Source organism: Legionella septentrionalis (genome assembly GCF_003989745.1).
Taxonomy (GTDB): domain Bacteria; phylum Pseudomonadota; class Gammaproteobacteria; order Legionellales; family Legionellaceae; genus Legionella_A; species Legionella_A septentrionalis.
In genome coordinates this window covers 1-57671 of record NZ_RZGS01000004.1, presented here as the reverse complement: position 1 = coordinate 57671, position 57671 = coordinate 1, and the positions used below count along the sequence as shown (strand labels likewise).

Sequence of the window (57671 nt, the reverse complement as noted above, 5' to 3'; positions counted from 1 at the left end):
GCTCTACACAGCCTGATAGAAACAATGTTCAATGGGTTAACAGTCATTGTGGTAAAAACTGTGCAGCCTTAGGATTATCTTGCACGTCACGCTCTATTTTCTCGGTAGTAGCAAAAATATTAAATTTTAAGAATGAAGTAATTCTTGTTTTTTGTTCTGTATCGGCAGCATTTACTTCTGCAGAAAAGCAATTCATCCCGCTTTTAATGGACAGGTGAATTGTATCATTTTCCACGTTAATTTCAGGGTGCAAATCTTCAACACAAGGGTTGCCTGCAAGTTTTAAAAAATCGGCCATCGTTTTACCAGTGGAGCCGTTTTGTTTTCCTTCGAGAGCCAACATATTTTGAAAATCTTTGTAAGCACAAATGGTAGCAACAGCATGAACCGCGAGAATGATTGGGCTTGAAATTATAGTCATGATCATGCCGAAAAGAAACCGAGGAGTATTCAGCATGGCAACAATAGCAAGTGGAATTGTACCCAGCCAATGCCTGGTCGCGAGATCCCAGGCATGGTGAAGAAATAATATTCCCAGTGATGAAAGGCCTAACGTCAAATAATCAAAAATCCCTACGTGTGATGCCTTGCGGGGACGGAAAGAATCTTGAGGGTAGCCTTCAGGGTTATAAGAGCTATTACAATAATAGTGAGGAGTTTCTACGAACGAGCCGGCCCAGAAATTGAATGCATCATTAAATTTAGTTTGCAAAGAGCTTTTAATGGTTGCAGAGTGCGGCGACGAATGCGAATTTTCAATTATGCTATTGAGAGGAAAAAAAAAGCCCATTAGTAAAACCATGCAAAAAATATGGTCAATATCATATCACTCTGGTTTAATAATTACAACATGGGCTAACAGGGCGGGAATTACCTTGAATAACAGCATTCAATAAGTTTCGTCTTTTAAAATTGCCATAATGTGGACATTGATGTAGCTGCCATTAACGTATGCGGCTTTTCGCAAAATGCCTTCCTGCTGAAATTTACATTTTTCATAAGCTTTGATTGCTTTCTTATTATTTGCAAAAACATGAAGGTAGATTCTCTCTAAATTTAAATTTGCAAATCCATATTGCACTAATAAATGCACCGCTTCACTGCCAAAGCCGCGGTTATGGTAATCGATTTCACCGATGCGGATTTGCAATTCTGCGTTCTTATGCAGCATATTAATGCGCCTAAGCGAGCAGCTACCGATTAACCGATTGTCTTGGTTCGCCACAATTGAAAAAAGTACGGCGTTTGGATCAGATGTAACCTTAGAAAACCAAGCTTCGTGTTCTTGCTCGGATACAGGCTTAAAAGCTGCGTTGCAAAGGACTAATTCCTTATGGTTAATCCATTTAAAATAATGGGGCGAATCTTCTTTTAATAAAGGTCTTAGTGTTACTCTTTCTCCACGCATGTGCATTCCTCTTGTTCTGCTGTCCTGTTAGGGTCTGTTAACCATCACCAGTCGCTATGATGCCGGTGCTTGCCCCGGCATCATAAGATCACTGGCAAATTTCTTTATAAAAGTCAGGCCATTGGGGGCAAACTTTTTCACTATCATTTTCTGCAAGGCAAATCATAGTAGCTAACATTATCTTGTGTTACCATCACCCGAAAATTAAAATGGAACCTATTTTAGCTGAAGTTAGCAATGAACGACACTGCACAGGACTACGCTCTTTATTGCAAAAAATTGTCAAAAGATTTCTACATCATCGACGATAATTTAAACTGGCGAATTGTTTTTTGCGATCCCCATAAAAACTTGCAAGCTTTTCATGCACTGGCTGATATTGATTTGTTGGTACCAAAGGGAAAATTCGTAGGAATTTTAGGGCGAAATGGTGCCGGCAAAAGTACTCTTTTAAGAATCCTCGGGGGTGTTTATCCACCGACGACCGGGATAGTAAAAGCCAATGGTGCAATTAGCGGTCTTTTCGAAATGGGGGGTATGGGCAACAACCGGTTAACCGGTCGCGCCTATGCCGATCGCTATCTTGAGATTTTCGGCATAGGAAAATCCGAACGTCAGAAATTAATCACGAATATCCAGGAATTTTCCGAACTGGGTGAAGATTTTAACAAGCCGGTTTATACTTATTCTTCCGGCATGTCAGCACGCCTTTTCTTTGCCACGGCCACCGAATTGCAGCATGAAATTTATTTAGTCGATGAGTTACTATCGGTCGGCGATGAGCATTTTCAGGCGAAATGTTGGAAACGTTTGCGCGAGCGTTTTTCAAATGGTGCTTCTGGTATATTGGTAACGCATGATTGGGCAGCTGTTCTTAAGCTTTGCGAACAATCCTATATTCTTGCAAAAGGACAAATCGTGGCGCACGGTAGTTCCGAAAACATGGTGCAGCAATATTTGCAACTGCCGGTACCAACAAGAGAATATGCAGAAATAATTCCTCAAGATTCTTACTTATTTGCAAGTGGCCGCGATTGCGAAATTGCATTTGATATTTTAGTCAAGAAACCTGTTTCCCTTGCAGTAAGTTATTCTGTGGATCTTTTTCGTGCAGGATATGGGTGGGAATTAATTTTATTAAACGAAGATTTTGTTAAAATTCATCCTAAGCCGGGGATGAATTCTTGTCGTATAAAAATTAAAAAGCTGCCATTAATTGCTGGCGATTATTATTTGAATCTTTTTTTAAAGTCATTGGATGCAACGGTTGATAATTTAAAAATTGATACGCGCAGTTGGACGTATGGAAATGGCATTAAACTGCAAGTAACTGGGGCTAAAGATGATGCTCATGCTATGACTAGACTGCCCTGGGCAGTTAAAATAGAGAAAAGCCATATGATGTAAATTACTACCCAAGAAAGTCTGACTCTGGTATGTGTTTTGCACACTACCTAAGTCAGACAAAAGCTTAACTATTACTTGGGTAAAAATTCAGCAATATGGGGGTGAGCTGCCGCCCTGTTTTCCAAAATTTCGGTAGTGGCAAAAAAATTAAATTTTAAGAAGGAAGTGAGCCTCTCTTTTTGTTCTACAGCAGAAGCAGGAATAGTTACATTGAAGAATTTAAGACCGTGTTGTATGCCTAGCTGGAGGGAGGATTCACCTTCAATTTCCGTATAAGCAGTATCGCAATCCTCCATTTGCAGGTTATTATTTTTTAAAAATTCTGCCAAGGTCAGCGAAGTATTACCAACTTCTTGTAATAAGGCTAAAAAGGTTTCCCGATTATAGCCTGGTGGTAAGTTGTTCTCGTCAATTTCTTCTGGATGAGAAATGAAGTGACGAGCAGTTAGGAACTTCTCCAAGTCCAATTCTCTTCCTTGCAAGGCCAACATTTTCTCTACATCTTGACGGGCGGCATGGGTTGCGATGGCATGTACTGCAAGAATAACCGGAGAGGAAATTATGGTTAAAACTGCACCAAAAATTAAGCGGGCTACTAAGAAGGGGGCATTCAGGGCCAGGGAAACAGCGAGGGGAATTGTGCCTAACCAATGTGATAGAGCCAGTGCAGTGGAGGCTAAAAGACATCCTATCCCAAGCAGTGGGATACCCAAAGTCAAATAATCAAAAATCCCTACGTGTACGCCTGTCTCAGAGTATTTTCGTTCTGCAGAATCATCATAATAATAACGATTGTTAATTCCGCCTGCCCAGAAACCAAATGCGTCGGCAAATTTTCTTGTTAACGTGCTTTTAATAGTTGCTGAATGTGGAGACGAATGAGAATTCTCGACAATGCCATGCAAGGGGGAAAAGAAGCCCAATGTTTTACACCTCAATACCGAAATTGGCTCAATATTTTATCACTTTGTTTTTAAATTTGCAATAATTTGCCTGGATTTTAGCAATTAGAGTAGGATGCTGCTCAATCGCAATTGCGATAAACAACCAGCGGCACACGCCGCTTTTAGACGGTCTAGTGTATCGAGTTGGTGCATGCAGCAGCTTGATAACCATGAAGCAATAATGAGTATAATCTGGCTACAGGTGTCGCTAACTTAAAACAAATAGCCTTATCGTTGGGTAAATTGTTAGCGGCAAATATAAATTGTTCGTGGCAAATAATAGTAGCCATGGTTATCTTGTGCTAACATCGGCCGCAAATAAATGGAACTGCTTTTCAATTGAATTGGCAATGAACACCACTGCACAGGATCACGCAGGTTACTGCAAAAAATTACCAAGCGGGTTTCACCTTGGCAATGATAGTCTAGCCTCAGGTATTTTTCGTAATTTGCGCAAGGATGAGGAAATTTTCCGATGCTTGTGAAAAGGTGTTATTCGGTCTGTAGGCACTTTATCAACCTGCATATAACTGATGCCAAACATCATGTTGGCGCCACGCCATCTTGGCGCTTAAAGCTTGAGAAAAATCATGCAGTGTAGGATCGAAATAAAGCATTTATCCAAAATTTTTTACCACCATGTGTCGGATGCCTTCCGCAGCGACACCTCGGCAAAAAAACCGTTATCTTTGCAAGATAAAGTAGTATTAAGCGACATTAATTTTACCATCGAATCCGGTGAGACAGTGGGTATTATTGGCCGCAATGGGGCGGGAAAATCCACGCTTTTATCCATCATTGCAGGGGTGTCCGAACAAACGCAAGGTGAGGTCATCATTTCGGGAAAAGTAACCGCGGTGATGACTTTAGGCATAGGTTTGCGCGAGGACTTGACCGGGCGGGAAAATATTTATCTGGATGGGCAAATACAAGGTAAATCCCGCGCCGAAATGGACGTTATGATTGCAGACATCATTGAGTTTGCGGAATTAAGTGATTTTATCGATAAACCTGTCAAGATTTATTCCACTGGCATGAAATCAAGGCTCGCATTTTCCATGCTGGTCGGCATTGAGCCTGAAATATTAATTATCGATGAAGCCTTATCGGCAGGGGATGCTTTTTTTGCTGAAAAAGCTTCAAAGAAAATTAAGGAAATTTGTCGCAAAGGGAAGATTGTCATCCTGGTTTCTCATTCCATGGCTACCATCGAAGCCATGTGCGATCGTTGCATATGGCTTGAGAAAGGCAAGGTGCTTTTGGATGACACCCCGGCTGTGGTAACGCAGGCATACCTTAAGAAGGTGAGAGAAGAAGATCAAAGCCGTGAATTGGAGCACATGCAGGCCGAGATATCCCAAATTGATGAGAAAGCCCATTATCAAATTCAAAGCATTGCTTTAAAACTAGCCGGTAGTGATTACCAACAAAGTATTTTTTATACAAAAGACCCATTCGCCATTGAAATTGCTGTGGCCCAAACTCATGCCGGAATGGCTCACGCGCACATTATAATCGAGCGGATTGATGGGCTGGTTGTGGCTCATGAACGCTATGATTGCAAAGACAGCGAGGGCAGCAAATTCCTGCTTGAACTTTCTTTACCTGCTTTAGTGCTTAATAAGGGATATTATCAGCTTAAGGTAGAAATTCATGAAGATAACCTTGTCAGCAATCATTTCACCCGTTTTTTTGAAGTGAAAAATGAGCGACCGCCAAAAGGGGGCATGCCTTTACTGCAATATCCTGCACAAATTATCTTACTAAATGAGGAAGTTTCCGTATGTTCGGATTCGATAGAACTGATTACCGAATGATTTACAATTTTTTTAAGATTAACCTTAAAGATCGCTACATGGCATCGGCACTTGGAGGAATTTGGGCAGTCTTAAATCCCATTATCATGTTAGGTATTTTTACTTTCATTTTTGGATTTGTATATCGGGCCAAGCTACCTGGCGCGACAACAACGCTGTCTTACGTCATTTGGTTGATTAGCGGCTATGGCCCCTGGTTAGCCATAAGCGAAGGGTTGTTAAACTCTGCCAATTCGGTAGTTTCCAATTCTGGCGTGGTAAAAAACATGGCATTTAAAACCGAAATTTTGCCGGTGGCATCCATTTTGGTTTCGATTGTACCTTTGGCAGTAAGTTTAGGTTTTTTAAGCTTGATTATGTTTTGCGATGGTAATATTCCCACTTGGCATGCGCTGATGATTTTTCCGGTTGTAGCCATCATGTATTTTTTTATGATTGGCTTAGGTTTTTTTCTTGCTGCTATTACCGTTTTTTTAAGGGATTTGGCGATCGTGCTGCCCAATTTGTTGATGATGGTACTTTTCGTTTCTCCTATATTCTATACAATTGATTCCATGCCGAAGCCTATCCAAATGGCATCTGTGGCTAATCCGTTTTATATTTTGACAGAAGGATTTAGGCAGCCGTTGGTTTATCATCAGATTTCGCTTAATTTATTACTGGGACTGTCTTATGTAATATTGCTTGCGGCAGTTTTGTATTTTACCGGTTTACACCGTTTCAGAAAAATAAAAGGTTATTTTACTTCTGTTATTTAAGGCATTTATGATTACCTGTGCTATTCATCAACCTAATTTTTTTCCCTGGGCGGGCTATTTCGATAAAATACGGCAAGCGGACGTCTTTATTTTTTTAGATGAAGTGGCTTATCCAAAAAGCGGCAGCGGCTCCGGTTCATGGTGTAACCGCGTTCGATTGCTGCAAGGTATGGAACCTTTTTGGTTTGGTTTACCTGTCCAACGTCAGTCTGGCGTACAGCTTATTAAAAGCGTGCGTTTTGCCGATAAGGATTATCATCTGAAAAAATTAAATAAGACACTGGAATTAAATTATAAAAAATATCCACGCTACCGCAATGCCTGGCCATTAATTGAGTCTTTGTTAAATTATCCTTCCGACAGCCTGGTTGAATATAACATACATGCCATCATGAGCTTGTCGAAGTGGCTGGGTTTAAAGACTCGATTTATCAGGCAATCTGAATTGCAACATCAAAAAAATTCCACAGAATTGTTAATTGAATTAGTGCAGCAAGTGGGTGCAGATCGTTATCTCTGCGGCAATGGCAGTAGTGGCTATCAGGAGGATGCATTGTTTAAGCAAGCAGGAATTGATGTTCAATATCAACAAACGAACCCTGCGCAACATTTTGTGGAGCAGATCAGCGATGAGGAAAGTGGGTTATCGATATTGCATCTTTTAATTGCACACTATGATGATTTTAACCTTAAAAGCAGCAGAACCATCGGGGTTGTCAGTACATAATTTTAAACAGCGGATAAGCATTTGTTTGATAGGGAGATACAATGACTGCAGCAGCTATGAGCCAGGAAGAAATTGACGAGAAAAACAGTTCGTTCTGGAATGAACTTTGTGGTACACAACTGGCAAAGGAATTAGGGGTGGTTGATTCCAGTAAGGAAAGTCTGGCAAAGTTTGACCGGTTTTATCTGGATTATTATCCTTATTTGGCAAAATATCTCTTTTTGGATGAGATAAAAGGCAAAAATGTTTTAGAGGTAGGCTTAGGATATGGGACGGTAAGCCAATTGTTGGCTTTGCATGGAGCAAATTATCATGGTTTGGACATTGCAGAAAATGCCGCCGCGATGGCAAGGCATCGCCTGAAACAACATCAACTTGCGGGCGATGTGCGTGTGGGCAGCATGTTAGATTGCCCTTTCCCTGATAATTATTTCGATTATGTCATTTCCATTGGCTGCTTCCATCATACAGGCGACCTGCGCGCTTGCATCAGGCAAACCCATCGTATTTTGAAAAAAGGCGGCAAAGCATCCATCATGGTATACAATAAATTTTCTTTAAGGCAATGGATGAACTGGCCTAAATTAACTTCAAGAAATTTATTATTACAATTCATGGGCAAGGAATACCATTCTTCAACCGAACAGCAACGCAAAGCCTATGATGCTTCCGCTGCCGATGAAGGTGCCCCCGCAACTGATTTTTTTTCTGTTAAAGAAATCAAGCGTATTTTTAACGATTATGATTTTCTTTGCGTAACGCGTGAGAATTTCGATGAAGGGGTTTGTTTCAATGTAGGCCGATTTACCATTTATCGGTTTGACCCGCGTTTGCATTGCCTGGAAAGTAAATGGGTGCGTAATTTGGGATTGGATTTGTATATTCAGGCTAGCAAGTAAAGTGCATGGCAACAGGATGTAGCGATGAAATTAAATATCCTTTTTTTATGCGATAAACCCACAGGGAACGCAAATACAATTCTTGATCATATTTCTGCATTTGAAACTTATTCAAACCACACCATTTGGACTTATTCCAACTTGGGGGATTTTTCCCCCAAGTTGCAGCTCGCTAGATTTGATGCCATCATCGTCCACTACTCACTCTCGTTGCTCTATGACCATTTTATTTCGCCTGCAGCGAAGCGACAATTGCGCGAGTTTAGCGGTTTAAAAGTTTTATTTGTGCAGGATGAGTACAGGCAAATCAATAAGTTGATGGAACAAATCGAGTTCATTGAATTTGATGTGTTATTCACTTGTTTCCCCGAGGCAGAAATTGAGAAAATTTACAGTCGTGCTGTACTCCCTAATCTCTTAAAATACAATAACTTGACTGGTTACATTCCAGAAAAATTAGCAAAGCTTGCAGAGCATAAGCACATGGCAGAAAGGGAAATTGATGTCGGTTATCGCGGCAGAAAGATCCCGTATTGGTTGGGGGAGTTGGCATATGAAAAGTGGTCTATCGTAGAAAAATGGCGGCAATATGCAGCAGATACTGATTTAAGGGTAGATATTTCCTATAAAGAAGAAGAAAGAATATACGGCATCGACTGGATTAATTTTTTATCTTCATGCAAAACCACCTTAGGCGTTGAAAGCGGCGCCAGTGTGATGGATTTTACGGGTAAGCTTGAAAAAATTATTGATTTTCATCAACAAAATTACCCTGAAGATTCTTTCCAGGAAATCCAGCAAATGTATCTTAAGGAGCATGAAGGGAAATACAAATTAAACCAAATTTCGCCGCGTTGTTTTGAAGCTATCGCACTTAAAACCGTTCTTGTATTGTATGAGGGTGAATATTCAGGAATTTTAATTCCCGAGCGCCACTATATTCCCTTGAAAAAAGATTTCAGTAATATTTCTGCAGTAATTGCTAAAATCAAAAACATCGATTATTTACAAAATATGGCAGATACTGCATTTGCAGAAATAGCGCAAAATCCAAAATACAGTTATAAAACCTTTATCCATCGCGTCGATGAGATTATCTCTTCTGCATTTGCAGCAAAGGATAAAAAGAAAGTCGCTGCTGCTTATACAGAAAAAGAATTTAATGAAGAAATACTGGTGTTTAATGCAAAGCTCGTGAGGGAAGTTAAAACGACTCTTTATAATACTTTGATCATTAATAACAATCGTTTTTTTCAATTTATTAAATTTCTTATAACCCGTAAAATACGCTTATTCAATCCATTGCTGCGTTTGGTAAAAAATAAAATTCAGCTTTAAATACCGACATACTAAACGTTTTATTATTGTTGTGAAATTATGTTAAATATTCTTTTATTATGTAATAAGCCTCCTGTAGGCCAAGATGCCAACACTATTGTTGATCACATTGAGGCTATTGAACATTACTCAGCGCATCGTATTTGGTTATGCTCAAACTTGGGTGAGTTATCCCCAAAATTGGATTTAAACCGGTTTGATGCGGTTATTATTCATTATTCAATTTGCCTTCTTAACGATTATTATCTTTCCCTGTCTGCAAAGAAAAGATTGAGGGATTATCAAGGGTTAAAAATCGTTTTTGTACAAGATGAATACCGCCAAATTAACAAGATGGTCGCTGAATTGGCTTTTTTAAAAATAGATGTGCTATTTACTTGCTTCCCTGAGGAAGAAATGGGTCGCATCTACAGCCCGGAGCAATTACCCAATGTAGCGAAATATAATAATTTAACCGGATACATACCTGAACGATTAACGACTTTAGCAGAGCAAATCCCTATAAAGGAGCGGCCTATTCACGTAGGTTACCGCGGCAGAAAGTTACCTTTTTGGTATGGCGAGTTGGCATATGAAAAATGGAATATTGTCGAAAAATGGCTGACCCATGCAAATCGTGCTGATTTGACTGCCGATGTTTCGTTTAATGAACGCGAGCGGATTTACGGTAAAGATTGGATTAAATTTTTATCTGCATGCAAGACTACTCTGGGCGTTGAAAGTGGTGCCAGTGTCATGGATTTTACCGGTGAGCTGGAAAAAAATATCGATTTTCACCAATTGACTCATCCCAATGAGCCTTTTCACGTCGTGCAGGAAAAATTTTTACGCAGGCATGAAGGCCAATATAAATTAAATCAAATTTCGCCGCGGTGTTTTGAAGCAATCGCCTTGAAAACCGTTTTAGTGCTGTATGAAGGAGAATATTCTAATATTCTTGTGCCGGGCCGGCATTATATTTCACTTAAAAAAGATTTCAGTAACATCGAAGCTGTTTTGGCCTGCATTCGTAACGATGATTATTTACAAACCATGGCCGATACCGCTTTTCAGGAAATTGCCCTAAATCCAGCTTATAGCTACCGCACGTTTATTAATAAGGTTGATGAAATTATTCGGCAGGAATTTAAGCTTCGCCATAAAAAAATAGTGGAAGCTTACGAGGAGGGGCAATATCAGGCTGCTATGCGTTATATTTCACTAAAAAGCAGATTTTATAAAACTGGGCTGCGTATTTATCAAAAAATGCCCGAGGGGATCCGTTTATTGATCAAGGGTGTTTTACGGCCTAAAGCAGCTATTCGTTATGTAGTGCGCTCTTTTTACCGCGTGGTGCGTCCTTTGCCAAGAAAAGGTGCCGAATAATGGAAAAACCTGATATTTTGTTTCTGGCTGATATCACTCATCATACCCAGGCTGTACGGGATCATATTCAAGCCATTACCAGCGATGCGCGCATCAATTGGCACCTTGTTAATCCATTAACTTGCAAGACCATCGATAAATTAGACTTGTCTTCTTTTGATGCCATTGGGGTGCATTATTCGATAAAGCCTTACAACCATTATTATTTATCCATGGGCTTAAAAAAATGCCTGGCGGCATATACCGGCATAAAATTCCTTTTTTTACAAGATGAATACCAGAAGGTTAATCAGGTTCAGGAATTTATGTTCAAACTTGGTTTTCATATATTGTTTACTTTAGTCAAGCAAGACATGGTGCAGCTGGCGTATCCCGATCCCCGTTTGTCGGCGCTGAAAAAAGTGACGGTTTTGACCGGGTATGTTTCGGATGCTATGAAAACCATGACATCGCCTCCCATTCACCGGCGGCTTATTGATGTATCCTACCGCGGCAGGCGATGCGAATATTGGTTAGGTTCTTTGGCGCATGAAAAAGAAATGATTGCCGCAGAATTTTTAAAGCGCGTAGAAAATACAAAGCATAAGCTTAAACTTGATATCAGCACCAAAGAATCAGCCCGGGTGTATGGCCAAGACTGGCTTAAGCTTTTGATGTCATCCAAAGCTGTGTTAGGCACTGAGAGCGGCGCCAGCATTTGGGATTTCGACGATGCAATTCGTAACAAGACGAATCACTACCTAAGACGTCATAAACAAGCGGATTTTCACGAAGTCTATGCGCGAGTCTTACAGCCTTATGATGGCAAAATTATGTATAATGCGGTTTCGCCGCGGGTATTTGAAGCTGCCGCTACGAAAACCCCGATGATTATGTTTCCTGGGGAATACAGCCAGGTATGCCAACCGGATATTCACTATATTGTTCTGGAGAAAGATTTTTCCAATTTGGCGGACGTCTTGAAAAAATTAAAAGACTTTGATTTTTTGCAGCAATTGGCGGATAACACTTACGCCGATTTGATTGAGTCTGATTTATTTTCCCAGCATCAATTTAGCCAGTTAGTCGGCACTGAGCTTTTGTCCTTGATTAATTCCAGAAGAAAAACTTGTTCAATCGATGGCATCTCGGAACAAATCACACAAACCATGAGGCGCTACAAACACTTAAACCGTTTCCGCTGTTTGCTTACCGAAATGACATTTGTTGGCTGCAATTTTTTAAAATTGCTGTTTGATCGCAAACACCCATTGAGCGCAAAAGTTAAAACCTTGGTCGAAGGCGGCAAGCGGTATTTAGCGTATTTATTACCCAGAATGAAAGTGGAAAATAAAGAATGATTTTCCTGTATCTTGCGGTTTTTATCTCGTCGCTGTCTCTCACCGGATTTTTACGCCGTTATGCTCTGGCTAAAAATATTATGGATATCCCGAATCATCGCAGTTCCCATGCTCATCCGACACCGCGGGGAGGAGGGGTGGCATTCGTTCTTGGCTTCACTCTGATTTTACCTGTTTTAATCTATTTAAAATTGACTTCAATTTTTTTAGCCGCTCCTTTACTGGGTGCAGGTCTATTGATTGCCCTGTTGGGTTTCTTGGATGACAAGGCATCACTGCCTGCCACATGGCGTTTATTAGGCCATTTGGCAGCCGCTGGGTTTGTTTTGTATTATCTTGGCGGGTTTCCCCCTATTTACATTTTAGGATGTGGAGTGCCCGTGGGAGCTGCGTTGAATGTTGTAGCGCTTTTGTATCTGGTTTGGCTTATTAATTTGTACAACTTCATGGATGGAATAGATGGCTTGGCCAGCATCGAGGTTTGTTCGGTTTGTGTAGGCATATCACTCGTATATTGGCTTGCTGGTGAAGCTGGCCACATAATCTTGCCTTTATTGTTAAGTGCTGCTGTGGCTGGATTTTTATGTTGGAATTTTCCGCCTGCACGTATCTTCATGGGGGATGCAGGCAGCGGATTTTTAGGCATCACCTTGGGTATTTTGTCTTTACAAGGAGCGATGATAAGACCTGATTTTTTTTGGAGCTGGTTAATTTTATTAGGAATTTTTATTGTTGATGCAACCATAACTTTATTGCGTCGCTTCATGCAAGGTGATAAGCTTTATCAAGCACATCGTAGTCATGCCTACCAACATGCCTCTCGTCGATATCACAGCCATTTATTGGTCACTTTAGCGGTTTTGGTGATTAATATATTGTGGTTGTTGCCTATTGCGATATTAGTAGGTCTGGGTCATCTCGATGGATTCATTGGAATGATAATTTCTTACTTACCAATAACCGTATTAGCTGTAAAGTTTAATGCTGGCAAAGCTAGCTAAATATGCTCTATTCGGGCAAAAATAAGTCAGCTTAATAAGTAGCCTGAACGAGTAAGTATGAGTTTACATACAAGGGTTATATTCACGTGAGGCGTGATAGCTGACACAAGAATATGGTAATTTTTTAACTCTTAATATTATGTTAAGAATCCTGCTGTAAAATATCAGTCAGCAATTTACTTTCTGATTGTTATTTGTGCAATATGATGCTACCGAACGCACCATGGAAGTTCTATGGAAGATAAGGTGGCGGCTTGTTAGGGAGATTTATTTTATGTTGATTTTGACTCGCCGTATTGGTGAAACGTTAATTATTGGTGATGATGTAAATATTACTGTGTTGGGAGTAAAAGGAAACCAAGTGCGTTTAGGCATTAATGCACCCAAGGATGTTTCTGTGCATCGTGAAGAGATTTATTTACGAATTCAACAAGAAAAGCAAGGTGGTGAACAGGGCAGTGAATCAGGCGATGCTGATGGCAATGTTTAATTCCACTCTGTGCATTTAGCTCCGGACCGTGTCCGGGGCTTCCCTCCTCACTCAACGTGCAATGATGTATCTCCTGATGATAAATAATGGATTTCCCCTTCAGACCATAAAATCAACTGCCCGCTTTCATTCACTCCTTGTGCCTGTCCATACATAGGTCCTAGCGGGTGCAGAACGCGAATCATTTTATTTTGTAAATAATCCGCTTGTTCCCAGCTTTCCCTGAAAACTGCAAATCCTTGGCGGGTAAATTCCTGCAAATAACGCGTCAGAGTTACAATCATTTGCCCAATGATTTGGTTGCGATTAAAGTATTGTTTTGTCATATCATGGAGTGAACACCAGGGAATGTCGATTGCTTCCTCTGCGGTTGAGTTGCTATTTAAGCCAATGCCAATCACAACTTCCGCTCCACCATTGCTCTCCGCATTGATTTCGATTAAACATCCGCATAATTTTTTACCGTCCCATAATAAGTCATTCGGCCATTTGATTTGCACCCCGCCAATGTCAAGTTTTTGTAAAGTTTCAAGTACAGCCAGGCTGACTACCAAACTCAAACCGGAGAGTTGGGAAATATCGCAGTCAAAGTGCCAACGCAGGGAGCAATAAATGTTTTGTGCAAAGGGAGAATGCCATGAACGTCCGAAGCGGCCTCTCCCCGCAGTTTGTTTTTCTGCGCAGCAAATTTCTATGCAAGCGCTTCCCGGTAATTCTTTCAAGAAACGGTTAGTGGAATCGAGTGTGGCAAATAAATTAAAATTAAATGGTAAACTACATTGATTATTAAGCAATTCTTGGCGAATTTCCTCTTCGTTTAACAATAGGACAGGCATCGTTAAACGATATCCTTGCTGGGGGAGTGTTTGCATGGGGGCGCCAAGTTCTATTAATCCTTTGATTTGTTTCCAAATAGCTGTGCGCGAGAGGCCAAGCTCTGCCCCCAAATTATTACCGCTGTGGCAGCTTCCATCGTGCATAAGTTCCAATAATTTGATTTGGGTGGCACTCAATTGTTTCATGTACTGCTCACAGCAAGTTCAACCGATACGAGTGGCTGATTATAACAAAGCTTAACTTTAAGCTAAAATTTGGCATCAGTAAGTTTTATATAGCGGATTTCTTCAATGCCGGGATCGCAGCACAGCGCTGCACAGCAGATGATGTGCGGCATAAAGGCAATCAACTGCCAGGTTTGCTGGTATAAAGGGTCGTGAATGATTTGTTTGCCGGCAGGCAGAATAGGTAAATCAATGGTTTTGGTAGGATACCCAAGGCCGCGCCCGCAGGCTTTGATTAAAGATTCCTTCTGGGCCCAAATATTGAAAAAGCCCAATGGTTTTAACAGGGTCGGCAGCTGCTGCAAAGCATAATTTTCCCTATCGGAAAAAAGTTGTTGGCCAATACCATGATAGGAGCGGGGGGAAAAAAATTCCAAATCAATGCCCACAGGATAGTTTTTTCCAACCGCCAATAGAGCCATGTCTTGCGAATGGCTTAAGTTAAATTGCAAAGGAGAATTTGGTAAATGCGGTTTACCATAAGAGCCTGAAGAAAATTCGATTTCTTGGGGGCTTAAATCTAAATAGCGCGCCAGAATGAGCCTTAACAGGGCATGGGCAGTAATAAAACGGCGGCGATGGTGGGAAAAAATAAAACGTTGCGCCCGCTCTTGCTCGCTTGCACTGAGCAGTGCTTCGCCATGAGGGAGTTCATCTTGCAGGGAGTATTGCCAAATATCCACGCGGTTTTCGCCAAGGATCAACTCATGGGAAGTAGAAGGCTTAAATGATTTAAATAAGGATAAGGACAAGATTGTCTCGCGAAGGTGAGTAATTATCTAGCATCAAGCAGCGGTTATGGTTATACTTTGCGGGCAGTATTTTAACGTATAAGACTGTGTTTGCAAATCAGCTATTAAATCTGAAAGCGCGCAAACCAGTCGCGTGCTGCAATTAGAAAGCCGCGAAATAATGGGTAAACGATGTGCGGGCAGTATGCGTCCCACATATTGCGGTCCCAAATAAATTTTTCGTAAGCGGATTAAGTTGCGGGAAGTGCATCATCTGCAATCAGATTATGCATTACAAGATAATATATTTTTTTATAGGTACCGAATGAGTCGACAATTTCTTGATTTTGAACAACCTATTGAAGAGTTGAATCAAAAGATTCAGGCATTGCGCATGGTTGGCGATGATACCGAACTTAATTTGACTGAAGAAATTGCACGCCTCGAAGCCAAATGTGAGGAATTAACGGCTCATATATTTGCCCACCTTGAGCCTTGGCAGGTCGCGCAAATGGCGCGCCACCCCATGCGGCCGCAAACTACGGATTACGTCGAACACCTTTTTACAGATTTCCAAGAATTGCACGGCGATCGCCATTATTCTGCTGCGCCCGCAATTATTGGTGGATTAGCGCGTTTTCAAGGTGAACCTGTCATGGTTTTAGGGCATCAAAAGGGAAAGCGTACTAAAGAAAAAGTTTATCGTAATTTCGGCATGGCCCGGCCTGAAGAATACCGTAAGGCATTGCGGCTAATGAAAATGGCTGAGAAGTTCAAATTGCCTGTATTTACTTTTATTGATACCGCAGGTGCTTATCCAGGGATAGGAGCCGAGGAACGGAATCAATCCGAAGCCATTGCGCGCAATCTTTTAGAAATGTCCAAACTCAGAACACAAATTCTTTGTGTTGTGACCGGTGAGGCAGGTTCTGGCGGTGCGTTGGCGATTGGCGTTGGCGATCGGGTCTTGATGTTGCAATATGCCATCTATTCGGTTATTTCCCCGGAAGGCTGTGCCTCTATTTTGTGGAAAGATCCGGCTAAAGCCAGTGAAGCGGCGCGGGCAATGGGCATCACCGCTGAGAAAATTTATGACAATAAATTAGTGGATGGCGTAATTGCGGAGCCTTTGGGTGGTGCACACCGTGATGTAGTGAAAATGATGACCGATTTAAAAGGCGTTCTTGCGAAAGAATTGCGTATGCTGAAAAATTTGTCTCTGGATGAATTGCTGGAGCAGCGCTATAAAAAATTTATGGCGATGGGAGCTTGTGACTAATACTTTATTGACGGATGCATGGCTTGCCCGGCTTGCCGAATATCGGCGGTTGTTTGTCGGCTTTAGCGGCGGTTTGGATTCCACCGTTTTACTCCACCACGTGGCAATGCAGCCTTTACTCCACCAAAAAGTCTGTGCCGTCCATGTTCACCATGGCCTTAGTGTTTATGCAGATGATTGGGAAAATCATTGCCGGAAAATATGCAATTCTTTTCATATCCCGCTTACGGTGCATCGCGTAAATTTAAAAGCCTCGAGCAACGTCGAGGAATTGGCCAGGGTTGCGCGTTATAAATTTTTCTCCACGCTGATAAATGATGAAGAAGCATTGCTGCTTGGCCATCATCAAAATGATCAAGCTGAAACATTATTGCTGCAATTGCTGCGCGGTGCAGGAGTTGACGGTTTGGCCGCCATGCAATTCATAACTTCTTTTGGCAAAGGTGTACTGTTGCGCCCTTTTTTAAATGATGCGCGTGCAGCACTGGAAGTTTATGCGGCTGCTCAGCAATTGGTGTGGATTGAAGATGAAAGCAATGAAAATCCAATGTTTTCTCGGAATTATTTACGTCATAAAGTCATGCCGCTTATTCAAGCGCGATGGCCGAATGCAGTAAGTAATCTTGCACGCAGTGCTTACCACTGCCAACAAGCTGGAAAAAATTTGCAAGCCTTGGCTTATCTCGACTGCCCTGAACTACAAGAAAATAGCAATAGTCTTTCCCTGACTTCCTTGCAAGCATTGAGTGACGCGCGACTGATTAACGTGCTGCGTGTCTGGCTTAAAAATAACCGGGTTCGCTTGCCATCAACCCATATGTTTCAGCGCTTGCTGCACGAAGTGATCCGCGCCAAGGAAGATGCTAAACCCTGTCTTCATTGGGGAGAGATAAAAATAGGACGATACCGGCACACGCTCTTTTTGCAAAAAGCAGTTTTAGCGGAACTGGTAGAAATGGGATGGACTAATTTCCCGGAGACGCACTTTTTGTCTGACCAAACCCGTTATCTTGCCGCTATCCCTGTTGCTGATGGCTTGCAAGTTCCTGCAGGAAGCTTGGTTGAGATCCGCTTTCGCAGAGGTGGGGAAGAAATCCGCTGGCATGGGCAAACGAAGCAACTGAAAAAATTGTGGCAACAATGGCGAGTGCCGGCATGGCAACGGGCGCAAATCCCACTCCTTTACATTAACAATGTGCTGGCGGCTGTAGTTGGCTATGCAGTCAGCGATTTGTTTTATGGAAAGCAATCTGCTTATCGGGTAGAATTGCACACCTTAAATTTATCAGCCAATGAAGACTGAGTAAGTTACCAATCTTATCTTAATTCTATTTTCTTCTGCTTAGTCCTCAGTTTAAGCGGACTTACAGGCTGGAATAAACGAATGCCGCGTGCAAAAGCGAAATATTTTTCAACATTTATATCAATGCATCAAGTCACCTGGTCTGGCCAAGCTTTCAATTGCAGTAGTTTATCCATACAATAGTGCATGAAAATAAAACTTTTTGATTATTTATAAATTTATGAGCAAGCCTTTAATCCACATCACACGTAAACAAGCTTTGGTTTTTGCGTGCTTTTTAGTTCTCTATGAATTCCTCACCTACATCGCCAACGATATGATCATGCCGGGCATGATTAAGGTGGTGCAATCGTTTCACGGCCCAGAGTCGGCAGTCGCTACATCGCTTACTGCGTATGTTCTGGGCGGAGCAAGTTTGCAATTGTTGTTAGGCCCTCTTTCCGATCGGTTTGGCCGCAGGCCGGTTATGATTTTTGGGGCAGTGTGGTTTTTATGCTGTAGCATATTTATTGCTTCCTCCCAATCATTGGATCAATTTTTGGCTGCCCGCTTTTTCCAAGGGATGGGGCTTTGTTTCATCGGGGTTATTGGTTATGCCACCCTGCAGGAAATTTTTGCAGAAATGGATGCAATCAGACTGATTGCTATCATGGCCAATGTATCCATCCTGGCTCCTTTGATAGGTCCTCTTTTGGGGGCTGTATTCATTCATTATTTCAATTGGCGCTTTATCTTTGTGACTATTGCAGGATTTGCACTCATCGCCTTGTGGGGATTGTATCGCTTCATGCCTGAACCAGTCGGGCAAGTAAAACGTGACGGGCAAGAAATTAAGAGGGTGCCTTTATCACCCCGTATTATTATGGCTAATTATAAAAATTTACTGTTAAATCGCAGCTTTTTATTAGGTTCGCTAAGCTTAGGCCTCTTAGGCTTACCTTGCATCGCATGGATTGCCTTAGCTCCTGTCATATTGGTAGTAGATGCCAAGCTTTCGGTCATTCAATACGGAGTATGGCAGATCCCTCTATTTAGTGCATCCATTTTAGGCAATTGGTTTCTGCGCTATTTAACGCATCGTTACTCTGTGCGAAAAATTCTACTGATAGGCTCTGCTATTACAAGCGTAAGCTTAGGGTTAGTGCTATTCATTCCCACGCTTACTTCCGATTATTTTGTCTGGCTGATGCCTGGCCTCATCCTTTACTTTTTTGGCTTAGGCGTAAGTACGGCGCCTTTGGATCGCTTGATTCTTTTTTCCACTCCTATTGCCAAAGGCACAACTTCGGCTTTGATGACCATGATTGCCATGTGCATTCAAGGATTGGGGATTGAAGTGGCGAATTATTTCTATCTTGGCCATAGCAATCTGATTTTTGGCTTCTTTTGTGCAAGCAGCGGAGCCGTATACCTTATTTTCCTAATGGGTGCATTTTTCTTAAAAGCACCCAGGTTACAGGAGCAGTTAGCGAACAAATAAGTTATATAGCCAAGCCACTATCAAGCCACCAATAAACGCATCGATAAAACCAATCACACCTCCTATTATGCTGCCCATTATGGTCGCGTTATATCCAAGGTATAACGTGCCCATTGAAGTAACAAATAAATCACCGTAATTAAAAAAATAGGCGATTAGTCCCATGATGAGCATGGATAAACCCCATAAAATACCCAAAGCCAGACCAAAGGCCAGCGGACTTAACTTGGCATACCTCATGACTATCTCCCTATAATTCCATCTTATTTAATTATAGGTGAATAAATGAGTGGGATATTTGCATCGGGGGATGTGGTTTCTACATAAAATTAAGATGCAACAATTAAAATCGTCAAGGTATCCGTATAAGTTCCTTGTTTCGCCAAAACTTGGCTTGCTCCAGGAAGTTTAAGCTGCAAAGTGGCATTGTTAGGGAGAAGGAGGCAAGTGAGGGAGCCAAGAAGTTGAGCAGGGAAGGTGGACGGTGAATTCTGCCCCGAAGCGAGGGAAACAAACGTAGGGGAGCCTCCGGAAGAGCCAGCCCAGGCAACTGTGTAATTCAATTTATAAGTACTATTGCTTGTATTCGTTAGTTGGAATGCAGTGGATGAACTGCCGCTGCTCGTGGCTCTGACATAATAATTGCTTGGTTCAAGCAGCAGAATATACCCCACGCAAATACTGCTGTCCGTTAGGGTTAAATCTGGAAAGGGAGGAGCTACTGTACCAAAATTAAAAGTCGCGTTAACACCCGTTAAATCATAAGCTTTGGCATGATGAAAAAATAAAATTAAAAAAAACAAACCGCATAAATTTCGAAGCTTGGCTAGGAACACCGTATTTCTCCAAGATATAGGTAAGCTTTATCTACAGCGAGCGCAGGTAAATTAATCCGGCATGATTCCCCGGCCATTAGAATTTTGGTGTCTTGCGTCAATTCCAATTGAAAATTACCTTCATCGTCGCTAAAAATGCCATTCTTTCCTTCATAAATCCATGTATTCGCCAACGGATACTCTCCGTCTTTGCTAATGATCCGTCCAATCACAATCACGCGTTTTTCGACTCTCCATACATAATGATCTACGTTTCCCGGATATAGAGTGATATGGCGCGTTGGCTCTTCGATAAAGTAAGCTGTTTGTGAGATATTGGTTAGGGTGTAATTTTGATCGGTAAAACCTGGGAGCGAAACAAAAACTTTTTCATTTAGAGAAAGCTGGGCAATTTTTCGATTATTGGCATCCAATAAAGCAAATTTAGACAATTTATCAGAAACGTTGCTCGTCTTAACTTCTACAATAATCCCTGCTGTATTTCCTCTGTCGACACCATTGAGATGAAGGCTATCCTGCGTTGCTGCAATTTCCGTCTCCAGATTCCCTCCATATCCTACAAAGCGTCCTTCGCCCTTAATTTGATTATAATTAACATACGTTGCTGCAAAACCTTGCCGGGCAGTATAATTATAAGTACCTGCTAACGAAGATACAGTAGGTGAAACGGTATGGATTTCATTGAAAGAATAGCCAAGTCCCTGTTCATTTTGCTGCGAATACACGGTATTTCCCTGGACTGCAACTGGCAAAGCGAGTTGGTTATTGGATAATGAATCCTTCTTTTGACCTTGCCATAGCAGTGACTCGGTTCCAGCAAACCGTCCTTCACTAAAATTCATGCTTAAGCTCAGGCTATAGGCATCACCCATGTAAATTGCCTTATTGTAGGCTGCATTAAAGAAAAATCCCATGCCTTTATAATGTCCTATTTGGCGTTGATAAAAAGCTCCGGAATTGTAAGTATCAGGTTGATCAAGGCTTTTATTATAATTCGCCTGTATACCTAACAAGTCATGTTCGGACAATCTATAACTGATTGAAATAGAGTCATTATCAATTAAATTATTGAGAAAGAAATAATAAGGATTCTTTTTTTGATAGAAAATTTTTGTCGCAATCAAATTGATATTAAAGCGATTCTTCTGAGTATTTAGCATGGTGTACATACCATAGTTGTTCTTTGTGGTAATAAGCCCTGCTGTTTTAATGAATGAATCTCCCCAAAAAAAAGTCGGCCCAAAATCCATTAAACCTTGATGAGAATTTAATAAAATATCACTTAGAAAGGCTACTCGCTCACCGATTCTTTTATTTATGCCTGCCTGGAGCACTGGAATATCCAGTATTCCGGGCAGGAAATCATAAGCATTATGATTTAAAATCATTCCATTGGTTAAATATCCACCAATGACATAAAATTGGGGAGCATAAGCAGGGGGTAAAGAAGATCCTTTGCTAAAAAAACGGCGTATGATGTTGCTTGGACCTATTTTTATTGTTAATTCATAACCTCCCTCTGGAAAATTTCCTGTGTTAATGTGTTGATACCCCGCCTCAAGATATTGAGAAAAAATTAATTGTTCATTTTTGAAAATATCCACTTGTGAAGCTTGTGGCACAAAAATTACCAAAGGTGTTGCCATAATGTCTTCGGCATTCCTCACTGTTTCCAAAGTGGTTTTGATGGCAGCGCCTGCAATAATCTGCGTTTGAAAAAAAGGGGAAGTAGGGTTGGTGATGTAGCCACCCATATAAATTTTATCGCGTGCAAAGTGTTGGGCATAAAAGTTTTGAATTTGAAAACGTTGGCCATTATTAATGCCATTATTCTGGGAAATATTACCTATGATGCTGCTATTTTTGTAAGCCCATACGTTATTCGAGTAAAGATTATAATAATTGGGCGTTGACGGATAAATTTGTGAGGCAAAAAGTGGATTATCATTACTGAAAGAACCTGCTGCTCCCAGTTTATTCAAATAAGACCAGTTTGCAGTCGAGGGAGGTAGGAACTCGATGGTGTCATTTCTTTTAGGTTTTTTAAAATACGAAGCTGCCAGGTACAAGTAAACTGCTTCTTTGGGGTTGTAAATAATGTAAACGGGTTCTTTTTTTAAAATCTCACAAGAAAAGGGCAAACTGGCCATATCATTTGGGTAGCATTCTATATTTAATGGAAAGGATTGTTTTAATAACCGTAATACTTCTTTTTTATTTTTGATGCCTGTCAGTTGCGCCAGCAATTGCTCAGGCGAATGAAATTTCAGCTGCCCGTCATGGATGTTGATGTAAAAAAATCCAATATGTTGATGCATAAATAATATCGATACGCGCAAGTGCTGGCTCATGCGAACCATTTCAAAGCCAGGAGGAGGAGAATCGATAAACGTTGTTTTGCCTAGGACAGCCGAGCAGAAACTTGCTAGATAGAGAAAGAAGATAAGTAACTTTATTTTAAAAAACGAGTTCATTAATCAGTATAAAACGGGCCAAGTGGCTTACCCATCAATGCAGCGTGTAAAGTAACTTGCGTTAAACGCGGCAATTCCCTTTTTATGGTTTGTCCTGCAAAAAGAGTGTACGCCGGTAATGGAATTTCCATCTTTTTATTGGAAATTTGCTGGGTGCAGGATGTTATATTTACAGCCGTGTTGCCTGTGTTTTTAATAATCAGTTCATTATGAATTCGTTTTATGGAAATAGATGGGGCAGGGGAGTCAGGGCGTAAAATTACACGAGCCCCGTAGCCAACAATCACGCGGATCCCAAGGGCAAAACCGTTAGGGTGTTTTATTGATAAGATGAGTGGCAACCTTGGGGATAAAATCTATTTCATAGACTTTATCCGATGTTAATGTGTTCGCTGTTTTAACCACCCGGACAAATTGAGTTTGGCCTGGCAAGAGGACTAATTTGGCCGGGAACACGAGTAATCCGTCTTGCCCGGGATGGTGCGCCCGCTTTTTGGGTGCAGAATGATGGGCAGGATTGGGTAAGTGGTATGGAGTTATTTCAACATAGGCATTATGTTTTGTGTCAAAATTTTTTACAGCTATTTCCGCATCGGCATCCTTGCCCATCAAGTCAACAACAATAGGGCTCACACCGATATCTGCATGTACGCCAAAGGATAGCCACCACAGCAATGTTAATAAAAAACGCTTATATATCATATAGGTTACAGAAAATCCTATGCTAAATTGGAAAGAATAACATGCAAAAAAGATAATCTCTACTACATAATATAAGCTATTGTTGATAAATTAAGATGGTGTTTCACATGGAGAATATTATGCGCCCACTTTTAAAGGTCATCGTATTTGTTTTTCCCTCATGGATTTTTGCAGCAACTCAAGGCACCTTGGGAACAACTTCAACAGGAACAGTCAATGTTTCCATAACCATCCCTGCATTGGTACAAATTACCGGGTTAAGTGATATCACTCTGGGCTCCACCACGGCGTTCCCGGCAACAGGCAGTACGACCGCTTGCATCTACAGTAATGTAGCATCGCCTTTGGGTAGTTATTATGTCACCGCCACCAGCCAAAATACGTCTGGAACTGATTTTAGAGTGAAGGACAGCGGTACGGATTATATTGTTTATTCTGCTTACTGGAATAATTCTTCGGCTGCCTCCCAAACCACAGCACTTACCTCAGGAACAAAGACAGCCCAGCAAACAGGGGGTAGTGCCGTGTCATTAACTTGTGGCGGCAGTGCCAATGCCAATTTCAATATCAGTTTTAGCTCATCTCAAGTGCAAGGTGCGCCGGCAGCTACTTATACGGATGTGGTGACCCTTTTAATTACTCCAACATAAACATGATAAGGGCAAACCAACGCTTTCTTTTTTGCATTGCGGCTTATGGATATTTTATTCTGCCAAGTTTACTGTATGCAGCGAATCCATCAACCACGACGGTGTCGGTAATCATTCCGGGCTTAGTGCAAATCAGCGGCCTTAGCGATATCGTCTTGGCTCCTGCTGATTTTAGCAATCCCGTTACTGGCGCGACGACTGCTTGTATTTATACCAATACAATCAATCCCTTGGGCAGTTATTATATTACCGCGATAAGTACCAATGCTGCCTCCGGGGTATTCCGCGTGGCTAATGGTTCTAATTTTATCAGCTACGATGCTTTTTGGAGCCCAACTTCGGCGCCAACGCAAACGCTTTCCCTTAATTCGGGGGTAAAAACGACGCAACAAACAGGAGGCAATGGTTCCTCATTAACCTGCAGCGGGACCCCAAATGCTAATTTTTCTATTCGTTTTACTAATGCCCAAATCGTTGGGGCTCCTGCAGGCATCTATACAGACACGGTCACCTTAATTGTGTCACCAGCATAATTCTAAATCTTAACTGATGCTGTTTAGTTCGCTTCTGAATATTTATTTCAGACAATATTTTGCAAATAGCTCAGTAAATATCTGGCATTGCTGATTTATTGGACAAATTGAGTGCGTTTGTTGTCATTTTCGGCAATGCTTATATAGATAGAGCATAAAATAAAAAGCATGCTCTGGAAAATTGTGCAAAAACCCGTATGATCGAGGGCCGTTATCGACCGGGTTATTTGGAGTTAGCATGCATGTAGCGGGCGTTGATGAAGTAGGGAGGGGCCCTTTAGCAGGTCCTGTGGTTGCTGCTGCAGTCATTTTGGAGTCAAAAATAGAAGGTGTTACCGACTCAAAGTTGTTAACTCCTGTAAAGCGCAAGAAATTAGCGGCACTCATCAAAGAGCATGCTATTGCTTTTGCCTATGGGCGTGCCGAAGTGGAGGAAATCGATGCGCTGAATATTCATTATGCGTCTTTGCTGGCCATGAAAAGAGCCATTGACGCGTTATCTATTTCGCCCGACAAGATTTTAATTGATGGTCTGCACAGACCGGCGGTAGCGATACCTTGTTATGCCATTGTGAAAGGTGACTTACTGGTTCCAGATATTGGGGCGGCGTCTATTTTGGCTAAAGTTTACCGCGACGAGGAAATGGAAAAAATGGATGAGCTGTACCCAGGTTATGGCTTTGCGGCTCATAAAGGATATGCAACAGCATTGCACCATAAAGCCTTGCAAGAGCTTGGCCCTTGTCAGATTCACCGCAAGAATTTCACTCGTGTTGCGGCGGCACTGGCCTTAAGCTAATGAATTTTCATGCTATTGAAGAGAATCCGGTGCGAGCTAATCGACATCAGTATACCGAAGGCAGCTAAAAAGGTAACCATAGCAGTCCCGCCATAGCTCACCAAAGGCAAAGGAATTCCAACAACGGGTAAAATGCCCATGACCATACCCATATTTACAAAAGCAGAGATAAAAAAAGTCATGGCCAGGCTTGCCGCGAGCAGACGAGTAAAGTTGGTTTGCGCTTCCCTGGCGATATGCAAACCGCGCAAAGAAATTAATACCACGAAAATGATTAGCACCACGCTGCCAATGAAGCCAAATTCTTCACCGCTTACAGCAAAGATGAAATCCGTAGCGTGCTCGGGTAAAAAATTTAAATGAGACTGACTGCCTGCTAGCCAGCCCTTGCCAAAGGCGCCGCCGGAGCCAATAGCGATTTTCGATTGAATGATGTGATAGCCAGTTCCTAATGGATCATTTTCCGGGTTTAGGAAGGTAATGATGCGTTGTTTCTGGTAATCGTGCAAAACATGCCATAGCAATGGCAGCACTGCGGTTAATCCTAGCAAGATGAATAAAATAAGACGCATGGAAATACCGGCCAGGAATATCACACACAATCCTGCGGCAACCACCATGAGTGCCGTGCCTAAGTCTGGTTGTTTTGCTATCAACAGGGCCGGGAAGAAAATAATGAGTGCCGCTACCAGTAAAGATTTTAAATCCAAAGGAAAAGATTTGCGGTCAAAATACCAGGCTGCCATCATGGGCACTGCCAGTTTCATGATTTCAGAGGGTTGAAAGCGGAAAAATCCCAAATCCAGCCAGCGCTGTGCGCCCTTGCCGATTTTTCCTATGACCATGACCGCGATGAGTAATGTCAAGCCTATGCCATAAATCCACGGCGCCCACAATTTGTATTTGTGGGGGGGTATGAAGGCAAAAACCAGCATGACTCCTGAGGCTAAAACTAGCCGCAGGATTTGGCGCAAAACCATGCTCATATTTTGATTGGATGCACTGTAAAGGATCAAAAGCCCCAGCACGATCAATAATCCCAACAAACCCAGCAAAGGGAAATCAATGTGTAAGGATTTGGGTGTAAACCGGTAAATAGGTCTGGTTTGACTGATTTTCATGGTGTTAAGTTCATTTTATTTAAATCAAAATAGGTATCGATCACCTTGCGCGCCACAAAGGAAGCGACAAAATCATTTTCCACCAGCACGGCGATGGCGATTTCTGGTTTTTCCACCGGTGCAAAAGCGATGAACAGGGAATGATCGCGCAAGGTCTCGGGAATCTCAGCGTATGCTTTTTTCTCATACTGGCTGCCACTAAAAACTTGCGCTGTTCCTGTTTTGGCAGCAACAGTATAGGGGGTGTCACGTCCGAAACGATAGCCTGTGCCTTCATTGCTTTTAATGACGTTTTGCATGGCTTCGGCCACTATTGTCCAATATGTATCGTCTTTCAATTGCACCGGGTATTCTTCAAGAGCTTTATACTCATGAACTGTACCGCGATCCTGCACGGATTTGCTGAGCAAATGAGGTCTGAAGCGGCGGCCATGTTGGCTGAGTGCTGCGGTAGCATTCGCCATTTGCAGGGGAGAGGCCAGCATAAATCCTTGCCCAATTGAGGTGATTAAAGTATCGCCCGGATACCAGGCATGGCCTTTACTGCTGCGTTTCCAGCTGGGGCTTGGTACAATTCCCGGAGCTTCTTCATGCAAATCAACATGGGTTGATTGCCCAAAACCAAACTGCACCAGCATATCTTCAATCGCCGTTATGCCGATTTTATTGCCTAATTGGTAAAAGTAAGTATCACAAGATACAGTAATCGCCCGCTTTAAGTTGATTACGCCATGTCCCGTACGTTTCCAGTCGCGATATTTATGGCTGACCCCAGGGAGTCTGTACCAACCTGGATCATAAATTTTTGTATGAGGAGTAATGATACCCTTTTCCAATCCTGCAATGGCTACAAAAGGTTTGACCGTGGAGGCAGGTGGATAAAGACCGCGTACCGCACGGTTATAAAGAGGTTTATTCGGCGCATGCACCAGGTGATGGTATTCTTTATCGCTAATACCCTTTACGAAAAGATTGGGATCATAGCTGGGGGAGCTTACCATGGCGAGGATATCGCCATTTTTCACGCTCATGGCTACCACCGCCCCGCGTTTGCCTTCCAGGGCATTAAAGGCAGCAAGTTGTAAACGTGAGTCAATGGTCAGGTAAATTTTCTCGCCTGAAACAGGAGGTTGTTTGCTAAGCACCCGTAAAACCCGCCCGCTTACGTCTGTTTCGACTTGCTGGTAACCAACGCGTCCATGCAGCGTATCCTCGTAATATTTTTCAATTCCGGTTTTACCGATAAAATTGGTGGCTCGATAGTTGGTACTGTCGACTTGCTGCAGTTCCTGAATATTGATACGGCTGACATATCCAAGCACATGCGCCATGGCTTCTTTGAAGGGGTAATAGCGCATCAGTCGCGCCTTGATGCTCACTCCGGGAAAACGGTATTGATTGCTGGCGAAAGTTGCCACTTCTTCCTGCGTTAAGCGCATTTTAAAAGGAATCGGAACATACGAGCGATTTTGACGTCTGGCACGGTGAAAATCTTCAATTTCCTCATCCGTTATGGATGGCAGCAGCTTTTTTAATTTATGCAGGGTTTTTTCCAGGTCTTTTACGTGTTCCGGGATAATTTCTAAGGCATAAACGGGAATATTATCCGCGAGAATAATTCCGTTTTTATCCAATATAATGCCGCGAGGAGGAGCAATGGGGATGATGCTCATTTGATTTTTCAAAGACAATGTGGCATAGCGTTTGAACTGTGAAAATTGTAAATAGGCAAGACGCAATATGAGCCCCAGGGAGAAAATGATAAGCAAGGCGACCAGCAAGCTTAGTCGGAAACGTTGCAATTCGGCAGAACGATCAATTTTCATGGATGTATTAAAATGCATCTTCACACTATAAATGGGCAGGGGAAAAAGGCCGGCATAGTTTAGCTTAAATGCGAAGAATATTCGACCGCTAATCCCACAGTGCGGTAAGCATCTGCCGATTGATTAAAGAAATTGGCAAACATAAGAGCATTTGAAATTGCTGAATTTCCCAGGCTGCGGTTTACCTTTTTCTTCTTTTAACTGATTGACTTTAATTTGTACAGTTGGTACACTCGTTTGCTGCAAATTTAAAGAGAATGAAATATAAGCAAGTTGAGTATGCAAGGTTCTTTTGATACCTACAAATTTATCGATCTTTTGATTAATCCACATGGTGGATCGTGCTGCCGGGAAAGACAAGGAGTCGCGACATTTAGTAATTTAATTATACACAAGAGAGGATACATTATGAGTTTTTCCAATGATATGAGAAATTTTTTTTGGACACCTTACAAAGGACCGAGAGAAGCGTTTTTTTACTTGGCCGCCCCCGTATATTATCCAATTAGGATAAGTCTTGAAGCAGTTAAACTTTTCCTGGAAACGTTAACATTAATCCCGGAAATTTTAGGCCACTTAATAAATAGTATCAGATGCACAACAATGGCTTATTCTGAGGGCGATTTATATGACGCCAAACAAGAAGTTATGGAAGCTGGCAGCAAAATACTGGAAATTCCGTTGAATTTATTGCTATGCACTATTTCGTTGCTTGTCGCCGCAGTTTCACCATTACTGGGCGCGATCTCCATTTTAACCAGGGGCTTCAAAACAGGAGTGGATTTAGTAGCCAATTTTACTACATCATCTGATAATGAATATCAGCATCCGCCGCAATATGGATCGCCGCTTTAAGCGCCTTTCTCCCAGGCTTCGCAAACGTGCGCTGCCTGGGGGTTAAAAAATCTTATTTATGATAAGGGTGATGGTGCAATATGCACCAGGCTCGATAAATGGCTTCAATGAAGACAATACGTGCCAATGGATGCGGCAGGGTGAGTTTGGATAAAGACCATTGTTCGTGGCTGCGTTTGATTAGCTGCGACGAAAGTCCTTCCGGGCCGCCGATTAAGACACATACATGGCTGTTGACTTGTTGTAACTGGGCTAATTTTGCTGCCAACCCTTCACTGCTGAACATTTCGCCTTTCATGTCCAGGGCAATGAGCCGGGCGCCGGCAGGGATGGCTGCACTCATCAATGCCATTTCTTTTTCTAAAATCCGGGATAAATCTGCAGATTTGCCGCGACGGATTAACGGAATTTCTATGAGGCTTAATTGTATGCCATCTTGCAGACGTTTGGCATATTCCTGCATGCCTTGCTGAACCCAGAGAGGCATTTTATTGCCAAGAGTAACCAGGGTAATTTTGAACATGATTAAGAGTTTTCTTGCCACAACCCTTCTAAATTATAAAAGGCCCTGGATTCAGGCTGCATGACGTGCACCACAAAATCACCAAAATCAACCAAAACCCAATCACCACTCTCCAAGCCATTATTGCTTAACGCCGGCAACCCTGCCTCTTTCATGCCTTCCATAATGCGTTCAGCTATTGATTTCACATGGCGTGAAGACCGGCCCGAACAGACAACCATATAGTCGGTGATTGTGGTTTGTTCTCTGACGTCTATCACGGTAATATCGCTGGCTTGGATATCATCCAATAAGTTTTTCAGTGTATTTAAAAGCGGATGTGTATCAGACATAAATATAAATCTTATAAATCATGTAATAAAGGGGGTGGATAATAACAGTAATTTGTTCATGACACAAAACCTCTCCTATCTGCCCGCTCCATTATGAATAAGTAACAAGCTTGTTAACTAGGAATAATCGTCTCTTGCCCGGTAGTACAAGAATAGTTGGGTGCTGTCAGTAAAAATTTTATAATCCGGTTTAAGGCAAAACAGATTATTGTCGCGCCTAATAAAATATATAACAATTCACTAAATGTTGCCGCGTAATGAACTTTTAACTCCAGATTGGATAATCGATCCAACTCACCTTTGGATATGGCTGTGATGGCAGCCAGTTTGCCAGATAAAAATCCACCCAAACCTAGGGAAACAAAGAAAATACCCATCATGGTGCTTACTTTCTTGTGGCAAGACAATATGGTGATGGCTGATAAGCCGACCGGCGATAATAATAACTCTGCCATGGATATTAACAAATAGGCAGGAATGAAGAATAAAGGAGAAAGCAGAGCAATGCCAATATTAAACCGGCAAACCATCGTGATTAGCAGGTAAGCTGCCACCATAAACAACATGGCTAGCAGGAATTTATTTCCAACGCGAATGCTGTATTGAGATAGTGTCGTTTGTTTTTGACTACGGGCCAAAAAGAGTCCAAAGACAATCATTCCCAAACTTTGCACTGCTACAAAATAAGGTGGAGGAAAAGGCATGCCAAACAATGTGGGTTGTACCACGCGTTTTAAAAACAGTGTTAATGACAAGAACATTTGAAAATAAAATGCCCAGAACATAACTGAAATCAAACAGAGTAGCCCGATGATAAGAGTTTGTCTGGCTTGTAATTTTGATTCTTGCGAGATGGTTAAGATTAAATACCCTAGTGACAGCAAGCCAATAATAGTAAATAAGGCGTCAGCTAATTTAGGGTTTTTGAGAATATAAAAAGCGCCTTGCCACATGAATAAAATTAACAGGCTTGCATACAACACATTTTTAAACGTTAAAGGATAATCCGAGTAATCTTTTATGCCGTAATGGCGGACGCCATAGGCGAAAGTATAAGCGGCAATCAACATGCCGATGGTGGAGCTCAAGAACGAAGCTGACCAGCCGAAATAAGATTGAATATAGCTGGGCAGGGTTGAGCCTAAAATGATGCCAGTGGTGATGCCCATGTAAAAAATAGTAAAACCTCGTTCACGGTTTGGTGAGCCCACCGGATATTCATTTCCGAGTAGAGAGGAAATATTGGGTTTTAACAATCCCGTACCCACGGCAATACCTGCCAGGGATAAAGTCAGCCCGGAAGCGGAGGTTAGGAAGCTCAATGAAAGGTAGCTGCAAAATAAAATACCAGCCCCCAGCATGATGCTGCGTTTTTGTCCCAAAAGGTGATCAGCAATCCAGCCGCCTATGACAGGCGAAAGATAGGTCAGGGCAGTAAAAGATCCCACCAGTGGATATACCCGATCATCTTCCCAACCAAAGTACATAACGAGATAAAGGGCAAGCAAGGTTTGCACAATATAAAAACCGTAGCGTTCCCACATTTCAGTTGCAAAGAAAATTTTTAAGGAAGAAGGATGACTTACTTGTCCGTTTCGCACAACAATACTACATGAATGTGAAATGCGCCCAGTATACCATAATGAGAATTATTTTTACAGATGGCTGCCGTTCTGCAGCAATTTGCGGGGATAAAAATGATCTAACAGACATCGTGCCCAATGTTCTTTTTAAGAAATAAATACAGGTTCGCTTCCCTACAATAATTTTTTTCTCTAGTATATCCCGCTCTTCGTAGATGGATTTATTTTGCTCGTGTGCACAAGGAGAACGAATGACCACACGCATCGATACCAAGCGGCATATCCGTGCCAACCGCGGCCCTCAATTGCAAACTAAAACCTGGCTGACCGAAGCGCCATTGCGCATGTTGTGTAACAATTTGGACCCGGAGGTCGCAGAAGATCCTGCTTCACTGGTTGTTTACGGTGGAATAGGCCGTGCGGCGCGCAACTGGGAATGCTTTGACCAGATTGTTGACGTACTTAAAGCTTTGCAAGCGGATGAAACTTTATTAATACAATCCGGTAAGCCAGTGGGGGTTTTTCGAACGCATGAAGATGCCCCCCGTGTATTGATTGCCAATTCAAACCTGGTTCCGCATTGGGCTACCTGGGAACACTTCAATGAACTGGATAAAAAAGGTTTGATGATGTATGGGCAAATGACTGCAGGCAGCTGGATTTACATAGGCTCGCAAGGCATTGTCCAAGGTACGCATGAAACCTTTGTAGCGGCTGGAAAAACACATTATCAAGGTGATTTGCACGGGCGTTGGATTTTAACGGCTGGCTTGGGTGGCATGGGCGGCGCGCAGCCATTGGCGGCCACGATAGCCGGTGCGAGTATGCTGGCTGTCGAATGTGATCCAGCTCGTATCGAAAAACGCCTGCACACGCGCTACCTGGATAAAAGCACTGATAATTTGGAAGAAGCATTGAGCTGGATTGAAGGAGCTTGCCAAAAAAAGCAACCCTTATCGGTAGGATTATTAGGCAATGCTGCAGACATTTATCCAGAATTACTAAGGCGCGGCATATGGCCTGATATGGTCACTGATCAAACCAGTGCGCATGATCCGCTAAACGGTTATTTGCCACGTGGGTGGACGTTGGAGAAAGCGATTGCATTAAGAAAAAGCAATCCCGAGGAAGTAGTGCGTGCGGCGAAGGAATCCATGGCCATTCAAGTTCAAGCCATGCTTGGCTTTCAGCAATGTAAAATTCCCGTGTTTGATTATGGCAATAATATTCGCCAAATGGCTTTTGAAGCCGGTGTTAAAGACGCTTTTTCTTTCCCCGGATTTGTATCTGCATACATCCGGCCGCTTTTCTGTGAGGGGATAGGTCCATTCCGTTGGGTTGCCTTATCGGGCGATCCAGAAGATATCCATATTACCGATCGGGTGGTGAAAGAATTAATTCCAGATGATGAGCATTTACACCGTTGGTTGGATATGGCACAAAGCAGGATAGCTTTTCAAGGTTTACCGGCAAGAATTTGTTGGGTAGGTTTGCAAGACAGAGCCAGACTGGCTTTGGCATTTAATGATTTAGTCAAATCGGGTCAAGTAAAAGCTCCGCTTGTAATCGGCAGGGATCATTTGGATTCGGGTTCAGTGGCTAGCCCCAATCGTGAAACAGAAGGCATGTTGGATGGCAGTGATGCGGTGTCGGATTGGCCATTTTTAAATGCCTTGTTAAATTGTGCCAGCGGTGCCACCTGGGTAAGTATCCATCACGGTGGTGGTGTAGGAATGGGATTTTCTCAACATGCAGGCGTCGTTATAGTTGCCGATGGTACAGAAAAAGCGGCGGCAAGATTAGCCCGTGTATTGCATAATGATCCGGCTACAGGGGTTATGCGCCATGCCGATGCAGGGTATGCATTAGCCAAACACTGTGCAGCCGAACATCATTTGTGGCTTCCCATGGAAGAATTAAGCGGAGCCAATCATGACAAATGAATGGATATTAACGCCAGGGGCTTTGAGTTTGCAAGAGTTAAAACAAGCAGTTGCCGCGCATAAACTTTGCATTTTAGATGAAGCTTGTTGGGTGAATATAGCTGCAGCGGAGATGGCCATACGCGAAATTGTTAATGAGAAAAAAACCGTTTACGGTATCAATACGGGTTTTGGCTCGTTAGCAACGACAGCCATTTCTGCCGATAAATTGCAAAAGCTGCAGCGTAATTTAATCCTTTCACATGCATGCGGTAGTGGTGAATTATTATCAGACGAAATTGTCGCCCTGATTTTATTACTAAAAATAAATAGCCTTGCGCAAGGTTATTCAGGGGTTCGCAAGACGCTGATCGCTGCCTTATGTACGCTCTACAATGCAGAAGTATATCCATGTATTCCCAGTAAAGGCTCAGTTGGCGCTTCGGGCGATCTGGCTCCTTTAGCGCATTTGTCGTTACCTTTGTTGGGAGAAGGCGAAGTGCGGCATCAAGGGGAGCAAATCAGCGCATTGAAGGGTTTGCAAATTGCAGGGTTGCAGCCATTGGAGTTGGCCCCTAAAGAAGGGTTGGCTTTGATTAACGGTTTGCAGGTTTCGGCAGCTATATGCATGCATGCTTTTTTCAAGAGCGAGTGGTTATTTGAAGCGGCTGTATTGGCCGGATCTTTGTCTGTTGATGCTGCAAGCGGGAGCGATGTCCCTTTTGATGCTCGTATCCAGGTTGTGCGCGGCCATCAGGCACAATGCGATGTGGCGGCAATGTATCGCGAATTATTGAGCAAAAGCGAGATCCGCGAATCACATCGCCACTGTTCACGCGTGCAAGACCCTTATTCTTTGCGTTGTCAGCCGCAAATTATGGGTGCTGTGTTGCACCAAATGCAGTTTGTTGGGCAGACATTACAGGCAGAAGTCAATGCTGTCTCCGATAATCCTCTGGTATTTGCCGAGGAGGGGGAAGTCTTGTCTGGAGGGAATTTTCACGGTGAAATCATTGCGATGGCTGCTGATAATTTGGCTCTGGCTATTGCAGAAATGGGCGCAAATTCGGAGCGGCGCATCGCTTTGCTCATTGATAAAAATTTCAGCGGCTTACCAGCTTTTTTAGTGAAGGAAAGTGGTTTAAATTCAGGATTTATGATTGCGCATGTGACCGCGGCGGCATGCGCCAGCGATAATAAAGCATTGGCACACCCACACTCCGTGGACAGCTTGCCTACTTCAGCAAATCAGGAAGACATCGTATCGATGGCGACCAGTGCAGCACTCCGTCTGCAACACATGGTTGATAACACCGCCACCATTCTTGCCATAGAATTGTTAGCTGCTTGCCAAGGTTTGGAGTTTCACACTCCTTTAACCACGTCTCCAAAATTGCAAAAAGTATATCAAAAAGTCAGGAATCATGTTGACCCATATGAAAACGATCGCTATTTTGCACCGGATATTGCTATCATCAAGCAGCAAATCTTAAATGGCGGATTTGCATTGGCTAATTTTAGTGAATGATACGACTGCAATGAGTGTTGAAATTTATACAGATGGCGCTTGTAAAGGCAACCCTGGCCCTGGCGGCTGGGGAGCGTTGCTGCGCTATAACGGTAATGAAAAAACCTTGAGCGGAGCTGAAAGCCATACCACCAACAACCGTATGGAACTTACCGCAGCCATCCAGGCATTGGCTGCATTAAAGCGACCGTGTCAGGTTGATTTATATACTGATTCGCAATATTTACGCCAGGGCATGACCAGCTGGATTTCAGGCTGGAAAGAAAAAGGATGGCGCAATTCAAAAAAAGAAGATGTCAAGAATGCGGATCTTTGGCAGCAACTGGATACTTTGGCACAGGTTCATCAAATTAGATGGCACTGGGTCAAAGGACACTCCGGTCATCCTGAAAATGAACAAGTGGATCGCTTGGCCAATGAAGCTATCGAGCAATTGCTTAAAATTTGCTAGGCAAAGCCCTTAATGTCTTGATTTTTAAGCTAAGTGGACTTCACCTCCTGATGCGAATCCAAGCTCCCGCAGAAATTCCATAGGATTGACCGCCTTTCTTTATCCATTTTTTGCCGTCACTTACTCTTTTGTATATTTTCTAGGAACATGAAATAATGTTGTGCTTTTATTTTTACTAGTAATTAATATGCGGCAAATCGTACTGGATACTGAAACTACGGGTATAGGGCATGAAAATGGTCATCGCATCATTGAAATAGGGTGCATTGAACTCATTGATAGAAAATTAACCGGTAAGCACTTTCATATTTATTTAAACCCAGAACGCGAAGTAGAAGAAGGAGCGTTTAAAGTTCATGGAATAAGTACTGAATTTCTGCAAGACAAACCCTTGTTTAAAGATATACTCCATGACTTGCTGCAGTTTATTGGTGATACTGAATTAATCATCCATAATGCGCCGTTTGATGTCGGATTCTTAAATGCCGAATTGAAAATTGCCAATTGGCCGACTTCTTTAGAACATCACTGCCGTATCTTCGATACCCTTGACTTTGCCAGGAAAAAACATCCTGGCCAGCGCAACAGTTTAGATGCGCTTTGTAAACGTTATGAAATAGATAATTCCAACCGTCAGTTGCATGGCGCTTTGCTTGATGCTGAAATTTTGGCTTGGGTTTATTTAGCCATGACCGGTGGCCAGACCACGTTATTTGATGACGAGCATGCAGCAGTGGGACGGGCAACAGAAACAATCACTCAGACCAGTAATCCGTTAACCAATAGTTCGCCGGTGCTTTATGCAACTGCGGAAGAGTTAAGTGCTCATAACGAATTCATTCAATTCCTGAAAAAAAAATCAGGTATTGAGCTTTGGTCTGAAGAAATCGAAGTCATCTGAGCTAGAAGTGCTCAGATTCCCCTTGAGAATACCGTAAAAAAAACTTGAGAACGTTGCGTGAATTTTAGCTGCTGGTTATTATGCCTTAATTGCATATTGATTTTGCTTTCGTATTCTGCGCCTGGTTAAATATGCTAGCACCGCTAACCAAAATAGCGTATACAAAATTGCATAACTGAATGAAGCATTTTTGGGCGAAAAATGGCTGAATAAAAATTCCGTAATATACAAGCGCAGGTTGATAACTTCACCCGTTGCATTATGCAAGAGGACAACCGCTTGCAATTTTAAAAAAATAACATGCAAGACATATACCAAAAGTGAATTTTTACCAAATAGCAAGAAAGGCTTTGCCCACTTGCCAGGCGGTTTAATTTCAATCAGCATAAAACAAAGCGATAATGCTATAAAACTCAAACCGCTTGTCCATAAGACATAAGAGCTTGTCCAAAGGGATTTGTTGAATGGAAACACAATACCCCACAACCAACCGAGAACCATGAGGAGAAGACCGGTACATACCATCCACTGCAGTTTTTGTGCTTTTGTGCGCGAAGAAATCAGACAATAGCCAGCTATATTCCCAAATAAGGCTGATGCGATGGCAGGCAGGGTACTAAGAAGGCCTTCCGGATCAAACATTGGCGTATACAAATGCTGTGAAGAAAAAAAGAGCTTATCCCAATACCCCACTATATTGGTTTGCAAAGAGAGTGGATCGGTTGCAGGAAAATTTATGAGTAAAAGCCAATATCCAACCAGCAAAATCCCAATGATGAAAACTTGAGTCTTCATGGTGGTAGTCAAAAACAATACTGAGGATGACAAATAACAAAGGGCGATTCGCTGCAATACCCCCATCACACGGAGATGGGAGGGATCAAAATGGTTAGGCAGCACATTAAGCAATATTCCTAAAAAAAAGATATACAAACTTCGTTTGCCTAGCTTTATCAATAATTGCCAGTTCGATAAACCTTTTGTTTTTAAATGGGTTAAAGCGAGTACGGATGAAATACCGACGATAACAATAAAAAAAGGAAAAACCAGATCGGCCAAAGTACAGCCATCCCAGCTCGAATGTTCCAAGCAGTGGTAAGCAACCCGGTTGCCGGGGCTGTTCACCAGAATCATGATGGCAATGGTTAATCCACGAAATACATCAAGGGAAAGTAATCGCGTGCTTGTATTAGGCTGCATCTGATAAGTTCGCATTTTATCTGGACATTATAAAATCAATGTGATTATATAGTAGACACTGTTATAATGCTAGCAATTACTGAAAGAGCATCCGGACAAAGCCATTATATCCGGAATTGCTGCGGTGAGATTTATTGAAACTTGACGTTTGGACTAGTCGAAGGTTCTTCCTGAAGTTTCTTGAAGTAAGCGCATAACATGAATACTACCAAACCCGTGACTAGGACAATGCCGCTAAAAAATAATATTTTTTGTGAGTGAGATGAGCTTACCCCGGTTTCTATGGACGGAAGTTGATAATCTTCTGCGAATAATTTGGAATTCGGTTCTATTTTCTTATATTTTTCTAACAAAGTCTGACAATTCTTTTTATGTTTTTCTGCATAAGTTTTTGCTTCTTTGGCTTGCAGCTTACCCGTTTCTTTTTCGAGGTCGGATGTCTCCAGGAAAAGCTTATATTTTTCGTGTAGTTGATCAATTTCATTGGCAAATTGCCCGTACCGCGTTGTAGCATTTTTTCTCATTATTTCTTGGGCATGTTTCGGTATTTTATATTGCGGATCGAATTGCATAGTCGGGTTTGCTTTAATTTGCTTTGCCAAGTCTAGAATGTAGAAAGCAATTTCGATGCTGTCATGCTCGCATTGCTTTTGCGTGGCTGTTAAGGGTTTTGCTGCCAAAATGTTAACTTTTGTGGTTTCTGCAATTTTATTGAGCTTATCCAGTTGCGCATCGGTTCTTTGTTTTACTCCCAGGTGAAAATTATTTTCATCAAGCAGCCAGCCTGCATGCGCGCGAGTTTGTTCTTGTACAATATAAAATCTAATCTGGTTAAAAATGGTTTCGTATACACGGTGTCCTTGCATATCCCAAGCCTTATTGTGCATCAAAACGCATAATTGATGGGCAAAAGTAAGCAACTCATCTACCTCATTTGCGACCAGTTTGCTATTTAAACGAGCATCTGGCCCAACGCCTCTGGTTGCAAGGGCAACATATTTATCAATTTGTACATTAATTAATTCATATAAACATTCAAATAATTCTTTATAAGGATTCATGTTTCCTCCCTGTATCTGTTAGCTGCCCTTAAAGGCCATTGATTATATGGAAAATTAGGTAAAAGCCCAATCCCCGTTGATTTAATCAATAAAAGATAGGGCGGGCGTATTCTTAGTAAACTGTTTAAACGGATACTATAATTCTTTATGTAATCCAAAAAAGCAAATAAGCCGTTGTTGATATGACTACTACTAAAATTGCACTAACCCATGCTTTGCTGCGTGATATTTTGCTTAGGGAATTGGGGCAATTGCGCAAGATTGAATTTGCAGTGTCTTCATTAGATGCAAACCCCGCAAATTGGAATCAGGCAATTAAAAAAATCATTTCTGAATACACCGAGAGACTGCGCTTTGGAGATAAACCTGCACGGCTTTTTAGGGCAGCCGCAGAGATAGAGCAAAAAATTTACTCGTTATTGAATCAAGTTCTCGAAGGATTATCTGTTAAAGCTCCGTTGAAAAAAGTAGGGAACAAGCTTGACGTGTTGCAGCACATGAACGAAAGCATGATTAATTTAACTTTACGACTAGCGCCCTTGGTGCCGGGGGCAATTCAGGAGGCGGCTCAATCCAGTTCGAATGGAGTTTGGCAGCGCTTGCAATCCATAGCCAATCACATTCAATACGATATAGCAAAAACGCCGGCAGCATTCCAGCAAAATCCTGCTGCATTGGTGAACATGAAGCATTTATACCATACTGCCCAGTCTTTAATTTTGTTTACTCTGGCCAAAGAGGCACATACTCGGCATGGGCAATTTCTAATTGAAGCTCTGGAGGCTGGTTTTAAAAATTACCCCTTGCAATTGAGCGCAGTATTTTCTTTTCCAAGAAAAGCAGATATAGGGGTTGCTTCGCTTAATTTGCCTGCTTTTCTTCAAGTCGAGAGGCAATTGATAGAGGCTTCATCGCCACTTGAACAACATTTGGCCCAACAAAAAAATAAGAAAACAGCTTCCTTGTTCATGATCCCAATTGCCTTACCTGTTGAATATCAGGATCTGCAGCAAGCTCCCGCATACATAGCCATGCGGGAAAAACCGCTGCATATTTTGAGTGATTTGCTTAAGGGCAGCTTTGTTTTTGACGAGAAAGGCGCATGTTTTGTGCCGTTTCATGTGCGATTGTGTCATGAATTTCTTCATGTGGTGCGCAAATTACCAGGCAGTCCTGCGCGAAATATTCACCTAGACGCAATTGAAGGTCCGGTATGGAGCGCATATGAGGATTATCTCACCATAATGGGCATCATGAGTGAAGTGCAATTCTCAGCAGCATATGGGGTGCGACAGCGGGAAAGCCATGATGGCATAAGAGCTGATATTCTTTTTGATAAAAAAGAAAGAAGCCCAAATGTATCCATGGCTGCATTAACAAAAAAACACACACCCAAACAACCCTTGCTGCTGGCTGATTGTGAAGATTTCAAAACGCATTCCTTATTTTATGAAACAGATGATAAAAAATATAATTTACATTAGGGTGTGTATGCAGCATCCTGCCTAAGCAGGATGCGTTAAACCGTTTGTCCGCCATCGACAACTATTGCATGCCCAATCATAAATGCTGCTGCATCCGCACAAATCCACAGAACGGTTGCGGCAATTTCTTCCGGTTTTCCCATTCTTCCGGTGGGTTCCTGTCGATTACTGCCTGACGGCCTTGTGCGAAATTGCCAACGAAGCGATCCATCATCGCGGTATAGATTGCATTGATACGCACATTAAAAGACGTATGGTCTAGTGCGGCGGCCTTTGTGAGTCCAAGCACTCCATGTTTGGCAGCGATGCAGATCGCAATGCCAATGAATAAATAAAGTTCATAAATTTGTGTTGCTCGCCAAAGTCGGTTGTGCCAATTGTCCATGGAGCTTAAGGATAACTTTCTCATAGGCTGGTTGCGAGCCAGAAAGTTTGATAATTATTTACTTGATGTGGGCAGTTATTATACTATATTTATAATAAATTGTATAAATATTGGACTTTCTCATGGAAGATATACAAAAATTTAATCTTAAATGGTATTTCTTAGGGATGTTGGGTTTCAGTTTCCTCACAGCTTCTCCCAAGGCATTGGCCGAAGTGCTTAATGATGCAGTCCAACCCTCCTTTTCAATTTTAAATCAACAATTAGCAGTTAATACATTTGTCTATAATCCGCGCACGTTGCGCTGGCAGGCTATTAAAAATGGCAAGGTGGTGCGTTCAGGCAAAGGTTCGGGAGGAAGGGGATATTGCCCTGATGTAAAACGATCTTGCAAAACCCCGAGCGGTACTTACAGCGTGATCAGCAAGGGCGGTTCCAGTTGCCGTTCTTCCCGGTACCCTGTAGGAAAAGGAGGTGCCCCGATGCCTTATTGCATGTTTTTCAGCAAATATTATGCAGTTCATGGCTCGCCGGATGTACCTAATTACAATGCAAGCCATGGTTGTGTCCGCGTCAAGCCGCATGATGCGCGTTGGCTGAATCAAAATTTTCTGCATATTGGCTCAAAAGTGGTAATAAAACCCTATTGAGGCGGGCTATCGCTGATCGCCTGCTTTATGCTTCTAGTTCTCCTCTTCAATACTGAAAGATGAGCCGCACCCGCAGGTGGTCTTGGCATTTGGATTGCGGATGACAAATTGCTCACCTTGAATATTTTGTATATAGTCAATTTCAGCTTTTTGCAAATATTGATAGCTCATTGAATCAACCAGTAGTTTCACTGAACTTGCACCATTTGAGCAAATTTGTTCGATAACCGTATCATCCTCATTAATGGTTTCATCAAAGGTGAAGCCATATTGAAAGCCGGAGCATCCGCCTCCCGTTATATAGACTCTCAGGTTAAGGTTTGGATTTTCTTCCTCGGCAATCAAAGAAGCCACCTTGTCAGCCGCACTGACTGTAAAATGAATGGTCTCTTCCATTTCGGGTAAAGCATGAGTTGCAGCCATAATTTCTCCAGGATAAGGTAATTTTGTACAATAAATAATTATATTATAGTCAGCGGATAATATGTTCTATAGTAGCACCGCCCAAACAGCGGTTTTTGTCATAAAACACAATATACTGTCCAGGGGTTACGGCACGTTGGGGCTCTGAAAACATGACATAATGTTGGTTCTTATCCGGTGGTGAAATCACGCATGCTTGTTCAGGTTGACGATAGCGCGTTTTTGCATGACAAGTCAGCGGGAATTCAGGTGCCTCGCATAGCCAATGAATTGGACCACAAATCAATCCCTGTGCGTAGAGCATCGGATGATGGCTGCCCTGGGCCACAATCAACGTATTGCTGGCCATGTCTTTATCGACCACGTACCAGGGTGCATCGCCTCCCAACCGTGTCCCGCCTATGCCTAATCCCTGCCGCTGACCCAGGGTGTAAAACATTAAGCCATCATGTCGGCCTATGATGTCACCAAAAGGCGTTTTGATATCGCCCGGTTTTGCCAGCATAAATTCATTGAGAAAAGCTTTAAAACGCTTTTCTCCAATAAAACAAATCCCGGTGGAATCTTTTTTATCATGAGTGATGAAGCCTAAATCTCGGGCAAATTCCCTAACTTGCGATTTTAAATAATCGCCAACTGGAAACAGGGTTTTAGCCAGGGCTTGTGGATTGACTGCATGCAAAAAATACGTTTGATCTTTTTCCCGATCTTTGGCTTTGCATAATACTCCTTTGCCATCCGTCACATGCACCTTGGCATAATGCCCCGTGGCAATAAAATCTGCGCCTAATGTCAGGGCATGCTGAAGGAATGCTTTAAATTTAATTTCTTTATTGCACAGCACGTCTGGATTTGGGGTACGTCCATTTTCATATTCATGCAGAAAATGATTAAAAACCCGTTGCAAATATTCTTCGGCGAAATTGACGCTGTGCAGCGGAATGCCCAATTGTTCGCAAACGGCACGCGCATCGGCCAAATCTTTCGCCGCTGCGCAATAATCATCCTTATCATCCTGTTCCCAGTTTTTCATGAACAAGCCTTCCACCTGATAGCCTTGTTCACGCAATAACCATGCCGCGACGGAAGAATCAACGCCGCCTGACATCCCAACAATAACCTTGGCTCTTGTAAGTCCCATAGCAAGTTCAGTGTGTGTAAAAATTGTATATTTTACGCTATACTACATGAAGTGACAATTTGCGGTAATCTGCCCATTTCCTGCAGGTCTTCACTTTAATACTAATCTAATTATAAGCATTCATGACGCTATGAAAATTTGTTTAAAAACTTTGGCGAAAGAAGCCAATGCCCAATCTTTTGCGATCCGTTTGGATCATCGTTTACCACCTCATGTTGATGGGGTTTGCCAGCTCGTTTGCGACATCCAGGTAGAAGAAAGAAACGATTACTATTTGTTAAGCTTACAAGCACGAGGGGATGTGCGCATCATTTGCCAACGTTGTTTGACGGCTTTCCCTTTCCTTTATGAGAATCAAACGCAAATAGCCATATGTTCTCAAGATGAAATTGCCGAGCGCTTAATGGAGCAATATGAATGCATCGTATTGCCGGGTAGCCAGGTTGATTTGACGGAAATACTGATTGATGATTTGTATTTATTTACACCGGAAAAGCATGAAAATCTAGAAGATTGCGATGTGGAAACTCGCTCCTTTATCCACGAGGAAAACGAAATGCATTCGTAATTATTCACTTAAAAGTATATAATGCGCTCTATTGGTTTTAATATTAATCATTTTTTTCTTAAAACATGCTGTGTTGCTGCACGAAGCATACAATTTCTAGCAACAATACTTGGATTGCAAATAAAAAATCGGTAATATTCCGACCTTATGAAAAAACAAATTGTTTAGGAGTAATACAATGGCTGTTCAACAAAACCGGAAATCACGTTCCCGACGTGATATGCGGCGCTCTCATGACGCATTAACCAAGCCCACTTTATCTGTAGACAAAACCACTGGCGAAACACATTTGCGCCATCACATTACCCCCGACGGCTATTACCGTGGACGTAAAGTTCTTGACACTGGAAGCGCATACGAACAAGACGACGAATAAGAGTAATGTCCTTGAATACGATAACCATTGCCATTGATGCGATGGGCGGGGATCATGGTTTGGATGTAGTGATCCCGGCTTGTGCGCGTGCAGTTCGCAATAATCCTGGTTTGAAGTTATTGCTGGTGGGTGACGAAGATCAGGTTAATAAGCATTTGAAGAAGCAGGGAATGTTCGGCAATAAGCAATTTTCTGTTGTTCACGCGTCGGAAGTCGTGGCTATGGATGAATTGCCGTCTCATGCATTGCGTAACAAGAAAGATTCGTCCATGCGCGTTGCCATTAATTTGGTGAAGGAAGGACGGGCGCAAGCTTGCGTCAGCGCCGGCAATACGGGCGCTTTGATGGCTACTGCACGTTTTGTTTTAAAAACCCTGCCAGGCATTGACCGGCCTGCAATCATTGCGGAATTGCCTACGCGAAAGGGCAAGACACGCGTGATTGACTTGGGCGCCAACGTCGATTCTTGTGCAGAACATTTATTTCAATTTGCCATAATGGGTTCTGCCCTGATTCAGGCAGTGGACAATATTCCCAAACCTAAAATCGGCCTGCTTAATATCGGTGTTGAAGAAATTAAAGGCAACGATCAAGTCAAGCGCACGGCACATATGCTTGCTGAATGCAAGGTGATGAATTACGTCGGGTATGTTGAGGGTGATCAATTTTACTCGGGCGAAGTCGATTTGGTGGTTTGCGATGGTTTTGTAGGGAATGCAACGCTTAAGGCTAGCGAAGGTTTAGCCAAGTTAATGCTTGCTGTACTCAAGGAATCATTCACGCGGAATTGGCTGACTAAACTGGCTGGCTTAATTGCTCGTCCTGCCTTGTCTCACCTTAAAAAACACATGGATCCAGCCCGCTATAATGGAGCGAGTATGTTGGGTCTAAACGGTATTGTTATTAAAAGCCACGGCGGTGCCAGTGAATTGGCTTTTCAATTTGCAATTGAAGAAGCTGTTTTGCAAGTTAAAAATAACGTGGTGGATTTAGTTCGCAATCAAATTACGGACTTTATTAATCAAGGTTTAATGTTATGAAAAATGCGGTTATTAGCGGTACAGGCAGTTATTTGCCTGAGCGTCAACTTACCAATAAAGAATTGGAAAAAACGCTTGATACCAGTGATGAATGGATTGTTACCCGCACCGGAATCAGCAGCCGCCACATTGCTGCAGCTCATGAAACCACATCATTTATGGCCAGTCAGGCTGCCCTAAAGGCCGTTGAAGCATCAGGACTGAGCGCTGAACAAATTGATTTAATTGTTGTTGCTACCTGTACACCGGATCATTTTTTCCCAAGCATGGCATGTCATGTGCAACACGCATTGCAAGTTTCCCGTCCTATTCCAGCATTTGATGTGAGTGCTGCGTGCAGCGGTTTTGTCTATGCGCTGGATATTGCCAAGCAATACATTAGTTCCGGAACTGCCCAGCATGTGTTGGTGGTTGGCAGTGAAAGTATGTCACGGGCTGTTGACTGGACGGATCGTTCCACTTGCGTCTTATTCGGAGACGGTGCCGGGGCAGTGGTTTTAAGCGCCAGCGACGAACCAGGAATTCTGGGCAGCGTTTTGCATGCCTCTTATGATGAGAGCAAATTGTTAACGTATGCAACTCATACTAGCGAGGGTCCAAGGCCATTGATTGGCATGCGCGGCAATGAAGTATTCAAAATTGCAGTCAATATCATGGGTGATATTGTGGATGAAATCCTTGCTGCCAGTAATTTACAGAAATCAGATATCAAATGGCTGGTTCCGCATCAGGCCAATATCCGTATTATTCAGGGAATAGCAAAAAAATTATCGCTTCCCATGTCGCAAGTCATTGTGACCATTGAGCATCAAGGCAATACTTCTGCAGCATCCATTCCTTTGGCATTAGATGTATCCATCCGCGAGCAGCGCATTAATCGTGGAGATCTTTTGTTGCTGGAATCGTTTGGTGGTGGAATGACCTGGGGCGCTATGGTAATCCGCTATTAATTCAAATCTATTCCCGCCTGATGACCATCAGAATTAGAGGATAAATTATGACGAATTTTGCATTTGTGTTTCCTGGACAAGGTTCGCAAACGGTCGGTATGTTAAATGATTTGGCCACCCGTTTTCCTTTGGTTACTGCTTTATTTGCAGAAGTTTCGGATGCTCTTGGCTATGATGTTTGGCGCATGGTGCAACAAGATCCGGAAGGCAAACTAAATCAAACAGAATTTACTCAGGTAGCGATGTTGACTGCTGATGTAGCTGTTTATCGTGTTTTGCAGCAATCGGCTGCTATCCCTGCCGCCATGATGGCAGGCCATAGTTTGGGAGAATATGCTGCATTGGTGTGCGCCGGTGCCATAAGTTTGCCAGGCGCTGCATTGCTGGTAGCGAAGCGAGGCCAGCTCATGCAAAGTACCGTGCCCTTAGGCAGCGGTGCTATGGCCGCCATTGTGGGGCTAAGCGATGAGCAAGTTACTTTGGTTTGCGCTGAAGCCAGCACGGCGGATGAACAAGTTATTCCGGCAAATTTTAATGCAATAGGGCAAGTGGTGATAGCGGGACATGCTGCTGCAGTAGAGAAGGCAATTCTTTTAGCGGAAGCACAAGATGCCCGCATGGCTAGGGTTATTCCAGTAAGCGTTCCCTGCCATTGTCCCTTGTTAAAAGAAGCAGCTGATTTATTTGCCGAATATTTGGCACAAGCTGAATTCAAAATCCCGCAGGTTCCAGTCATCAGCAACGTTGATTTAAGTATTTATGAATCTGCCGAGCAAATACGGATGTTATTGAAAGAACAGCTTTACCGGCCGGTACAATGGGTGCGGACGATCCAGTTAATGAAAGAAAATGGCATCGACTGGGTAATTGAATGTGGTCCGGGCCGAGTGTTAAGCGGTTTGGTGAAGCGTATTGACAAATCACTGCAAACACTTAGCGTAAATGATCAGTCCAGTTTGGACATGCTATTAAAAGAGGATGCAATTTCATGAGTAATTTACAGGGGAAAATTGCTTTGGTAACCGGTGCAAGCCGCGGGATTGGGCGTGCAATTGCTTTAACGTTGGCTCAAAAAGGGGCTTACGTGGTGGGCACTGCAACCAAGGAAGAAGGAGCAAAAGCAATCAGCGATGCGTTTTTGCAAGAAAATTTAACCGGCATCGGTATGGTTTTGGATGTAACGTGCAAAGACAGTATTGAAAATTTGCTGACCATTTTGTCAGATCAAAATAAATTACCTTCTGTTTTGGTCAACAATGCAGGGATCACTTGTGATAATTTATTATTACGGATGGAAGATGATGAATGGTTGCGTGTTATCGAAACCAATTTAAACTCTGTATACCGTCTGAGCAAAGCTTGTATTAAGCCTATGTTTAAAGCACGTTGGGGACGGATTATCAGCATTGGCTCAGTTGTGGGAGCCAGCGGCAATTCAGGCCAAACCAATTATACGGCTGCTAAAGCCGGTGTTGTTGGTTTTTCAAAATCATTGGCACAAGAAATCGGCAGTCGCGGTATTACGGTAAATGTAGTCGCTCCAGGATTTATTGATACCGATATGACTGCAGCTTTACCGGATATGGTAAAAGAGGAAATGTTAAAACGTATTCCATTAAGACGGTTAGGAAAGGCAGAGGATATTGCCGAAGCCGTTGCTTTTCTTGCTTCGGATCATGCAAATTATATTACCGGTGCGACAATTCATGTCAACGGTGGCATGTACATGGAGTAAATGGCTATAACGCATACATGCAGGTGTTTTGATTAGTATGTGCGAAAATGAGTATTTTGAAGCTCGATTTTTGCTATAGATTCTGAAGAAACTTGCGTTATCTGAAGAATAGAATAAACTACCCGCAAAAATTTTTTTATAACTGAAGAGGAAACACATTTTATGAGTACAGTAGAAGAACGCGTTCGTAAGATTGTTGTTGAGCAATTGGGCGTTAAAGAAGATGAATTAAAAAATGATGCCTCATTTGTCGATGATTTAGGCGCTGATTCTTTAGATACCGTGGAATTGGTTATGGCACTGGAAGAAGAATTTGAAACAGAAATTCCAGATGAAAAAGCTGAAAAAATTACCACCATCCAAGAAGCGATTGATTATATTGAGGCTAATCTGAACAAAGAAGAAGCCTAATCCTGATATTGAGGAGTTATTCATTGAATAAGCGGCGTGTTGTAGTAACCGGCATGGGGATGTTAACTCCAGTCGGTTTAAATGTAGAAGAATCCTGGCGTAATATTCTGGCGGGTGTATGCGGTATTGGCCCGGTAGAAGATTTTGATACCAGTGAATACCCGACCAAAATTTGGGCCAAGGTAAAAAACTTTAACGTTGAAAATTACATGCCGCTTAAAGAAGCACGCAAGATGGATGTGTTTACTCAATATGGCATGATTGCTGCAGACGAAGCGTTAGCCGATGCAAATCTATCCATAGATGAAGCTTTGTCTTATCGTGCAGGCGTTGCCGTAGGGGCAGGGATCGGTGGTATCCAAACGATTACCAATAACCAGGAAAAATTGCTTGCTGGCGGCCCTAGAAAAGTATCTCCCTTTTTTATCCCGGCAGGTATCATTAACATGGTTGCCGGGCAAATTTCCATCAAACATCAATTGAAAGGCCCCAATATTTCTGTAGTCACGGCTTGCACCACAGGGACGCACAATATTGGACTTGCCGGAAGAATGATTGCTTATGGCGATGCGGATGTCATGGTGTGCGGTGGTGCAGAAATGACAACAACCCCACTGTGTCTGGCAGGGTTTTCTGCAGTTCGCTCCCTATCCAAACGCAATGAGGAGCCTGCAAAAGCTTCACGCCCATGGGACAAAGATCGCGATGGTTTTGTCATGGGTGAGGGAGCCGGAATTTTAGTACTGGAAGAGTATGAACGCGCTAAAGCCCGTGGTGCTAAAATGTATGCAGAACTCGTAGGATTCGGCATGTCGGGTGATGCATTCCACATCACTGCTCCTGATGAAGATGCCGATGGTGCATCCCGTTCTATGGAAAATGCTGTACGTGATGCAGGAATTTCTCCTGACCTGGTGGATTATATTAATGCGCATGGCACTTCCACCTACTTAAACGATTTAAACGAAACCAAAGCAATTAAACGTGTATTTAAAGAACATGCTTATAATTTGGCAGTAAGCTCTACCAAGTCCATGACGGGCCATTTGTTAGGCGCGGCTGGCGCTGTGGAAGCTATTTTTAGTGTATTGGCTATTCGCGATCAGATAGCTCCGCCAACGATTAACCTGGATAATCCGGATGAAGGCTGCGATTTGAATTACGTTCCCCATAGGCCACAGGAAAGACAAATTAATTATGTACTGAGTAATTCCTTAGGGTTCGGCGGTACGAATGGCAGTTTGCTGTTCAAAAAAATAGATTAACCTGCAGTTAAACAGGGTGGATATTCCATCCTGTTTAATAAGTCATCCGTTCCCATTGATAGGACAGAGTGGCTCCAAGCTGCTTTGAGGCAAACTTTCCAGTTGTGCATATGGGCGCAGCTTCAAAATTCAGATTTTTATGGTTTGAGGTAAACTCAATCAGCACATTCCGTACCATGAGGTCCTCATGCAGCGTTTTTGGATAAGATTTATTCTTATTGCCTGTGCAATAGTAATGTTTTTTGGTTCCGCAATCGTAGGATTTAATGTATATCAACTGCTTTATCGACCGATGGGCAGCCATGAAATCGTTCGCCTTGATAAGAACACGTCTGCTTATTCTTTTGCGCGTATCTTAAAAGAACGAGGTTTAATCAAATCCAAACGTTTATTTCTAATCCTGATCCGCATGCAGGATTTGTCGCAACAACTTAAGGCAGGTATTTATGAGATTCAGCCGGAAGAATCAGCTCAACAATTCCTGCGGCGAGTTGCTTTAGGCGATGTGTTGCAGGAAACGTTTGCAATCATTGAAGGCACAACGCAGGCGCAAATTGCCATAAATCTTAAACGCGCTGCTTATCTAAACTATGATCCTGTAGACTGGCTTGCCATTACTGGGAAATACCCTAATGCGGAAGGGTTATTGTTGGCAGATACTTACCATTATGATGCGGGCAGTACGAGCAAACAATTATTGGCGCATGCACATCAACAATTGCAGGACTATCTAGCCGCGAGCTGGGAAAAACGTTCCCCCAACTTACCCTACAAATCGCCTTATGAGTTATTAATTACTGCCTCCATTCTGGAGAAAGAAACATCCCTCGCTCATGAGAAGCGATTGATAGCGGGGGTAATCATAAACCGTTTGCGTAAAAATATGCCCTTACAAATGGATCCCACCGTGATTTACGGATTGGGGGATGAGTATAAAGGAAAACTAACCCATAAAGACATGAGCTTTGATTCCCCCTATAATACGTACCTTTATAGAGGCTTGCCACCTACACCAATTGCTATGGTAGGTAAGGATGCAATTGATGCCGCCGCGCACCCTGAACACACGAATTATTTATATTTTGTTGCCAAAGGCGATGGCAGCCATCATTTTTCAGTAACTTATGAACAACAAAAAGCAGCCATTAACAAGTACAGCCGCCGCTGAGCAGGCGGTTGAAGGATTTTACATGCAGAATAAAGGGCGGTTTATTGTAGTTGAAGGATTGGAGGGGGCGGGCAAATCCACGGTGATTAATTTCATCAAGCGCTTTTTATCCAATCAGCGAATTGAGTTAACTCTTACGCGTGAACCCGGTGGCACCCGCGTTGGGGAAATGATACGCAATTTAATCAAGGAAATAGCGCCTGATGAGCCATTGGATCCGCGTGCCGAGCTGCTTTTACTTTATGCGGCCAGGACTCAATTAATCGAACAAGTGATACGCCCATCGTTGCAGAGGGGAGGTTGGGTTTTATCGGATCGCTTTGAATTATCTACATTTGCCTATCAAGGCGGTGGTCGGAAATTGGATTCCAGTATGATCAAGCGGTTATCTGATTTTTGTCTGGCAGGCTTGCAACCTGATTTAACTATTTTTTTGGATGTATCGCCACAGAAAGGTTTGCAGCGTGCCCGCAAACGCAGCAAAGCAGATCGAATTGAACAAGAATCGCTTGCTTTCTTTGATGATGTCTATGCTGCTTATCATGACCATCTTAAAAACCTACAGCATGTCATTATGATTGACGCTACTCAACCTCTTGGGACCGTGCAACATTTAATTTACACGGGATTGGAAAAATACATAGCCGATTGGGTTACTCATACGGAATGTTAGAAAGTTCTAACTTACGAATGTAATGCAATGAGTTAAGAGGATGCTGAAATCTTATGCAAGTACAACATTCTGCCGGTTTGGAACAAATCCATGCCACCCTGTGGGAGCGCTTTCAACCTTTGCTTGAAAAACAGCGTTTTCCGCAGTCGATTCTATTAACAGGCCCAAGGCATATAGGAATTAAGCTATTTATTCAGCATCTGCTAGGGCATCTTCTCTGCAAAGAAGGTAAATATTGTGGCCATTGCAGTGAATGCACACTTCTTTTAAAGGGAACCCATGCGGATGTTTATATCATCAAGCCGGAAGACGAAGATAGTGTAATTAAGATCGAGCCTATCCGCTCCCTGCAGCAAGATGTGTATCAAACACCGCAACGAGGCAGGTACAGGCTTATTGTCATTGAGTCAGCTGATAAAATGAACACAGCTGCAGCGAATGCGCTGTTAAAAGTGCTTGAGGAACCGCCCAAGCATACCTTATTTATCCTTATAGCAGAACACATCAATAATTTATTACCAACTATTTTAAGCCGTTGTCAAAAATTCGTGTTTCCCGAAGTTTTTCAATTTTCAGAAGTGAGAAATTATTTAAGATTGACTGAATTTTATCCTGAGGATTCTGTGCGTGCAGAATTAGGACGGCAGAAAGAAGTCATACTCTCCACTTTGTGCGACTTGATTGAAAAAAAAATTTCTCCCTGTACAGTAGCGGCGCAATGGGCTGTATATCCTTTGCGGGATTTGTTATGGTTTTTACATCTTTTAACGGCACAAACCATTTATCGGCAACTGAATCAGGACAGTAATGGGCAGAAAGAAACCAGTAAATTCGAGCATTTTTGCTCTCTTTTAGAACCTTATTATCAATTTATGCAATTGGATGCAATCAATGCAGTGTTAAGAAAGATCAACCATAATATAAACATCAATCCGATTTTAACATTGGAACAATTGTTATTAGGATATTTGCGAGTGATCGATGGCTGAAGATGCGCAATTATTGATTTGCTCTTTCCGTGACGAAGACGCACTTTATCATGCATACATGCCTTTTATAAAAGGTGGCGGGCTTTTTATTCGCACCACCCAGAATTACCAGCTAGGCAGTGCAGTAAACCTATCTGTAAGGTTACTTGATGAGCCGGAAAGTGATGCCGTAGAAGGGAAGGTAGTCTGGCTCACACCGAAAGGTGCGCAAGGGAATAAGCCGGTTGGTATTGGCGTGCAGTTCATCGGCGAGCAGGGGCGCTATCTCGCCAACAAGATAGAAACCTATTTAGCGGGCATGTTAAAATCCAGCCAGATGACAGACACTATATGATGCATATCTTATGAACCAGAAAACCTCTTCCCTAATCGATTCTCATTGCCACTTGCATACTCTTGATTTAAAGGAATTTAATGATGATTTGTGCCTGGTTATCAACCAAGCAGAAGCAAATGGCGTAAAAGAGTTTTTATGCGTGTGCATTGAGCTTGAGGATTTACCTGCTTTGTATGATTTGGCCAATCATTACCCAAACATTTATATTTCGGCGGGTATACACCCAAATGTATTAATGCACCAAGAAATTACTGCCGCAAAGCTTCTTTCCCTGGCTACCCATCCACGTTGTATAGCCATTGGCGAGACTGGCCTCGATTACTACCGTACTGCGACGGAAGAAGCACGCGAGTCGCAACGCCAGCGCTTTCGTGAACACATCCAGGCAGCCCGCATTTCTGGCAAGCCACTGATTGTGCACACGCGCGAAGCAGCTGAAGATACCATTCTGACTTTACGCGCGGAAAAAGCCGATGAAATCGGCGGGGTTATGCATTGTTTTGCAGAGAGTTGGGAGGTTGCGCGCCAGGCATTGGATTTAAATTTTTATATTTCTTTTTCCGGAATTGTAACGTTTAAAAATGCAACGAGCTTGCAAGAAGTAGCTAAAAAAGTTCCCCTAGACCGCATCCTCATTGAAACCGATTCGCCTTATCTTGCTCCTGTACCTTTTCGTGGTAAGCAGAATCATCCAGCTTTGGTAAAATACGTCGCTTTGGCACTCAGTGATTTACTGAGGGTGGAGTATGAAACCGTTGCCGCACAAACCACCCAAAATTTTTATAATTGTTTTAAGTTACAGGCAGTTTGAGCAATGAATTGTTAAAATAAAAAATGCTTATAAGCTTGGCGGTGCGAAATTGTTAGCCTCAAGACCAGAAAGTTGCAGCAAGCTATCCACGCATGTTCCTATTGGAAGAGCGTTTACATTTGAAAATGCCAGGTAATAATAATTAGTTTGTAATTTGGATTGTATCATGAAGCTTTTTATTGGATTGATGTCAGGAACCAGCATGGATGGAATTGATGCTGCATTGGTGGATGTGGACACAAACCGGTTATTGGCTGGCATCACTTACCCCTACAGTAAAAAAACTAGAACACTCTTGGAAGATGTTCTTGCTGCTGAAAAAATAATGATTGCTGTACTGGCGCAGTTAAACACCTTGATAGGCCGGGATTTTGCTGCTGCAGCGCAGGAATTGCTATCGGCAGCGCGAGTCACTTCTGCAGACGTCATCGCCATTGGCAGCCACGGGCAAACAATTTTGCATGAGCCTTTTAGCGACATACCTTGTACGGTGCAGCTGGGTTGCGCCCATACCATAGCCGAATTGACCAAAATTACTGTAGCTGCCGATTTTCGCAGCCGCGATTTAGTGGTCGGCGGTCAGGGCGCCCCGTTTGCTCCCCTTTATCATCATGAGTTATTTGGACATTTAAAGCATGCGGCCGTCGTCAATATTGGAGGGATTGCCAATGTTTCTTTTTTAAACGATGAGGGAGGCAGTGGTTTCGATACGGGGCCTGGAAATTGTTTGATGGATGCCTGGATCAAAAAACACTTGGGTAAAGATTATGATGAAGAAGGCCGATGGGCAGCAAGAGGACAGATCATTTTCCCCCTGCTGGAAAAGCTGCTGCAAGATGCTTTCTTTAAATTGCCTGCACCGAAAAGCATAGGCAAAGAATATTTCTCCCTTGCCTGGCTGGAAAAATATGGTGTGCATGAGTTTGCACCCGAAGACGTACAAGCCACACTATTAGCCCTAACTGCAGCTTCAGTAGCTGCTGCGATAGAAAAGCGGCAATCTGAACAAATCATCATTTGTGGTGGGGGGGCGCATAATCTGGTCTTGCTGCACGCCTTACAAGGTCGTCTGCACAACAAGGAAGTGGTTTGTGCAGAGCAATTCGAAGTCAGTTCTGATTTTCTTGAAGCCATGATGTTTGCCTGGCTTGCGGAAAAAACGCTCACACAAACCCCGCTTGATTTAAGCAAAATTACCGGCTCCGCAAAACCTGTTGTTTTGGGAGCGCTTTATCATAGAGGCACTTAGATAATCAATTATCAAAGCGTAAGGAAGCTTCTGCAACATTATTTTGTGCTTGATAATGCTTGTAAGCAAAGAATCCAGCGCCAGCAAGGCTACCTGCTAAGGTGGCTGCCGCTGTAATCATCAAGGCAACCGGAGACATTGCTATTGAAATGACTGCCAGGGAGGCCAGGAATCCGGTGATTAGTGCGGTTGCACTTGCCGTAGCCAAGACGCCACAACCCAGAGTAAGATAAAGCCACGCATTGGATTTGCCAGCAGTTGCTGCCTGGGATGAAAGCCGTTGCTGTGCTTGCTCCTCTTTTTTTACGAAAGGGGATTGATTAGCTTGTCTTGAGCCTCTATCAGCCATTTTGTGTTGTCCAGGTTTTGCAAACCAGGGATCTTCAGGATGTTTGCCCTGCCCATCCCAATAGCTTTGTACCAAATGAGGATATTGTTTTTCAATTTCCTGAAGACGATGTACTTTTAAGCTGGGGTTTTCTTCACACTCATTTAAAAATTGAGTCAATAAGTTCAATTGCTCAGTGTAATAATTCGCCAAAGGTTTATTTGCAGCAAGTTGAACGCCGCCCCAAAAATTTGGTTCATCCTGGCTGTTGGCAAGCGGTTGATGAAAATAATCGCCATTCTGGTGAGATCTCACCGGCAGTACCAGAGTATATCCCGCACCTGCGGCGCGCCAAAGATCACATAGAGCCTGGGTCACGGTTTTTTGTTGGCCTCTATTGGTTGCCCAGTTTTCCATCGTGGTGGTAGGCAAACTCAAGACTGGCCAGCCAGCATGTCCCAAAACACGTGCCAGGGCGGCTAATCCCGCTCCCCCTTTTACTGAATATAAATTATGAGCTCCACCGTGGTGAGTTTCATTGCCAGGGAAAATGAAAACATACTTGCGATGTTTGAAAATTTCTTCATGGTTTTGGTGTTTGCAAAATTCTTCATAGCTTTTCAGTGTGATTGTGGATTGCTTAATAAATAAAATGGGCATGATACTCCAAGCTTTTAACAAAATATAAGAGCAGCTTACATGCTGCTCTTCCTAATTCTAACCTGAATTTACATGGCGGGTGCTGATGCTTGTTCGAATTGCAGTGGCTGATTTCGCGCTTGCGTATGCTTATGAGCAAAAAAGCCAATTCCAGCTATACCTATGGTTAAAGCCGCTGCCCCTGCTGCCACTAAAATTAAAGGTGGGCACAAAATGGTGATAACTTTAGCCAGGGCTAAAGCTCCTATCACGACAGTTGCCGCGCCCGCAGCACCAAAAATCCCGCTGCCAATCGCTAACAGGAGTGAAGGGCTAAACCAAGCAGCCGGTGGTTGCAGCCATTTATCTTGTGGGGAATTTTTTCCATGCAGGAAGGCATCTTTTAATATTGCGTTCTGATAATATTCATCTTCCGATTCCGCATCTAATTCTTTATCTTCTGTGGCGAATTCGCCCAATTTCTGTTCAAGATTTCTGTCTTGGTTATCACGCATTGTGGTGAAGCTAACCAGCTTCGGTACTAACGAGAGGTAATAATCAGCCAGTATCTCGTTAGAACTTTCTTTCTTGTCCCAGAAATTGAGTTCGTACTCCGTGCCCGAAGTATTGTCGAGCCTGCCTAAATGTTCCGCAAAAATATCTCCTTTTGAGCAGTGAATCCGGGCTGGAAAAATGATGGTATAACCAGCTCCTGCTGCCCGCCATACAGCAGCCATGGCCACTTCTGAATAGTCCTCTTCATCTTCGCCGTCTGGGGAAGCGGGAAGGCCTAGAGTGGCAAATCCGGCCTCGCCCAGCGTTTGGGCTATCTTACCCAAGTCATCATTTCCTTTTTTTATCGAAAATAACGTGTGTTTTGCAGGATTTTGATTGCTATCGTCAAGAAAAACAAACACGCATCGTTTAGGGTTTTGTTCTTTCTCCAAACAAAACTTTGTATAATTTTCTACGGTAATATTTTCTTCGGGGAATAAAAATACAGGCATTTATATCTCCATAAAAAAGCTGGAGGTAATTTTACCATGATAACATTAAATTAATCTTAACGCTGCGTAACAGCTTTAAATTATTCGCCATAAACCAGAGTAAGCAAGCTTATTAGCCAGCGTTTTAAATTGGATGCAACTAAAGGAATGTTTATAAGGATTAAAATAAAGAGCAGCCAGCTGGCTGCTCTTTATTTATTGGAATGCTACTGGATGAAGCCCAAGTGTGGCTCTGGCTCTATGGGATGGTTTTTGCTCTGCGAATGCTTGTAGGCAAACAAACCGACACCTGCCATGCCTGCCGCTGCTGCCACAGCCCCTGCAGCCAATAAGGCAACTGGAGGGCATAAAATAGCAATAACTTGTGCCAGCGCCAAGGCTCCGACTACTATCGTTGCTGCTCCGGCAGCCCCTAAAACCCCGCTGCCAATGGCTAAAAGCAGGTAAGGACTAAAGGTGGAAGATGGCTTTGGTTGTGGTGGTTGCAGCCAGGCATCTTGCGGGTAAAGCTCCCCCGTAGTATAGCTATTAGCTAAATTTTGATGTAAATTGAAACCCTGCATTTGACGTGAAAAGTTTTGTAAATGTTGAGCCCTATTCGGTTCTCCCGTCTCCCGCATGTGTAAAAATGTATGCAGATTCACTATATAGGTATTGTAAAAATGACCTAAGCCTGGGTTGGGCTCTCCTTCATTTCCGCCCCAGAAATTAAGTTCAACGGCATAGTTATTACTTTTACTCAAAGGAGAATTAAAATATTGTCCTTTTTCCCCAAAAGGTCGCACCGGTAAAATGATGGTATAACCAGCTCCGGCCGCCCGCCATAAATCTGCCATGGCGCGTTGGGGAAGGCTAATATCTTGATTGAGCACAGTAGGCAAGCTAAGGGTAGGAAATCCGGCTTCACCGAATCGCTGTGCTACCGCATTAAGATTAGATTTCCCTTCCTTTACCGAAAATAAAGTGTGTTCTGGGGTATGGTGGCTGGGATTGCCCGGGAAAACAAAAACACATTGTTTGGGGTCTTTACCGTTTTGCTTACAAAATTCCTGGTAGTTTTCCGCTGTAATCTGGCTTTCATTGAATAATAAAATAGGCACGTGATTCTCCATAAATAAAGCTGGGCGGCATTTTAGCATATTAATATTAAGATAATATTAATATCTAGGATGACAGGAGTGGGGCTCCTTTGTGCCGGACAATTTTTTACAAGACAAGCTCTGTTGATTCCACCAGGATCTGATTGGCTAATTTGTTAAACAGTTTTGTCTTGATCCTGGAATTGGTAAGCAAGTCCCTAAGATGATCCAATCCAAATCGAAAAAAGCTGTGTTTAGGTCTTTTTTGATTTCGTAATTTTTTAAAAGGAATAGGCTTGATAGATGCCTTCCATTCAC

Annotated in this window: 61 protein-coding genes and 1 pseudogene; 37 read left to right on the top strand and 25 right to left on the bottom strand. The window is 42.7% G+C overall.

Features of this window, described 5'->3' with window-relative positions; genetic code table 11:
• Nucleotides 1–43 precede the first annotated feature (43 nt).
• Nucleotides 44–790, bottom strand: a complete 747-nt coding sequence (locus ELY11_RS02810; RefSeq protein WP_126953093.1) for a hypothetical protein — start codon at nt 788–790, stop codon at nt 44–46.
• A gap of 99 nt (nt 791–889) precedes the next feature.
• Entirely contained in the window at nt 890–1408 is a 519-nt protein-coding gene (locus ELY11_RS02805; protein ID WP_158614949.1) for a GNAT family N-acetyltransferase, read from the bottom strand.
• A 237-nt stretch (nt 1409–1645) separates the two neighbouring features.
• On the opposite strand from ELY11_RS02805, the gene ELY11_RS02800 reads away from it, so the two are divergent.
• Nucleotides 1646–2815, top strand: coding sequence for an ABC transporter ATP-binding protein (locus ELY11_RS02800; RefSeq protein ID WP_126953095.1), 1170 nt, complete (start codon nt 1646–1648; stop codon nt 2813–2815).
• A gap of 71 nt (nt 2816–2886) precedes the next feature.
• Here the strand turns inward: ELY11_RS02800 and ELY11_RS02795 are convergent, their stop codons facing one another.
• The gene (locus ELY11_RS02795; RefSeq protein WP_126953096.1) at nt 2887–3738 is read right to left on the bottom strand and encodes a hypothetical protein; all 852 of its coding nucleotides are present in this window, start codon (nt 3736–3738) and stop codon (nt 2887–2889) included.
• 611 nt (nt 3739–4349) lie between these two features.
• Between ELY11_RS02795 and ELY11_RS02790 the strand changes: the two genes are divergently transcribed.
• From ELY11_RS02790 to csrA, 9 genes are all read left to right on the top strand, one after another.
• The gene (locus ELY11_RS02790; RefSeq protein WP_126953097.1) at nt 4350–5576 is read left to right on the top strand and encodes an ABC transporter ATP-binding protein; all 1227 of its coding nucleotides are present in this window, start codon (nt 4350–4352) and stop codon (nt 5574–5576) included.
• Nucleotides 5573–6334 (top strand): ABC transporter permease, encoded by a 762-nt coding sequence (locus ELY11_RS02785; RefSeq protein WP_199739149.1) that lies wholly within the window; start codon nt 5573–5575, stop codon nt 6332–6334. Before ELY11_RS02790 ends, ELY11_RS02785 begins: the two co-directional genes overlap by 4 nt.
• A gap of 7 nt (nt 6335–6341) precedes the next feature.
• Entirely contained in the window at nt 6342–7061 is a 720-nt protein-coding gene (locus ELY11_RS02780; protein WP_126953099.1) for a WbqC family protein, read from the top strand.
• Between the two features lie 41 nt (nt 7062–7102).
• Nucleotides 7103–7960 (top strand): class I SAM-dependent methyltransferase, encoded by an 858-nt coding sequence (locus ELY11_RS02775; RefSeq protein WP_126953100.1) that lies wholly within the window; start codon nt 7103–7105, stop codon nt 7958–7960.
• Nucleotides 7961–7984: 24 nt separating this feature from the next.
• Nucleotides 7985–9298 (top strand): hypothetical protein, encoded by a 1314-nt coding sequence (locus ELY11_RS02770; protein WP_127032489.1) that lies wholly within the window; start codon nt 7985–7987, stop codon nt 9296–9298.
• A gap of 39 nt (nt 9299–9337) precedes the next feature.
• Nucleotides 9338–10663, top strand: a complete 1326-nt coding sequence (locus ELY11_RS02765; RefSeq protein WP_126953102.1) for a hypothetical protein — start codon at nt 9338–9340, stop codon at nt 10661–10663.
• Nucleotides 10663–12003 (top strand): hypothetical protein, encoded by a 1341-nt coding sequence (locus ELY11_RS02760; RefSeq protein ID WP_127032488.1) that lies wholly within the window; start codon nt 10663–10665, stop codon nt 12001–12003. The genes ELY11_RS02765 and ELY11_RS02760 overlap by 1 nt, the downstream gene beginning before the upstream one ends.
• Nucleotides 12000–13004 (top strand): MraY family glycosyltransferase, encoded by a 1005-nt coding sequence (locus tag ELY11_RS02755; RefSeq protein ID WP_127032487.1) that lies wholly within the window; start codon nt 12000–12002, stop codon nt 13002–13004. Before ELY11_RS02760 ends, ELY11_RS02755 begins: the two co-directional genes overlap by 4 nt.
• Nucleotides 13005–13278: 274 nt before the next feature.
• Nucleotides 13279–13494: a carbon storage regulator CsrA gene (gene csrA, locus ELY11_RS02750; RefSeq protein ID WP_126953105.1), complete on the top strand. Its 216-nt coding sequence runs from the start codon at nt 13279–13281 to the stop codon at nt 13492–13494.
• A 47-nt stretch (nt 13495–13541) separates the two neighbouring features.
• Here the strand turns inward: csrA and ELY11_RS02745 are convergent, their stop codons facing one another.
• Both ELY11_RS02745 and ELY11_RS02740 read right to left on the bottom strand, forming a co-directional pair.
• Nucleotides 13542–14516, bottom strand: coding sequence for a biotin--[acetyl-CoA-carboxylase] ligase (locus ELY11_RS02745; protein WP_127032486.1), 975 nt, complete (start codon nt 14514–14516; stop codon nt 13542–13544).
• 62 nt (nt 14517–14578) lie between these two features.
• Entirely contained in the window at nt 14579–15307 is a 729-nt protein-coding gene (locus tag ELY11_RS02740) for a 4'-phosphopantetheinyl transferase family protein (RefSeq protein WP_233579594.1), read from the bottom strand.
• Nucleotides 15308–15611: 304 nt separating this feature from the next.
• On the opposite strand from ELY11_RS02740, the gene ELY11_RS02735 reads away from it, so the two are divergent.
• From ELY11_RS02735 to ELY11_RS02725, 3 genes are all read left to right on the top strand, one after another.
• On the top strand, nt 15612–16565 hold the full coding sequence (locus tag ELY11_RS02735) for an acetyl-CoA carboxylase carboxyltransferase subunit alpha (RefSeq protein WP_126953107.1): 954 nt from the start codon (nt 15612–15614) through the stop codon (nt 16563–16565).
• A complete protein-coding gene (gene tilS / locus ELY11_RS02730) occupies nt 16558–17868 on the top strand; it encodes a tRNA lysidine(34) synthetase TilS (RefSeq protein WP_199741509.1) in 1311 nt (436 codons plus the stop codon). Before ELY11_RS02735 ends, tilS begins: the two co-directional genes overlap by 8 nt.
• A 220-nt stretch (nt 17869–18088) precedes the next feature.
• The gene (locus ELY11_RS02725) at nt 18089–19348 is read left to right on the top strand and encodes an MFS transporter (RefSeq protein WP_126953109.1); all 1260 of its coding nucleotides are present in this window, start codon (nt 18089–18091) and stop codon (nt 19346–19348) included.
• On the opposite strand, the gene ELY11_RS02720 is transcribed toward ELY11_RS02725, so the two are convergent.
• The 5 genes from ELY11_RS02720 to ELY11_RS02700 all read right to left on the bottom strand — a co-directional run bounded on the left by ELY11_RS02720 (nt 19334) and on the right by ELY11_RS02700 (nt 23360).
• Nucleotides 19334–19588: a bacteriophage holin gene (locus ELY11_RS02720; RefSeq protein ID WP_127032484.1), complete on the bottom strand. Its 255-nt coding sequence runs from the start codon at nt 19586–19588 to the stop codon at nt 19334–19336. The genes ELY11_RS02725 and ELY11_RS02720 overlap by 15 nt on opposite strands.
• 89 nt (nt 19589–19677) lie before the next feature.
• Nucleotides 19678–20184, bottom strand: a complete 507-nt coding sequence (locus ELY11_RS02715; RefSeq protein ID WP_127032483.1) for a hypothetical protein — start codon at nt 20182–20184, stop codon at nt 19678–19680.
• Complete coding sequence (locus ELY11_RS02710) at nt 20175–22502, bottom strand: TcfC E-set like domain-containing protein (RefSeq protein WP_158615163.1); 2328 nt, start codon at nt 22500–22502, stop codon at nt 20175–20177. The genes ELY11_RS02715 and ELY11_RS02710 overlap by 10 nt, the downstream gene beginning before the upstream one ends.
• A gap of 155 nt (nt 22503–22657) precedes the next feature.
• On the bottom strand, nt 22658–22945 hold the full coding sequence (locus ELY11_RS02705) for a hypothetical protein (protein ID WP_127032481.1): 288 nt from the start codon (nt 22943–22945) through the stop codon (nt 22658–22660).
• A gap of 22 nt (nt 22946–22967) precedes the next feature.
• Nucleotides 22968–23360, bottom strand: a complete 393-nt coding sequence (locus tag ELY11_RS02700) for a fimbrial biogenesis chaperone (RefSeq protein WP_126953115.1) — start codon at nt 23358–23360, stop codon at nt 22968–22970.
• 107 nt (nt 23361–23467) lie between these two features.
• Between ELY11_RS02700 and ELY11_RS02695 the strand changes: the two genes are divergently transcribed.
• From ELY11_RS02695 to rnhB, 3 genes are all read left to right on the top strand, one after another.
• Nucleotides 23468–24010, top strand: a complete 543-nt coding sequence (locus tag ELY11_RS02695) for a hypothetical protein (protein ID WP_126953116.1) — start codon at nt 23468–23470, stop codon at nt 24008–24010.
• A 2-nt stretch (nt 24011–24012) separates the two neighbouring features.
• Nucleotides 24013–24543 carry a hypothetical protein gene (locus ELY11_RS02690; RefSeq protein WP_127032480.1) on the top strand — a complete coding sequence of 177 codons (531 nt, stop codon included), beginning with the start codon at nt 24013–24015 and terminating at the stop codon, nt 24541–24543.
• 238 nt (nt 24544–24781) lie between these two features.
• Nucleotides 24782–25342 carry a ribonuclease HII gene (gene rnhB, locus ELY11_RS02685; RefSeq protein WP_126954574.1) on the top strand — a complete coding sequence of 187 codons (561 nt, stop codon included), beginning with the start codon at nt 24782–24784 and terminating at the stop codon, nt 25340–25342.
• Here rnhB and rodA read toward each other — a convergent pair.
• The 3 genes from rodA to ELY11_RS12375 form a co-directional block, all read right to left on the bottom strand.
• Complete coding sequence (rodA, locus tag ELY11_RS02680) at nt 25339–26463, bottom strand: rod shape-determining protein RodA (RefSeq protein WP_127032479.1); 1125 nt, start codon at nt 26461–26463, stop codon at nt 25339–25341. The two genes, rnhB and rodA, sit on opposite strands and share 4 nt — an antisense overlap.
• Complete coding sequence (gene mrdA / locus ELY11_RS02675) at nt 26460–28307, bottom strand: penicillin-binding protein 2 (protein ID WP_126954576.1); 1848 nt, start codon at nt 28305–28307, stop codon at nt 26460–26462. Before mrdA ends, rodA begins: the two co-directional genes overlap by 4 nt.
• 105 nt (nt 28308–28412) lie before the next feature.
• Nucleotides 28413–28622, bottom strand: coding sequence for a hypothetical protein (locus ELY11_RS12375; protein WP_127032478.1), 210 nt, complete (start codon nt 28620–28622; stop codon nt 28413–28415).
• 75 nt (nt 28623–28697) lie between these two features.
• Between ELY11_RS12375 and ELY11_RS02665 the strand changes: the two genes are divergently transcribed.
• Entirely contained in the window at nt 28698–29144 is a 447-nt protein-coding gene (locus ELY11_RS02665) for a hypothetical protein (protein ID WP_127032477.1), read from the top strand.
• A 52-nt stretch (nt 29145–29196) separates the two neighbouring features.
• On the opposite strand, the gene rlmH is transcribed toward ELY11_RS02665, so the two are convergent.
• The 3 genes from rlmH to ELY11_RS02650 form a co-directional block, all read right to left on the bottom strand.
• Nucleotides 29197–29667: a 23S rRNA (pseudouridine(1915)-N(3))-methyltransferase RlmH gene (gene rlmH / locus ELY11_RS02660; protein WP_127032476.1), complete on the bottom strand. Its 471-nt coding sequence runs from the start codon at nt 29665–29667 to the stop codon at nt 29197–29199.
• Between the two features lie 2 nt (nt 29668–29669).
• Complete coding sequence (gene rsfS / locus ELY11_RS02655; RefSeq protein ID WP_126954579.1) at nt 29670–29999, bottom strand: ribosome silencing factor; 330 nt, start codon at nt 29997–29999, stop codon at nt 29670–29672.
• Between the two features lie 113 nt (nt 30000–30112).
• Nucleotides 30113–31600, bottom strand: coding sequence for a peptide MFS transporter (locus ELY11_RS02650; protein WP_126954580.1), 1488 nt, complete (start codon nt 31598–31600; stop codon nt 30113–30115).
• A gap of 233 nt (nt 31601–31833) precedes the next feature.
• Here ELY11_RS02650 and hutU point away from each other — a divergent pair, with 233 nt between their 5' ends.
• From hutU to dnaQ, 4 genes are all read left to right on the top strand, one after another.
• Nucleotides 31834–33525, top strand: a complete 1692-nt coding sequence (gene hutU, locus ELY11_RS02645; protein ID WP_127032475.1) for a urocanate hydratase — start codon at nt 31834–31836, stop codon at nt 33523–33525.
• Nucleotides 33515–35032 carry a histidine ammonia-lyase gene (hutH, locus tag ELY11_RS02640; protein WP_127032474.1) on the top strand — a complete coding sequence of 506 codons (1518 nt, stop codon included), beginning with the start codon at nt 33515–33517 and terminating at the stop codon, nt 35030–35032. Before hutU ends, hutH begins: the two co-directional genes overlap by 11 nt.
• Before the next feature lie 10 nt (nt 35033–35042).
• The gene (gene rnhA, locus ELY11_RS02635; RefSeq protein ID WP_127032502.1) at nt 35043–35483 is read left to right on the top strand and encodes a ribonuclease HI; all 441 of its coding nucleotides are present in this window, start codon (nt 35043–35045) and stop codon (nt 35481–35483) included.
• Between the two features lie 187 nt (nt 35484–35670).
• Nucleotides 35671–36384, top strand: a complete 714-nt coding sequence (dnaQ, locus tag ELY11_RS02630; protein WP_127032473.1) for a DNA polymerase III subunit epsilon — start codon at nt 35671–35673, stop codon at nt 36382–36384.
• A 78-nt stretch (nt 36385–36462) separates the two neighbouring features.
• Here the strand turns inward: dnaQ and ELY11_RS02625 are convergent, their stop codons facing one another.
• A complete protein-coding gene (locus ELY11_RS02625) occupies nt 36463–37599 on the bottom strand; it encodes an acyltransferase family protein (RefSeq protein ID WP_127032472.1) in 1137 nt (378 codons plus the stop codon).
• Nucleotides 37600–37715: 116 nt separating this feature from the next.
• A complete protein-coding gene (locus tag ELY11_RS02620) occupies nt 37716–38645 on the bottom strand; it encodes a hypothetical protein (protein ID WP_126954585.1) in 930 nt (309 codons plus the stop codon).
• Nucleotides 38646–38827: 182 nt separating this feature from the next.
• Between ELY11_RS02620 and ELY11_RS02615 the strand changes: the two genes are divergently transcribed.
• A complete protein-coding gene (locus ELY11_RS02615) occupies nt 38828–40129 on the top strand; it encodes a hypothetical protein (protein ID WP_126954586.1) in 1302 nt (433 codons plus the stop codon).
• Between the two features lie 35 nt (nt 40130–40164).
• Here the strand turns inward: ELY11_RS02615 and ELY11_RS12775 are convergent, their stop codons facing one another.
• Complete coding sequence (locus tag ELY11_RS12775; RefSeq protein WP_199741507.1) at nt 40165–40272, bottom strand: SDR family oxidoreductase; 108 nt, start codon at nt 40270–40272, stop codon at nt 40165–40167.
• 364 nt (nt 40273–40636) lie between these two features.
• On the opposite strand from ELY11_RS12775, the gene ELY11_RS02605 reads away from it, so the two are divergent.
• Complete coding sequence (locus ELY11_RS02605; RefSeq protein WP_233579588.1) at nt 40637–41164, top strand: L,D-transpeptidase; 528 nt, start codon at nt 40637–40639, stop codon at nt 41162–41164.
• A gap of 33 nt (nt 41165–41197) precedes the next feature.
• On the opposite strand, the gene erpA is transcribed toward ELY11_RS02605, so the two are convergent.
• Nucleotides 41198–41587 carry an iron-sulfur cluster insertion protein ErpA gene (gene erpA / locus ELY11_RS02600; RefSeq protein ID WP_199737578.1) on the bottom strand — a complete coding sequence of 130 codons (390 nt, stop codon included), beginning with the start codon at nt 41585–41587 and terminating at the stop codon, nt 41198–41200.
• 49 nt (nt 41588–41636) lie between these two features.
• Complete coding sequence (mnmA, locus tag ELY11_RS02595; RefSeq protein WP_126954587.1) at nt 41637–42728, bottom strand: tRNA 2-thiouridine(34) synthase MnmA; 1092 nt, start codon at nt 42726–42728, stop codon at nt 41637–41639.
• A gap of 130 nt (nt 42729–42858) precedes the next feature.
• Here mnmA and ELY11_RS02590 point away from each other — a divergent pair, with 130 nt between their 5' ends.
• The 14 genes from ELY11_RS02590 to ELY11_RS02525 all read left to right on the top strand — a co-directional run bounded on the left by ELY11_RS02590 (nt 42859) and on the right by ELY11_RS02525 (nt 54300).
• A complete protein-coding gene (locus tag ELY11_RS02590; protein ID WP_127032471.1) occupies nt 42859–43296 on the top strand; it encodes a YceD family protein in 438 nt (145 codons plus the stop codon).
• A gap of 178 nt (nt 43297–43474) precedes the next feature.
• Nucleotides 43475–43672: a 50S ribosomal protein L32 gene (rpmF, locus tag ELY11_RS02585; protein ID WP_126954610.1), complete on the top strand. Its 198-nt coding sequence runs from the start codon at nt 43475–43477 to the stop codon at nt 43670–43672.
• An 11-nt stretch (nt 43673–43683) separates the two neighbouring features.
• The gene (plsX, locus tag ELY11_RS02580; protein WP_127032470.1) at nt 43684–44712 is read left to right on the top strand and encodes a phosphate acyltransferase PlsX; all 1029 of its coding nucleotides are present in this window, start codon (nt 43684–43686) and stop codon (nt 44710–44712) included.
• Nucleotides 44709–45662 (top strand): beta-ketoacyl-ACP synthase III, encoded by a 954-nt coding sequence (locus ELY11_RS02575; RefSeq protein ID WP_126954590.1) that lies wholly within the window; start codon nt 44709–44711, stop codon nt 45660–45662. The genes plsX and ELY11_RS02575 overlap by 4 nt, the downstream gene beginning before the upstream one ends.
• 47 nt (nt 45663–45709) lie before the next feature.
• The gene (gene fabD / locus ELY11_RS02570; RefSeq protein ID WP_126954591.1) at nt 45710–46654 is read left to right on the top strand and encodes an ACP S-malonyltransferase; all 945 of its coding nucleotides are present in this window, start codon (nt 45710–45712) and stop codon (nt 46652–46654) included.
• Entirely contained in the window at nt 46651–47397 is a 747-nt protein-coding gene (fabG, locus tag ELY11_RS02565) for a 3-oxoacyl-ACP reductase FabG (protein ID WP_127032469.1), read from the top strand. Before fabD ends, fabG begins: the two co-directional genes overlap by 4 nt.
• A gap of 162 nt (nt 47398–47559) precedes the next feature.
• Nucleotides 47560–47808, top strand: coding sequence for an acyl carrier protein (gene acpP, locus ELY11_RS02560; protein WP_025385412.1), 249 nt, complete (start codon nt 47560–47562; stop codon nt 47806–47808).
• 23 nt (nt 47809–47831) lie between these two features.
• Nucleotides 47832–49073: a beta-ketoacyl-ACP synthase II gene (fabF, locus tag ELY11_RS02555; protein ID WP_126954593.1), complete on the top strand. Its 1242-nt coding sequence runs from the start codon at nt 47832–47834 to the stop codon at nt 49071–49073.
• Nucleotides 49074–49308: 235 nt separating this feature from the next.
• The gene (mltG, locus tag ELY11_RS02550) at nt 49309–50241 is read left to right on the top strand and encodes an endolytic transglycosylase MltG (RefSeq protein WP_233579581.1); all 933 of its coding nucleotides are present in this window, start codon (nt 49309–49311) and stop codon (nt 50239–50241) included.
• Between the two features lie 22 nt (nt 50242–50263).
• Nucleotides 50264–50914: a dTMP kinase gene (tmk, locus tag ELY11_RS02545; protein ID WP_127032501.1), complete on the top strand. Its 651-nt coding sequence runs from the start codon at nt 50264–50266 to the stop codon at nt 50912–50914.
• A gap of 53 nt (nt 50915–50967) precedes the next feature.
• Nucleotides 50968–51903, top strand: a complete 936-nt coding sequence (locus tag ELY11_RS02540) for a DNA polymerase III subunit (protein ID WP_126954596.1) — start codon at nt 50968–50970, stop codon at nt 51901–51903.
• Nucleotides 51896–52237 carry a PilZ domain-containing protein gene (locus ELY11_RS02535; protein ID WP_126954597.1) on the top strand — a complete coding sequence of 114 codons (342 nt, stop codon included), beginning with the start codon at nt 51896–51898 and terminating at the stop codon, nt 52235–52237. The genes ELY11_RS02540 and ELY11_RS02535 overlap by 8 nt, the downstream gene beginning before the upstream one ends.
• Before the next feature lie 10 nt (nt 52238–52247).
• Nucleotides 52248–53051: a TatD family hydrolase gene (locus ELY11_RS02530; protein WP_126954598.1), complete on the top strand. Its 804-nt coding sequence runs from the start codon at nt 52248–52250 to the stop codon at nt 53049–53051.
• A 166-nt stretch (nt 53052–53217) separates the two neighbouring features.
• Nucleotides 53218–54300, top strand: a complete 1083-nt coding sequence (locus ELY11_RS02525) for an anhydro-N-acetylmuramic acid kinase (protein WP_126954599.1) — start codon at nt 53218–53220, stop codon at nt 54298–54300.
• 4 nt (nt 54301–54304) lie between these two features.
• Here ELY11_RS02525 and ELY11_RS02520 read toward each other — a convergent pair whose 3' ends face one another.
• From ELY11_RS02520 to ELY11_RS12550, 4 genes and pseudogenes are all read right to left on the bottom strand, one after another.
• The gene (locus ELY11_RS02520; protein WP_127032467.1) at nt 54305–55288 is read right to left on the bottom strand and encodes a hypothetical protein; all 984 of its coding nucleotides are present in this window, start codon (nt 55286–55288) and stop codon (nt 54305–54307) included.
• 68 nt (nt 55289–55356) lie between these two features.
• Nucleotides 55357–56274 carry a hypothetical protein gene (locus tag ELY11_RS02515; protein WP_127032466.1) on the bottom strand — a complete coding sequence of 306 codons (918 nt, stop codon included), beginning with the start codon at nt 56272–56274 and terminating at the stop codon, nt 55357–55359.
• Nucleotides 56275–56480: 206 nt separating this feature from the next.
• Entirely contained in the window at nt 56481–57374 is an 894-nt protein-coding gene (locus tag ELY11_RS02510) for a hypothetical protein (protein ID WP_127032465.1), read from the bottom strand.
• Nucleotides 57375–57480: 106 nt separating this feature from the next.
• Nucleotides 57481–57671 (bottom strand): annotated as a pseudogene (locus tag ELY11_RS12550) (IS4 family transposase); the annotation flags it as partial.

Bases quoted from the DNA above. Each gene is read 5' to 3' on its own strand.
- ELY11_RS02810 (WP_126953093.1), bottom strand. From the start codon at position 790: ATGGGCTTTTTTTTTCCTCTCAATAGCATAATTGAAAATTCGCATTCG.
- ELY11_RS02805 (WP_158614949.1), bottom strand. From the start codon at position 1,408: ATGCGTGGAGAAAGAGTAACACTAAGACCTTTATTAAAAGAAGATTCG.
- ELY11_RS02800 (WP_126953095.1), top strand. From the start codon at position 1,646: ATGAACGACACTGCACAGGACTACGCTCTTTATTGCAAAAAATTGTCA.
- ELY11_RS02790 (WP_126953097.1), top strand. From the start codon at position 4,350: ATGCAGTGTAGGATCGAAATAAAGCATTTATCCAAAATTTTTTACCAC.
- ELY11_RS02785 (WP_199739149.1), top strand. From the start codon at position 5,573: ATGATTTACAATTTTTTTAAGATTAACCTTAAAGATCGCTACATGGCA.
- ELY11_RS02780 (WP_126953099.1), top strand. From the start codon at position 6,342: ATGATTACCTGTGCTATTCATCAACCTAATTTTTTTCCCTGGGCGGGC.
- ELY11_RS02775 (WP_126953100.1), top strand. From the start codon at position 7,103: ATGACTGCAGCAGCTATGAGCCAGGAAGAAATTGACGAGAAAAACAGT.
- ELY11_RS02770 (WP_127032489.1), top strand. From the start codon at position 7,985: ATGAAATTAAATATCCTTTTTTTATGCGATAAACCCACAGGGAACGCA.
- ELY11_RS02765 (WP_126953102.1), top strand. From the start codon at position 9,338: ATGTTAAATATTCTTTTATTATGTAATAAGCCTCCTGTAGGCCAAGAT.
- ELY11_RS02760 (WP_127032488.1), top strand. From the start codon at position 10,663: ATGGAAAAACCTGATATTTTGTTTCTGGCTGATATCACTCATCATACC.
- ELY11_RS02755 (WP_127032487.1), top strand. From the start codon at position 12,000: ATGATTTTCCTGTATCTTGCGGTTTTTATCTCGTCGCTGTCTCTCACC.
- csrA (WP_126953105.1), top strand. From the start codon at position 13,279: ATGTTGATTTTGACTCGCCGTATTGGTGAAACGTTAATTATTGGTGAT.
- ELY11_RS02745 (WP_127032486.1), bottom strand. From the start codon at position 14,516: ATGAAACAATTGAGTGCCACCCAAATCAAATTATTGGAACTTATGCAC.
- ELY11_RS02735 (WP_126953107.1), top strand. From the start codon at position 15,612: ATGAGTCGACAATTTCTTGATTTTGAACAACCTATTGAAGAGTTGAAT.
- ELY11_RS02725 (WP_126953109.1), top strand. From the start codon at position 18,089: ATGAGCAAGCCTTTAATCCACATCACACGTAAACAAGCTTTGGTTTTT.
- ELY11_RS02720 (WP_127032484.1), bottom strand. From the start codon at position 19,588: ATGAGGTATGCCAAGTTAAGTCCGCTGGCCTTTGGTCTGGCTTTGGGT.
- ELY11_RS02710 (WP_158615163.1), bottom strand. From the start codon at position 22,502: ATGCATCAACATATTGGATTTTTTTACATCAACATCCATGACGGGCAG.
- ELY11_RS02700 (WP_126953115.1), bottom strand. From the start codon at position 23,360: ATGATATATAAGCGTTTTTTATTAACATTGCTGTGGTGGCTATCCTTT.
- ELY11_RS02695 (WP_126953116.1), top strand. From the start codon at position 23,468: ATGGAGAATATTATGCGCCCACTTTTAAAGGTCATCGTATTTGTTTTT.
- ELY11_RS02690 (WP_127032480.1), top strand. From the start codon at position 24,013: ATGATAAGGGCAAACCAACGCTTTCTTTTTTGCATTGCGGCTTATGGA.
- rnhB (WP_126954574.1), top strand. From the start codon at position 24,782: ATGCATGTAGCGGGCGTTGATGAAGTAGGGAGGGGCCCTTTAGCAGGT.
- rodA (WP_127032479.1), bottom strand. From the start codon at position 26,463: ATGAAAATCAGTCAAACCAGACCTATTTACCGGTTTACACCCAAATCC.
- mrdA (WP_126954576.1), bottom strand. From the start codon at position 28,307: ATGCATTTTAATACATCCATGAAAATTGATCGTTCTGCCGAATTGCAA.
- ELY11_RS12375 (WP_127032478.1), bottom strand. From the start codon at position 28,622: ATGTGGATTAATCAAAAGATCGATAAATTTGTAGGTATCAAAAGAACC.
- ELY11_RS02665 (WP_127032477.1), top strand. From the start codon at position 28,698: ATGAGTTTTTCCAATGATATGAGAAATTTTTTTTGGACACCTTACAAA.
- rlmH (WP_127032476.1), bottom strand. From the start codon at position 29,667: ATGTTCAAAATTACCCTGGTTACTCTTGGCAATAAAATGCCTCTCTGG.
- rsfS (WP_126954579.1), bottom strand. From the start codon at position 29,999: ATGTCTGATACACATCCGCTTTTAAATACACTGAAAAACTTATTGGAT.
- hutU (WP_127032475.1), top strand. From the start codon at position 31,834: ATGACCACACGCATCGATACCAAGCGGCATATCCGTGCCAACCGCGGC.
- hutH (WP_127032474.1), top strand. From the start codon at position 33,515: ATGACAAATGAATGGATATTAACGCCAGGGGCTTTGAGTTTGCAAGAG.
- rnhA (WP_127032502.1), top strand. From the start codon at position 35,043: ATGAGTGTTGAAATTTATACAGATGGCGCTTGTAAAGGCAACCCTGGC.
- dnaQ (WP_127032473.1), top strand. From the start codon at position 35,671: ATGCGGCAAATCGTACTGGATACTGAAACTACGGGTATAGGGCATGAA.
- ELY11_RS02625 (WP_127032472.1), bottom strand. From the start codon at position 37,599: ATGCGAACTTATCAGATGCAGCCTAATACAAGCACGCGATTACTTTCC.
- ELY11_RS02620 (WP_126954585.1), bottom strand. From the start codon at position 38,645: ATGAATCCTTATAAAGAATTATTTGAATGTTTATATGAATTAATTAAT.
- ELY11_RS02615 (WP_126954586.1), top strand. From the start codon at position 38,828: ATGACTACTACTAAAATTGCACTAACCCATGCTTTGCTGCGTGATATT.
- ELY11_RS12775 (WP_199741507.1), bottom strand. From the start codon at position 40,272: ATGGGAAAACCGGAAGAAATTGCCGCAACCGTTCTGTGGATTTGTGCG.
- ELY11_RS02605 (WP_233579588.1), top strand. From the start codon at position 40,637: ATGGAAGATATACAAAAATTTAATCTTAAATGGTATTTCTTAGGGATG.
- erpA (WP_199737578.1), bottom strand. From the start codon at position 41,587: ATGGCTGCAACTCATGCTTTACCCGAAATGGAAGAGACCATTCATTTT.
- mnmA (WP_126954587.1), bottom strand. From the start codon at position 42,728: ATGGGACTTACAAGAGCCAAGGTTATTGTTGGGATGTCAGGCGGCGTT.
- ELY11_RS02590 (WP_127032471.1), top strand. From the start codon at position 42,859: ATGAAAATTTGTTTAAAAACTTTGGCGAAAGAAGCCAATGCCCAATCT.
- rpmF (WP_126954610.1), top strand. From the start codon at position 43,475: ATGGCTGTTCAACAAAACCGGAAATCACGTTCCCGACGTGATATGCGG.
- ELY11_RS02575 (WP_126954590.1), top strand. From the start codon at position 44,709: ATGAAAAATGCGGTTATTAGCGGTACAGGCAGTTATTTGCCTGAGCGT.
- fabD (WP_126954591.1), top strand. From the start codon at position 45,710: ATGACGAATTTTGCATTTGTGTTTCCTGGACAAGGTTCGCAAACGGTC.
- fabG (WP_127032469.1), top strand. From the start codon at position 46,651: ATGAGTAATTTACAGGGGAAAATTGCTTTGGTAACCGGTGCAAGCCGC.
- acpP (WP_025385412.1), top strand. From the start codon at position 47,560: ATGAGTACAGTAGAAGAACGCGTTCGTAAGATTGTTGTTGAGCAATTG.
- mltG (WP_233579581.1), top strand. From the start codon at position 49,309: ATGTTTTTTGGTTCCGCAATCGTAGGATTTAATGTATATCAACTGCTT.
- tmk (WP_127032501.1), top strand. From the start codon at position 50,264: ATGCAGAATAAAGGGCGGTTTATTGTAGTTGAAGGATTGGAGGGGGCG.
- ELY11_RS02540 (WP_126954596.1), top strand. From the start codon at position 50,968: ATGCAAGTACAACATTCTGCCGGTTTGGAACAAATCCATGCCACCCTG.
- ELY11_RS02535 (WP_126954597.1), top strand. From the start codon at position 51,896: ATGGCTGAAGATGCGCAATTATTGATTTGCTCTTTCCGTGACGAAGAC.
- ELY11_RS02530 (WP_126954598.1), top strand. From the start codon at position 52,248: ATGAACCAGAAAACCTCTTCCCTAATCGATTCTCATTGCCACTTGCAT.
- ELY11_RS02525 (WP_126954599.1), top strand. From the start codon at position 53,218: ATGAAGCTTTTTATTGGATTGATGTCAGGAACCAGCATGGATGGAATT.
- ELY11_RS02520 (WP_127032467.1), bottom strand. From the start codon at position 55,288: ATGCCCATTTTATTTATTAAGCAATCCACAATCACACTGAAAAGCTAT.
- ELY11_RS02515 (WP_127032466.1), bottom strand. From the start codon at position 56,274: ATGCCTGTATTTTTATTCCCCGAAGAAAATATTACCGTAGAAAATTAT.